This is a genomic window from Methylomonas sp. DH-1, from assembly GCF_046097555.1.
In the GTDB taxonomy this organism is placed as follows: Bacteria; Pseudomonadota; Gammaproteobacteria; order Methylococcales; family Methylomonadaceae; genus Methylomonas; species Methylomonas koyamae.
In genome coordinates, this window is sequence record NZ_CP143089.1 from 2,975,991 (window position 1) to 3,033,661 (window position 57,671).

The 57,671-nt window shown below is 56.9% G+C and carries 48 protein-coding genes, 2 tRNA genes and 3 pseudogenes (2 of these 53 cut by a window edge); 31 read left to right on the forward strand and 22 right to left on the reverse strand.

Annotation, left to right across the window (positions count from 1 at the left end; genetic code table 11):
• The 6 genes in view from VXJ35_RS13595 to VXJ35_RS13620 are tightly spaced (at most 54 nt apart) and all read left to right on the forward strand, a layout consistent with a single transcriptional unit that may run on beyond the window.
• Positions 1 to 608, forward strand: partial view of a TonB-dependent siderophore receptor gene (locus VXJ35_RS13595; protein WP_064021969.1) — the end only. Its footprint begins 1,375 nt before the window's first position; 608 of the gene's 1,983 nt are visible here — the last part of the coding sequence; the start codon falls outside the window, past its left edge; the stop codon is at positions 606 to 608.
• A 10-nt stretch (positions 609 to 618) separates the two neighbouring features.
• Positions 619 to 2,688, forward strand: coding sequence for a TonB-dependent siderophore receptor (locus VXJ35_RS13600; protein WP_082880922.1), 2,070 nt, complete (start codon positions 619 to 621; stop codon positions 2,686 to 2,688).
• A gap of 54 nt (positions 2,689 to 2,742) precedes the next feature.
• Positions 2,743 to 3,318, forward strand: a complete 576-nt coding sequence (locus VXJ35_RS13605) for a YfiR family protein (RefSeq protein WP_231914750.1) — start codon at positions 2,743 to 2,745, stop codon at positions 3,316 to 3,318.
• A 19-nt stretch (positions 3,319 to 3,337) separates the two neighbouring features.
• The gene (locus VXJ35_RS13610) at positions 3,338 to 6,091 is read left to right on the forward strand and encodes a hybrid sensor histidine kinase/response regulator (RefSeq protein ID WP_064021970.1); all 2,754 of its coding nucleotides are present in this window, start codon (positions 3,338 to 3,340) and stop codon (positions 6,089 to 6,091) included.
• Positions 6,092 to 8,239: a bifunctional diguanylate cyclase/phosphodiesterase gene (locus tag VXJ35_RS13615; RefSeq protein ID WP_064021971.1), complete on the forward strand. Its 2,148-nt coding sequence runs from the start codon at positions 6,092 to 6,094 to the stop codon at positions 8,237 to 8,239.
• Positions 8,236 to 11,073 (forward strand): EAL domain-containing protein, encoded by a 2,838-nt coding sequence (locus tag VXJ35_RS13620; RefSeq protein WP_064021972.1) that lies wholly within the window; start codon positions 8,236 to 8,238, stop codon positions 11,071 to 11,073. Before VXJ35_RS13615 ends, VXJ35_RS13620 begins: the two co-directional genes overlap by 4 nt.
• Before the next feature lie 6 nt (positions 11,074 to 11,079).
• Here VXJ35_RS13620 and VXJ35_RS13625 read toward each other — a convergent pair whose 3' ends face one another.
• On the reverse strand, positions 11,080 to 11,913 hold the full coding sequence (locus VXJ35_RS13625) for a PHP domain-containing protein (protein ID WP_064021973.1): 834 nt from the start codon (positions 11,911 to 11,913) through the stop codon (positions 11,080 to 11,082).
• Positions 11,910 to 13,739, reverse strand: coding sequence for an ABC transporter ATP-binding protein (locus tag VXJ35_RS13630; RefSeq protein WP_064021974.1), 1,830 nt, complete (start codon positions 13,737 to 13,739; stop codon positions 11,910 to 11,912). The genes VXJ35_RS13625 and VXJ35_RS13630 overlap by 4 nt, the downstream gene beginning before the upstream one ends.
• Positions 13,740 to 13,808: 69 nt before the next feature.
• Here VXJ35_RS13630 and VXJ35_RS13635 point away from each other — a divergent pair, with 69 nt between their 5' ends.
• The 5 genes from VXJ35_RS13635 (at position 13,809) to galE (ending at position 19,514) form a co-directional block, all read left to right on the forward strand.
• A complete protein-coding gene (locus tag VXJ35_RS13635; RefSeq protein WP_064021975.1) occupies positions 13,809 to 15,725 on the forward strand; it encodes a transglycosylase SLT domain-containing protein in 1,917 nt (638 codons plus the stop codon).
• A 76-nt stretch (positions 15,726 to 15,801) separates the two neighbouring features.
• Complete coding sequence (gene fabA, locus VXJ35_RS13640) at positions 15,802 to 16,317, forward strand: 3-hydroxyacyl-[acyl-carrier-protein] dehydratase FabA (protein WP_064021976.1); 516 nt, start codon at positions 15,802 to 15,804, stop codon at positions 16,315 to 16,317.
• 10 nt (positions 16,318 to 16,327) lie between these two features.
• On the forward strand, positions 16,328 to 17,548 hold the full coding sequence (fabB, locus tag VXJ35_RS13645) for a beta-ketoacyl-ACP synthase I (RefSeq protein WP_064021977.1): 1,221 nt from the start codon (positions 16,328 to 16,330) through the stop codon (positions 17,546 to 17,548).
• Between the two features lie 46 nt (positions 17,549 to 17,594).
• On the forward strand, positions 17,595 to 18,452 hold the full coding sequence (ttcA, locus tag VXJ35_RS13650) for a tRNA 2-thiocytidine(32) synthetase TtcA (RefSeq protein ID WP_054758963.1): 858 nt from the start codon (positions 17,595 to 17,597) through the stop codon (positions 18,450 to 18,452).
• 15 nt (positions 18,453 to 18,467) lie between these two features.
• Complete coding sequence (galE, locus tag VXJ35_RS13655) at positions 18,468 to 19,514, forward strand: UDP-glucose 4-epimerase GalE (RefSeq protein WP_064021978.1); 1,047 nt, start codon at positions 18,468 to 18,470, stop codon at positions 19,512 to 19,514.
• Here the strand turns inward: galE and VXJ35_RS13660 are convergent.
• Positions 19,511 to 20,644, reverse strand: coding sequence for a sensor domain-containing diguanylate cyclase (locus VXJ35_RS13660; RefSeq protein WP_082880923.1), 1,134 nt, complete (start codon positions 20,642 to 20,644; stop codon positions 19,511 to 19,513). The two genes, galE and VXJ35_RS13660, sit on opposite strands and share 4 nt — an antisense overlap.
• A 283-nt stretch (positions 20,645 to 20,927) precedes the next feature.
• Here VXJ35_RS13660 and VXJ35_RS13665 point away from each other — a divergent pair, with 283 nt between their 5' ends.
• Entirely contained in the window at positions 20,928 to 21,242 is a 315-nt protein-coding gene (locus VXJ35_RS13665; RefSeq protein WP_082880924.1) for an RNA polymerase sigma factor, read from the forward strand.
• Positions 21,242 to 21,781: a PepSY-associated TM helix domain-containing protein gene (locus tag VXJ35_RS13670; protein WP_310757691.1), complete on the forward strand. Its 540-nt coding sequence runs from the start codon at positions 21,242 to 21,244 to the stop codon at positions 21,779 to 21,781. Before VXJ35_RS13665 ends, VXJ35_RS13670 begins: the two co-directional genes overlap by 1 nt.
• A gap of 3 nt (positions 21,782 to 21,784) precedes the next feature.
• On the opposite strand, the gene VXJ35_RS13675 is transcribed toward VXJ35_RS13670, so the two are convergent.
• Both VXJ35_RS13675 and VXJ35_RS13680 read right to left on the reverse strand, forming a co-directional pair.
• Positions 21,785 to 23,173 (reverse strand): sensor histidine kinase, encoded by a 1,389-nt coding sequence (locus VXJ35_RS13675; RefSeq protein WP_064021981.1) that lies wholly within the window; start codon positions 23,171 to 23,173, stop codon positions 21,785 to 21,787.
• The gene (locus VXJ35_RS13680) at positions 23,173 to 23,841 is read right to left on the reverse strand and encodes a response regulator transcription factor (RefSeq protein WP_064021982.1); all 669 of its coding nucleotides are present in this window, start codon (positions 23,839 to 23,841) and stop codon (positions 23,173 to 23,175) included. The genes VXJ35_RS13675 and VXJ35_RS13680 overlap by 1 nt, the downstream gene beginning before the upstream one ends.
• A 154-nt stretch (positions 23,842 to 23,995) precedes the next feature.
• Here VXJ35_RS13680 and VXJ35_RS13685 point away from each other — a divergent pair, with 154 nt between their 5' ends.
• From VXJ35_RS13685 to VXJ35_RS13715, 7 genes and pseudogenes are all read left to right on the forward strand, one after another.
• Entirely contained in the window at positions 23,996 to 25,366 is a 1,371-nt protein-coding gene (locus tag VXJ35_RS13685) for an OpgC family protein (protein ID WP_064021983.1), read from the forward strand.
• A 260-nt stretch (positions 25,367 to 25,626) separates the two neighbouring features.
• On the forward strand, positions 25,627 to 26,187 hold the full coding sequence (locus tag VXJ35_RS13690) for a hypothetical protein (RefSeq protein ID WP_064021984.1): 561 nt from the start codon (positions 25,627 to 25,629) through the stop codon (positions 26,185 to 26,187).
• Positions 26,184 to 26,396 (forward strand): hypothetical protein, encoded by a 213-nt coding sequence (locus tag VXJ35_RS13695; protein WP_054761644.1) that lies wholly within the window; start codon positions 26,184 to 26,186, stop codon positions 26,394 to 26,396. The genes VXJ35_RS13690 and VXJ35_RS13695 overlap by 4 nt, the downstream gene beginning before the upstream one ends.
• Positions 26,397 to 26,657: 261 nt before the next feature.
• Positions 26,658 to 27,218, forward strand: a pseudogene (locus VXJ35_RS13700) (chromate transporter); the annotation flags it as partial.
• A gap of 5 nt (positions 27,219 to 27,223) precedes the next feature.
• Positions 27,224 to 28,765 carry an IS21 family transposase gene (istA, locus tag VXJ35_RS13705; protein WP_197496094.1) on the forward strand — a complete coding sequence of 514 codons (1,542 nt, stop codon included), beginning with the start codon at positions 27,224 to 27,226 and terminating at the stop codon, positions 28,763 to 28,765.
• A pseudogene (istB, locus tag VXJ35_RS13710) lies at positions 28,758 to 29,591 on the forward strand (IS21-like element helper ATPase IstB). The gene istA and the pseudogene istB overlap by 8 nt, the downstream one beginning before the upstream one ends.
• Before the next feature lie 151 nt (positions 29,592 to 29,742).
• A pseudogene (locus VXJ35_RS13715) lies at positions 29,743 to 30,325 on the forward strand (IS3 family transposase); the annotation flags it as partial.
• Positions 30,326 to 30,441: 116 nt separating this feature from the next.
• Here the strand turns inward: VXJ35_RS13715 and VXJ35_RS13720 are convergent.
• The 15 genes from VXJ35_RS13720 to VXJ35_RS13790 all read right to left on the reverse strand — a co-directional run bounded on the left by VXJ35_RS13720 (position 30,442) and on the right by VXJ35_RS13790 (position 45,532).
• Complete coding sequence (locus VXJ35_RS13720) at positions 30,442 to 31,449, reverse strand: NAD-dependent epimerase (RefSeq protein WP_064021987.1); 1,008 nt, start codon at positions 31,447 to 31,449, stop codon at positions 30,442 to 30,444.
• A gap of 3 nt (positions 31,450 to 31,452) precedes the next feature.
• The gene (tviB, locus tag VXJ35_RS13725; RefSeq protein ID WP_064021988.1) at positions 31,453 to 32,724 is read right to left on the reverse strand and encodes a Vi polysaccharide biosynthesis UDP-N-acetylglucosamine C-6 dehydrogenase TviB; all 1,272 of its coding nucleotides are present in this window, start codon (positions 32,722 to 32,724) and stop codon (positions 31,453 to 31,455) included.
• Positions 32,725 to 32,766: 42 nt separating this feature from the next.
• Positions 32,767 to 33,378: a TetR/AcrR family transcriptional regulator gene (locus VXJ35_RS13730; protein ID WP_064021989.1), complete on the reverse strand. Its 612-nt coding sequence runs from the start codon at positions 33,376 to 33,378 to the stop codon at positions 32,767 to 32,769.
• A gap of 67 nt (positions 33,379 to 33,445) precedes the next feature.
• Positions 33,446 to 34,006 carry a CDP-diacylglycerol--glycerol-3-phosphate 3-phosphatidyltransferase gene (pgsA, locus tag VXJ35_RS13735; protein ID WP_054760649.1) on the reverse strand — a complete coding sequence of 187 codons (561 nt, stop codon included), beginning with the start codon at positions 34,004 to 34,006 and terminating at the stop codon, positions 33,446 to 33,448.
• Positions 33,996 to 35,834, reverse strand: coding sequence for an excinuclease ABC subunit UvrC (uvrC, locus tag VXJ35_RS13740; RefSeq protein WP_064021990.1), 1,839 nt, complete (start codon positions 35,832 to 35,834; stop codon positions 33,996 to 33,998). The genes pgsA and uvrC overlap by 11 nt, the downstream gene beginning before the upstream one ends.
• A complete protein-coding gene (locus VXJ35_RS13745; protein ID WP_064021991.1) occupies positions 35,827 to 36,474 on the reverse strand; it encodes a uracil-DNA glycosylase in 648 nt (215 codons plus the stop codon). The genes uvrC and VXJ35_RS13745 overlap by 8 nt, the downstream gene beginning before the upstream one ends.
• Before the next feature lie 249 nt (positions 36,475 to 36,723).
• Positions 36,724 to 38,802, reverse strand: coding sequence for a polyribonucleotide nucleotidyltransferase (gene pnp / locus VXJ35_RS13750; protein WP_064021992.1), 2,079 nt, complete (start codon positions 38,800 to 38,802; stop codon positions 36,724 to 36,726).
• A gap of 84 nt (positions 38,803 to 38,886) precedes the next feature.
• Positions 38,887 to 39,156 carry a 30S ribosomal protein S15 gene (gene rpsO / locus VXJ35_RS13755; RefSeq protein WP_064021993.1) on the reverse strand — a complete coding sequence of 90 codons (270 nt, stop codon included), beginning with the start codon at positions 39,154 to 39,156 and terminating at the stop codon, positions 38,887 to 38,889.
• A gap of 105 nt (positions 39,157 to 39,261) precedes the next feature.
• Positions 39,262 to 40,179 (reverse strand): tRNA pseudouridine(55) synthase TruB, encoded by a 918-nt coding sequence (truB, locus tag VXJ35_RS13760; protein WP_064021994.1) that lies wholly within the window; start codon positions 40,177 to 40,179, stop codon positions 39,262 to 39,264.
• Positions 40,179 to 40,574 carry a 30S ribosome-binding factor RbfA gene (rbfA, locus tag VXJ35_RS13765; protein WP_064021995.1) on the reverse strand — a complete coding sequence of 132 codons (396 nt, stop codon included), beginning with the start codon at positions 40,572 to 40,574 and terminating at the stop codon, positions 40,179 to 40,181. The genes truB and rbfA overlap by 1 nt, the downstream gene beginning before the upstream one ends.
• A 2-nt stretch (positions 40,575 to 40,576) precedes the next feature.
• The gene (infB, locus tag VXJ35_RS13770; protein ID WP_064021996.1) at positions 40,577 to 43,210 is read right to left on the reverse strand and encodes a translation initiation factor IF-2; all 2,634 of its coding nucleotides are present in this window, start codon (positions 43,208 to 43,210) and stop codon (positions 40,577 to 40,579) included.
• Between the two features lie 14 nt (positions 43,211 to 43,224).
• Positions 43,225 to 44,736: a transcription termination factor NusA gene (nusA, locus tag VXJ35_RS13775; protein ID WP_054760645.1), complete on the reverse strand. Its 1,512-nt coding sequence runs from the start codon at positions 44,734 to 44,736 to the stop codon at positions 43,225 to 43,227.
• Complete coding sequence (gene rimP, locus VXJ35_RS13780) at positions 44,726 to 45,211, reverse strand: ribosome maturation factor RimP (protein WP_064021997.1); 486 nt, start codon at positions 45,209 to 45,211, stop codon at positions 44,726 to 44,728. Before rimP ends, nusA begins: the two co-directional genes overlap by 11 nt.
• 147 nt (positions 45,212 to 45,358) lie before the next feature.
• Positions 45,359 to 45,434 (reverse strand) — tRNA-Phe (locus VXJ35_RS13785).
• 22 nt (positions 45,435 to 45,456) lie between these two features.
• A tRNA-Phe gene (locus VXJ35_RS13790) sits at positions 45,457 to 45,532 on the reverse strand.
• A gap of 207 nt (positions 45,533 to 45,739) precedes the next feature.
• Between VXJ35_RS13790 and VXJ35_RS13795 the strand changes: the two genes are divergently transcribed.
• Both VXJ35_RS13795 and dhaK read left to right on the forward strand, forming a co-directional pair.
• Positions 45,740 to 46,561 carry an HAD-IIA family hydrolase gene (locus VXJ35_RS13795; protein ID WP_064021998.1) on the forward strand — a complete coding sequence of 274 codons (822 nt, stop codon included), beginning with the start codon at positions 45,740 to 45,742 and terminating at the stop codon, positions 46,559 to 46,561.
• 30 nt (positions 46,562 to 46,591) lie between these two features.
• Complete coding sequence (gene dhaK / locus VXJ35_RS13800) at positions 46,592 to 47,578, forward strand: dihydroxyacetone kinase subunit DhaK (RefSeq protein WP_064021999.1); 987 nt, start codon at positions 46,592 to 46,594, stop codon at positions 47,576 to 47,578.
• A 17-nt stretch (positions 47,579 to 47,595) separates the two neighbouring features.
• Here the strand turns inward: dhaK and dhaL are convergent, their stop codons facing one another.
• Complete coding sequence (dhaL, locus tag VXJ35_RS13805; RefSeq protein WP_064022000.1) at positions 47,596 to 48,234, reverse strand: dihydroxyacetone kinase subunit DhaL; 639 nt, start codon at positions 48,232 to 48,234, stop codon at positions 47,596 to 47,598.
• Positions 48,235 to 48,394: 160 nt separating this feature from the next.
• On the reverse strand, positions 48,395 to 48,913 hold the full coding sequence (locus VXJ35_RS13810) for a hypothetical protein (RefSeq protein WP_174893218.1): 519 nt from the start codon (positions 48,911 to 48,913) through the stop codon (positions 48,395 to 48,397).
• Positions 48,914 to 49,171: 258 nt separating this feature from the next.
• Between VXJ35_RS13810 and VXJ35_RS13815 the strand changes: the two genes are divergently transcribed.
• The 9 genes from VXJ35_RS13815 to cpdA all read left to right on the forward strand — a co-directional run.
• The gene (locus VXJ35_RS13815; RefSeq protein ID WP_064022002.1) at positions 49,172 to 50,344 is read left to right on the forward strand and encodes an acetylornithine transaminase; all 1,173 of its coding nucleotides are present in this window, start codon (positions 49,172 to 49,174) and stop codon (positions 50,342 to 50,344) included.
• Positions 50,345 to 50,350: 6 nt separating this feature from the next.
• Positions 50,351 to 51,250, forward strand: a complete 900-nt coding sequence (gene argF / locus VXJ35_RS13820; RefSeq protein ID WP_064022003.1) for an ornithine carbamoyltransferase — start codon at positions 50,351 to 50,353, stop codon at positions 51,248 to 51,250.
• Between the two features lie 49 nt (positions 51,251 to 51,299).
• The gene (locus VXJ35_RS13825; RefSeq protein WP_064022004.1) at positions 51,300 to 51,938 is read left to right on the forward strand and encodes a TIGR04211 family SH3 domain-containing protein; all 639 of its coding nucleotides are present in this window, start codon (positions 51,300 to 51,302) and stop codon (positions 51,936 to 51,938) included.
• A gap of 99 nt (positions 51,939 to 52,037) precedes the next feature.
• Positions 52,038 to 53,888, forward strand: coding sequence for a dihydroxy-acid dehydratase (ilvD, locus tag VXJ35_RS13830; RefSeq protein ID WP_064022005.1), 1,851 nt, complete (start codon positions 52,038 to 52,040; stop codon positions 53,886 to 53,888).
• Positions 53,889 to 54,018: 130 nt separating this feature from the next.
• On the forward strand, positions 54,019 to 54,510 hold the full coding sequence (locus VXJ35_RS13835) for a rod shape-determining protein (protein WP_064023518.1): 492 nt from the start codon (positions 54,019 to 54,021) through the stop codon (positions 54,508 to 54,510).
• A 30-nt stretch (positions 54,511 to 54,540) separates the two neighbouring features.
• Positions 54,541 to 55,368, forward strand: coding sequence for a helix-turn-helix domain-containing protein (locus tag VXJ35_RS13840; RefSeq protein WP_064022006.1), 828 nt, complete (start codon positions 54,541 to 54,543; stop codon positions 55,366 to 55,368).
• Positions 55,369 to 55,581: 213 nt separating this feature from the next.
• On the forward strand, positions 55,582 to 56,898 hold the full coding sequence (argA, locus tag VXJ35_RS13845; RefSeq protein WP_064022007.1) for an amino-acid N-acetyltransferase: 1,317 nt from the start codon (positions 55,582 to 55,584) through the stop codon (positions 56,896 to 56,898).
• Positions 56,899 to 56,928: 30 nt separating this feature from the next.
• On the forward strand, positions 56,929 to 57,381 hold the full coding sequence (locus tag VXJ35_RS13850; RefSeq protein WP_064022008.1) for a GDP-mannose mannosyl hydrolase: 453 nt from the start codon (positions 56,929 to 56,931) through the stop codon (positions 57,379 to 57,381).
• A 3-nt stretch (positions 57,382 to 57,384) separates the two neighbouring features.
• Positions 57,385 to 57,671: the 5' end (the start) of a 3',5'-cyclic-AMP phosphodiesterase gene (gene cpdA, locus VXJ35_RS13855; protein WP_064022009.1), read on the forward strand. Its footprint extends 502 nt past the window's final position; 287 of the gene's 789 nt are visible here — the first part of the coding sequence; its start codon is at positions 57,385 to 57,387; the stop codon falls past the right edge of the window.

Consider the following 57,671-nt stretch of genomic DNA (forward strand, 5'->3'; position numbering starts at 1 on the left):
TCGCCAATCCCGACATGCGCGAAGAGCAAATCAAAAGCTACGAAGGGATTGTAGAATGGCGCTCCGCCAACGGTTTGCGGCTGCTAGGCTCGCTGTTTCACAACGACATTTCGCAGTTGCTAATGGGCCGGCCGGCCACCGCGGACATCGACGGCGACTATTCGGTGCAAAATTACGGCCGTTACCACGCTTACGGCATCGAGTTGGAAGCGGAAAAACGCTGGAGCTCAGGCCGGTTACTGAAGGCCTCTTACACTTACAACCTGCTGACCAACGAAAACAGCCACGGCACTTGGGCGACCTATTCGCCGCAAAACCTGTTCAAATTGCATTACGCCGAATCGTTTTTCAACGATTACCTGACGCTGGGTATCGAAAACATTTTTATCGACCGGCGCAAACTCGATTACGCCGGCAGCTTTGCCGACGGCTACAATTTGGTAAACATCAACCTGAGTTCCGATAAACTGATCCGCGGCCTCGACACCTCTCTCGGCATCTACAATTTGTTCGACATCCACCCGCAAATGCCCGGCGTCAGCGACCAGGTCGACATCATCCGCATGAACGGCAGGGAGCTGCGTTTGAAACTGCAACTGACTTTTTGAGCATCCGCCGATGGTAACCAAAGCATATCGACCTTTGATACCGGCAACGTTGGCCCTGGCACTGGCCGGGTTGGCCGGCGCTCGGCTGGCACACGCCGCCAACCAGGTACCGGAAGACGAAAACCTGCCGGATTTGACTGCGCTCAGCGTCGAGCAACTGATGAACCTGGACGTGACCTCGGTCATGAAGACTTCGACCGACGTCAGCCATGTCCCGGCGGCGATTTACGTGTTGAGCAACGAAGAAATCCGCCGCAGCGGAGCGACCACGATTCCGGAAGCGTTGCGGGTGGTGCCGGGCCTGAACGTGGCCAAAGTCGACGGCAACAAGTGGGCAGTTTCGGTGCGCGGTTTCAACACTCAATTTGCCAACAAACTGTTGGTGCTGGTGGACGGCCGCAGCGTCTACAACCCGCTGTTTTCCGGCGTGTGGTGGGACCAGCAGGACGTGCTGATGGAAGACATCGACCGCATCGAAGTCATCCGCGGCCCGGGCGCCAGCCTGTGGGGCGCCAACGCGGTCAACGGCGTGATCAACATCGTCACCAAAAACGCAAAGGACAGCCAGGGCACGTTATTGAGCGGCCAGGTCGGCACCCAGCGCCACGGCGGCGGCGTGCGTTACGGCGCCGATTTGGGCGACGACGCTTACCTGAAGGTCTACGCCCGCCACTCGGATTACGGCGATTCCAGAACCCGGGATTCGGCCAACCCGGCCGGCGACGAAGGCGACATGAGCAAAGCCGGGTTTCGTTACGACAAGGCCTTCGATATCGCCAACAAACTCAGCATCCAGGGCGATGCCTTCATCGGCGACAGCAACGGCGCACCGGTCGATTTCCCTAACCTGGCGGCCAATTTGACTCCGGTCGCGGCCCCGCCCTACTCCCAGGCGCTGCCGGCCGACCAGCAGTTTTCCGGCCATTCTCTGCAAGGCCGCTGGGAACACCACCAAGGCACCGACTCGACCACGGTAGTTAGGATGTACTGGGACCGGCACAGCCGCAAATCGCCGTTCTTGAACTCGCGTTACCAGATCGACAGTTTCGATCTCGACTTTCAGCACAACTACCAACTCGACGAGCGCCACCTGCTGCTGTGGGGAACCGGTTTGCGTTTCAATATCAACCAGTTCGAGAACAGCCCGCAAATTTCGATGAGTGCGCCGCAGCGTACCGACCGCATCTACAGCTTCTTCGCCCAAGACGAAATCAGCCTGGTACCCGAGCGTTGGCGTTTGACCTTGGGCGGCAAAGTGGAACACAACCCGGTCACCGAATTCGAAGTCCAGCCCAACGCTCGCCTGCTGTGGACGCCTAACGAACACCACTCGTTCTGGGCCTCGGTATCGCGTTCGGTCAGAACCCCGAACTGGGTGGAACAAAATATCTCGTACAGCCTGAGCGTTCAGCCGCCGAATCCCGGCTTGCCGATACCGCAAATCACCGGTCTGGTCGGCAATCCGAATATGGCGGCGGAAAAAATGCTCGGTTTCGAACTGGGCTGGCGCGGCCAATTATTGCCGCAACTCAGCGCCGATATCGCGCTGTACCATTACAACTACGACGATTTGTCCAGCAATAGCATTTCGGTATTGCCGCCTGCCAGCTACTTGTTGATTAAATCGACCACCGGCAATTTGGGTATCGGCCAAGTCTACGGCGGCGAATTCAGCCTGGATTGGCAAGTCACCGATACATGGAAGCTAAAAGCCAACTACAGCTACGAGGAAGATAGAATCCGGCCGGGCAACGCCACGCCGGCCAACGTCTTCGTCAACGACGGCGGCAGCTATCCGGCCCACAAAGCCATGCTCTGGTCGATGTACCAACTGACGCCGCAACTGAAACTGGACATGAATTGGCGTTTCGTCAGTTCCACCGTCACCAATCTGAGCTTCACCCAGGGCTACCACGATCTGGACGCGCGCCTGGCTTGGGACTTGGGTGCGGGCTTGGAATTGGCGCTGGTCGGGCGCAATCTGCTCGACAGTTACCATTTCGAGTACGGTTCCGACCTGTTCTCCACTGCAACTGCCGTGCAACGCGAGGTCTACGGCACCTTGCGCTGGCATTTTTAACGCGGACGGCAAACCTCGATGCATTTGCAAACCCGGCCCAGATTCGTAACCGCCATGCTGCGCACCGTTCAGCGCAGCGGCGAATTGTGCCGAAAAGCCGCAGCAGCGAAGCGCTGGGCCGGCGCCCTGCTGGCGCTGCCTCTGATTTTCGCCCATCCGGCCTGCGCCGCGGAGACGGCGAACGAAGCCGCGGTAAAAGTCGCGTTTCTCTACAACTTCTTCAAATTCATCGAGTGGCCGGAATCGGCCAGCCAGAGCAAATTCAACCTGTGCCTGGTAACCCCGCACGACCTCGGCGACAATCTGCTGGCGCTGGAGGGCAAAACCGTCAACGGCAAACCCTTGGCGGTACTGCAGGACGTACCGGCCAAAGATTTGAAAACCTGCCATCTGGTATTCATCGGCAAATCCACAGCCAACGCCGGCGACATTCCGCGCGACCTGAAAGGCGCGCCGGTGGTCACGGTCAGCGACAAGCCGGGCTTTTTGCAACAGAACGGCACGATCGGCTTGGTGCAGGACGGCAACCGGCTGAATTTCGAAGTCAATTTGGACAATGCCAACGCCGCCAACGTCCGCATCAGCGCGCAATTGCTGAAACTGGCCCGCAACCTGAACCTTAACAAATAACGTCCGCACCGAACCAGCCATGATCCGGGACAAATTAGTCGACATGCCGATGACCTACAAACTGCAGCGCCTGCAAGCCGTCACGCTGGCGCTGGCTTTGGCGTTGACTTTGGCTATCGTCAGCGTCACCCAGGTCTGGCAGGAAAAAAACGAACTGCTCAACGACATCCGCTCGCTGGGCAAGATGATAGGCTTCAGCGCCGGCGCCGCATTGTTGTTCGGCGACGCCAAAACCGGTTCCGACATACTGGCTACCTTGCGCGGCAAACCGGAAATTCAGTCCGCGCAGCTATATGGCCGGGACGGCGGGATTTTCGCCCATTATCCGGCCCAGGCGGCACGGGACAGTTTCCCGCCCACCTTAATCAAGGCCCAGGAAGAATTACTCGGGCAAAAAATGCGGCTGTTGAACCTGATCACGTTGAACCCGCTGCCGGACGATAACGGCGAAGTGATCGGCTATTTGCGGGTATTGATCGATTTGCGCCCACTGTGGCGGGCGGTCGCCATCAACCTCGGCCAGATTCTGCTGGCGATGCTGGCCGCCTTCATGTTTGCGATCTGGTTCGGCCGCCGCCTGGCCGCTTCGATCGCCGCGCCCTTGACCCGGTTGTCGCAACTGGCCAGACAGGTATCGGTCGACAACAATTACATGGTGCGAGCCAAGGGCGAAAGCAGCGACGAAATCGGCCAGCTGGTGAGGAGTTTCAACCAGATGATCGAACGCATCCAACAACGCGATGCCGAGCTGGAAAACCAGCGCGGCTGCTTGGAGCGCGAAGTGGATCTGCGCACCGCCGACTTGCGTCAGGCGGTATTGGACGCACAGGCCGCCAGCATCGCCAAATCCCAATTTCTGGCGACGATGAGCCACGAAATCCGCACGCCGATGAACGGCGTGCTAGGCATGACCGAATTACTGCTCGGCTCGGAATTGAATCCAACCCAGCGCCAATATGCCGAGACCGTATTCAGCTCGGCCGATTCGCTGCTGACCATCATCAACGACATCCTGGATTTCTCCAAAATCGAAGCCGGCAAACTGGAGCTGGAGGAAACCGATTTCAGCCTGAGCAATTTGATCGACCAGCTTGGTACGCTGTTCTTCGAGCGTGCCAGCAGCAAGAACATTCGCCTGATTTGCGAAATCGATCCGGCCACGCCGAAAGAGGTCCGCGGCGACCCCTACCGCTTACGCCAGATCCTGACCAATCTGTTGTCCAACGCGGTCAAATTCACCGAGGCCGGCGAAGTCAAGCTTCAGGTCCGTAACTACGAACCGGAACAATGTGCAACGGCCGCCGGCCTGTGCCTGGAATTCAAGATCAGCGATACCGGCATCGGCATGAACCGCGACGCCTTGGCCCGGCTGTTTCAGGCCTTCAGCCAGGCCGACGGCTCGACCACGCGAAAATACGGCGGCACCGGTCTGGGCTTGGTCATCAGCAAGGAACTGTGCGAATTGGTGGGCGGCAAAATTCAGGTCGAAAGCCAACCGCAGGTCGGTTCGGTGTTCAGCGTCTACTTGCCGCTACGCCCCGCCCTGGCGCCGCTGCCAGCCAAGGCCGCTGCGCAGGCCAATTTAGCCGGCAAATACGTATTGGTGGTGGAAGACAACGCCACCAACGCCAAAATCCTGGAAAATCACCTGGCGGAATTCGGCATGCATTTCCGCGTGGCCAAAAACGGCAGCCACGCGCTGGAGATCTTGGACCAGAGCGCGCGTTCCGGCCAATTTTTCGATATCGCGCTGCTGGATATGCGCATGCTCGGCATCAACGGCACCGAATTGGCCCGGCGCATACGCAGCGATAACCGTTTTACCCGGTTGCGGCTGGTGATTATTTCCTCCAGCGCGGACCAAGCGGAAATGGCCGAGATCCGCAGTTGCGGCTGCGACGTGCATCTGCAAAAGCCGGTTTACCGGCGTACCTTGCAAGACACCCTTTTACGCTTGCTGCCGCCCGGCGCCGAGGCCACGGCGGAAACCAAACCGGTTGCACCGCCGCCCGGACTGCGCATCCTGTTGGCGGAAGACAATCCGGTCAACCAGAAAATCTGTAGCGCGATGCTTCGCCAATTGGGCTATACCTTGACCTACGCCGGCAACGGCCAGGAAGTATTGGATCTGTTCCAGACCGAACCGGCCGACCTGATCCTGATGGACTGCATGATGCCGGTCATGGACGGTTACACCGCCACCCAACGCATCCGCGCGCTGGAGCAGGCCGGCGGCGGTAAACGGACGCCGATCATCGCCTTGACCGCCAACGCGATGGAAGGCGACCGGGAAAAATGCCTGCGCGCCGGCATGGACGATTATCTGAGCAAGCCTTTTTTGCAAAAAACCCTGCACGACAAAATCCGAGCGCTGATCGGCGATTCGCAGCCCGGCCCTGCCCCGGCGCCGGCCCTGGCGCAGGCCGAAACCGGCCGGACGGCATTCGATTCGGCCGAATTGCGTTCGCTGCGCCAGATCGGCGGCGACGAATTGGTAAGCGAAGTGTTACGCCTGTTCCGGGAAAACGCCGCGCAGCAGATCCGCGCGATTGAAATCGCGATCGAGAACCGGCAAAGCGCCGAGGTACGCCAGGCCGCGCATAGCCTGAAATCGACCGCGGCCAATATCGGCGCCGCGCCATTGGCGGAACTGGCCCGCAACCTCGAACATGCGGCCCGCGACAACACGCTGGCGTTCGATAGTCGTATTGCCGAATCCTTGCAAACCGCCTATAAAGCAATCCTGCAACAACTTCCCGCCGCGACTTCGTAAATGCAACAGCCACCCGCCCCCCATCTGATTCTGGCAATCGACGATGACGACATGGTGCGTTTGATGTTGCGGGAAATTCTGCAGCGCGAAGGGTTCGACGTGGTTTGCGCCGCCGACGGCCGCCAGGGCCTGGAGCTGTGCGCCAGCCGCAAACCCGATCTGGTGTTGCTGGACGTAATGCTGCCCGACTCGAACGGCTTCGACTGCCTGCAAACCATCCGCCGAATGCCGGGCAACTCGATCTTGCCGATCGTAATGCTGACCGGGGTGGACGACCTGGATTCGGTCAACCGCGCGTTCGAATTGGGCGCCACCGACTTTATCGCCAAGCCGATCAGTTGGCCGACCTTGCCCCACCGCTTGCGTTACCTGCTGCGCTCGGTCGCCACGTTGTCGGCATTGGCCCAAAGCGAAGCCGAATTGCGCAAAGCGCAAAAAATCGCCCAGCTCGGCAGTTGGGACTGGCACGTTGCCAGCGACTCGGCTCAATGTTCCGAGGAAATCTTCAACATTCTCGACATCGATCCGTTGCAGCGGGAGTTGAAACTGCAGGATTTGTTGAACCGGGTGGAAGCTTCGGAGGCGGCAAAACTGCAGCAAGCCATCGACTTGTGCCTGAAAAACAAGTTGAGCTTCCGTATCGAATTACCGGTATCGCACCGGGACGGCGGCGACCGGGTGATTCACATTCAAGGCGAGCCTATCGTCGAGAACGATACGGTCGAACGCATCCGCGGCGCGATTCAGGACATTACCGAACGCCGCAACATCGAAGAACGGGTACGGTTCTTGTCCTATTACGACCCGCTGACCGGATTGCCCAACCGCACGCTGTTCAAGGAGATTCTGGGCCAGGCCATGGCCTATTGCGACCGCTACGGCTCGGCGTTGTCGACGCTGTTCATCAGTATCGCCCGCTTCAAACGCATCAACGAAACGCTGGGGCCGAAAATCGGCGACCACGTGCTGAAAATGTTCGCCGACCGGCTGGTCGCCGAAGTCAGGGAATGCGATTTCGTATCGGCCACGTCGGAGTTCGATCTGGCGAACATGACCGTATCCCGGCTGGGCGGCAGTACCTTTACCGTGTTGCTGAACCGGGTTCAAGACACCCGCGACAGCGTCAAAGTCGCCAAGCGCATCTTTCAGATCATGCAGCAATCGTTTCCGGTCGAAACCACGGAACTGTTCCTGGGCATCAATATCGGCATCGCGGTCTACCCCGGCGACGGCATGGACGAAGACAGTTTCATCAAGAACGGTGAATTCGCAATGAACCACGCCGGCGAATACGGCCACAACAACTACCAGTTCTTCAGCAAATCGCTGAACGTGGCCGCCTTCCACAAACTGGCGATGGAAAACAGCCTGCGCCGGGCCATCGAACGCGACGAACTGGAGCTGTATTACCAGGCCAAGATCGACATTCGCCGCCACCGGGTGGTCGGCTGCGAAGCTCTGATCCGCTGGCGCCACCCGGAATTGGGTTTGATCGGCCCGTCGCAATTTATCCCGATTGCCGAAGATTCCGGGCTGATCGCGCAGATCAGCAATTGGGTATTGGAAAACGCCTGCCGCCAAGTGCTGGACTGGCGCCGGCAAGGCGACGGTCCGGAGCTGGTGATGGCGGTCAACGTTTCGGCCAACCAGTTCCGCCAACCCGGTTTCGGCGGCCACGTCCGCGAAGTGCTGGCGCAAATCGGGCTGGAGCCGCGCTATTTGAAACTGGAACTCACCGAGACCATCTTGCTGCACAACGTCGAGGATGCCTTGGTCACATTGCGCGAACTGCAGGCGTTAGGCGTCAGGATCAGCATCGACGATTTCGGCACCGGTTACTCTTCGTTGTCTTATTTGAAAAAACTGCCGATATCGGAACTGAAGGTAGACCACAGCTTCGTCCGCGACTTACCGCACAACGAAGACGACATGGCGATTACCACGGCAATTTTGGCCCTGGCCGAGGCGCTGTCCTTGGAAGTGGTGGCCGAAGGCGTCGAAAACCAGGACCAGGCCAACTTTCTGCTGGATAACGGCTGCACGGTGGTGCAGGGCTTTCTTTACCAGCGGCCGATGCCGGCCACCGAATTCGCCGAGTTTGCCAGAGTGTTCGATAGCCGGTCGGCCGCCGACCCTATCCCGCGATGACAGCCCAACCGAAAATTCTGATCGTCGACGACGACGCCATGGTCCGGATGCTGGTGGGCCAGGTATTGCGCGCCCACCAGTACCGAACCCTGGAAGCCGAAAATGGCCGCGAGGGTTTGCGTTTGTTTTGCCAGGAACAACCCGACCTGGTGTTACTGGACGTGATGATGCCGGAACTGGACGGTTTCGCCTGCCTGCAGCAGATGCGCGCCTTGCCCGACGCCACGCCCATCGTCATGATGACGGCAATCGAAGATACCGGCGCGGTGGAACAGGCCTTTCGCCTCGGCGCTACCGATTTCATCGGCAAACCGGTGCAATGGCCGCTGCTGCCGCACCGGATCGAATACGTATTGCGCGCCCACCGCACCACGCAAAATCTGATCGAACAGCAAAACCTGCTGCAGCGCAGCGAACAGCGCTACCGCGAATTGGTCGAGAGTTTGAGTTCGGATTATTTTCTGTTCTCGTTGGACCGGCAAGGCGCGTTCAGTTATCTCGGGCCGTCGGTGGAACAGATTCTCGGCTATCCGGCCGAGCAGTTGCTGGGCGATTGTTTTGCGCTGGCTACCGATAACCCGATCAACCGGACCGCGCGCAGCCATACCCAGGCCAGTTTAGCCGGCCGCAAACCGCCCAATTACGAAATGGAATTACGCTGCCGGGACGGCGGCAACCGCCTGTTAAGCCTGAATGCGACGCCGATTTTCGACGAGCGGGGCCAGGTCATCGCCGTCAACGGCCTGGCCCACGATATCAGCGAAGTGCGCCGCACCCAACAAGCGCTGAGCGACAGCGAGGAGCGCCTGCGCTTGTCGATGCAGGCGGCCAAACTCGGCTTTTTCGACATCGACCCGCAGACCGGCAAAACCATCGTCAACCGCGAGTACTCTGCGATGCTCGGCTACGAAGCCGCCGAATTTTCGGCCGACATCGACGCCTGGGCCGAACGGCTGCACCCCGACGACCGCCAAGCGGCGCTGGAACGCTACCGGGCCTACATCGCCGGCGAAATCGGCGAATACCGGCTCGAATACCGCTTACGCTGCGCCGACGGCGGCTGGAAGTGGATATTGTCGATCGGCAGCATCGTCGAACGCGATGCCGCCGGCCGTCCGCTGCGCATACTCGGTACCCATACCGACATCACAGAGAGCAAAACCGCCGCCGAGCGTTTGAAATTGCTGGCAAAGGTATTCGAAAACAGCGGCGAAGCGATCTTTCTCTGCGCGCCGGACCTGAGCATCGTCTCCAGCAACCAGGCCTACACCAATATCACCGGCTTCCGCGCCGAAGAAGTCCTCGGCAAAAAACCGGCAATGCTGGATTCCGAGCACAACGACAGCGGCCACTTCCGCCGCATCCGCCAAGCCTTGAAGGAAAACGGTTACTGGCAGGGCGAAATCTGGGACACCCGTAAAAACGGCGAACCCTATCCGGCCTGGCTGGGAATTTCGATGATCGGCGGTCCGCACGGTGCGGTCAGCCATTACATCGGCATTTTTTCGGACATCACCGAGCGCAAGGCGGCCGAAGCCCAGATCGAATATCTGGCCCGCCACGACCCGCTGACCAACCTGCCGAACCGGACCTTGCTGCGCGACCGTTTCGACCAGGCCATGGCCCATGCCTTGCGCAACAGCAGCCTGGTCGGCTTGTTGTTTCTGGATCTGGACCATTTTAAAAACATCAACGATACGATGGGCCACGACGTCGGCGACCGCCTGCTGCAGGGCATCGCCGAACGGCTGTGCCAATGCGTCCGCGAAGTCGATACGGTTTGCCGGCAAGGCGGCGACGAATTCATCATCATTCTGACCGACATCCCCGACATCGACACCATCGCCCAAATCGCGCTGAAAATTCTCGACCAACTGAACCAGCCGTTCCTGATCGAAGGCGTCACCGTATGTACCTCGTTCAGTATCGGCATCAGCCTCTACCCCAACGACGGCTTGAATTTCCACGGTTTGTTGAACAAAGCCGATACCGCGATGTATGCGGCCAAAAACGAAGGCCGCAATACCTTCCGCTTCTTCTCTCATGACATGAACCTGGCCTCGATCGAACGCATGAACATCGAGAACGGCCTGCGCGCGGCGTTGAAGCAAAACGAATTCCGCCTGCACTACCAACCGCAGTATTCGATTCGCGACAACCGGATCATCGGCGCCGAAGCCTTATTGCGCTGGCAACCGAAAAACGGGACGATGATTCCGCCGGCCAAATTCATCCCGATTGCCGAGGATAACGGCCTGATCGTGCCGATCGGCGACTGGGTATTGCGCGAGGCCTGCCGGCAAAACCGGGTCTGGCACGACGCCGGCTACAAATTGTTGGTGACGGTCAATATTTCGGCGTTGCAGTTCAAACGCGGCAATCTGCTGGAATCGGTGAAATCGGCCTTGTCCGAATCCGGACTGGCGGCGGAATACCTGGAATTGGAACTGACCGAATCGGTGCTGATGTTCGACACGGCCACCGTGATCCAGCAAATCGCCGCGCTGAAAGCGCTGGGCGTCAGCTTTGCGATCGACGATTTCGGCACCGGCTACTCCTCGCTCGGCTATCTGAAGCGTTTCGCCGTCAACAAACTGAAGATCGACCAATCCTTCATCCAGGATTTGAGTTCGGGCAAGGCCGAAGACGCTGCCATCGTCCAGGCCATCGTGCAATTGGGCGACACCTTGGGCCTGCTGACGCTGGCCGAAGGTGTAGAAACCCAGGAACAGGCCGAACGCCTGCACCAGCTCGGCTGCCACAAAGCCCAAGGCTTTTATTGGAACCAACCGTTGCCGCCGGACGAATTCGGCGCTTTGTTCGACGCGGACTGAACCGGGTCAGAACAGCTTCCAGACCGGTTCGGCGCCGGCCGGCAGCACCGCCAACCGGCCCAATTCCACATACGGGTTGCCCGGCGCGTGAAAATCCGAGCCCTGCGAAGCATACAAGCCGTGTTTTAGCGCTAAACCGTAACTTAAGCGGATATCGTCGATGCTGGCGCGGCCGGTGACGACTTCTATCCCCTGCCCGCCCGCCGCCGCGAACTGGGCCAATGCCCTGTTCAACCATTTCGTACTCAGCTTGTAGCGCAATGGGTGCGCCAGCACCGCAACGCCGCCGGCCTGGCGGATCCAGTCCACGCATTCGGCCAACGCCGTCCAGGCGGTCGGCACGTAGCCGGGTTTACCTTTGCTCAAGTAACGGTCGAACGCGTCCTGCTGGGTCTCGACGTAGCCGTGTTTGACCAGAAAATCGGCAAAATGCAGCCTAGTGATTTCGCCGTTGCCGGCTGCGGCGCGCAAGTCTGGGTAGGCATCCGGAATGCCTTTCTTGACCAACTTTTGCGCGATTTTTTGCGCACGCTCCTCGCGCGTGACCTGCTGCCGGGCGATGCCTTCCAGCAGGCGGCTATTGGCCGGATCGATGTTCAGACCGACGATATGCAGACAATGGCTGTCGAAGCCGGCGGACAATTCGATGCCCGGCACCAAACGGATGCCGCACTCCTGCGCCGCCTGGCGGGCTTCGGCCAAACCGGCCACGGTGTCGTGGTCGGTCAATGCTAGGACGCCGACGCCTTGCAGTTTGGCACGGTTGACCAGTTCGACCGGCGGTAAGGCGCCGTCCGACGCCGTCGAATGGCAATGCAAATCGTAGATTAAGTCGCTCATTGGTAATCGCCGTAGAGTTTGGCGTACAAACCGTTTTGCTGAATCAGCGCCTCGTGTTTGCCTTGCTCGCAGATTCGGCCCTGTTCGAACACGTAGACATGGTCGGCCTGTTTCACCGCGCTCAAACGGTGGGCGATGATGATCGTGGTGCGCCCCGCCAGGAAGCCGTTCAGGGCTTGATGCAATTTATATTCGGTTTCGGTGTCCAGCGCCGAGGTGGCTTCGTCCAGAATTACCACCGCGGGCTGGCTGACGATCATCCGCGCAATTGCCATGCGCTGGCGTTGGCCGCCGGACAGGCGCATGCCCTGGCGGCCGACCACGGTATCCAAGCCGTCCGCCAAGTCCGCCACGACGTTTTTCAACTGGGCGATTTCCAGCGCCTGCCACAAGGCCGCATCGGCAATATCGCGGCCCAGGGTCAAATTGGCGCGGATGGTATCGTTCAGCAGCGCCGGATGTTGAAGAACCGTTGCCACGTGCTCGCGCACCACGTCCAATCCGATCCGGTCCAACGGCACGCCGTCGAAATAAATCATACCGGTGCCGGGCGGATAGAGTCCGATCAGCGTTTGCGCCAAGGTCGATTTGCCGCCGCCGCTGGCGCCGACCAACGCAATTTTTTCGCCGGCCGGAATCGACAGGTTGATACCGTTAAGCACCGGCTCGTCCTTATAGCTGAAATGCAAATCCTCGACGCTGACCGAAACGGTTTTCTTACCCAAAAACGGATTGGCCAGATGCGGGTAATAAGGTTCGCGTTTCAGCCGGGCCAATTGATTGACCCGCGTCAACGCTGCTTTCGCGGCATAGAACGACTGCTGGATACTCAGGATCTCTTGGACCGGCGCCATCATGAACCACAAATAGCCGAACACCGCCAGCATTTCGCCGATGCTGAGATTGGAATACAGCACCATCAGCATCGCAGTCGCCCGAAAGATATCGAAGCCGAACAAGAAGGTCAGGAAACTGAGCCGCACCGTCGCATCGCTTTTCCAGGCATAGACCGTGGAATGGTTTTTCACGGCCAGCGCGCTGTTGACCAATTGCCGGCAGTAATGCTCCTCGCGGTTGCTGGCGCGAATCTGGTGTATCGCTTCCAGCGTCTCGCTCAACGCCTGCTGGAAGGCGGCATAGGCCTTATTCTCGTTGGCCTTCAACTCCTTGACCCGCGAGCCGACCGCCTTGGCCAGATAAATCACCAACGGGTTCAGGAAAATGATGAACAAACCCAGTTGCCAGTGCATCCACAGCAAGATCAATGCAGTGCCGAATACCGTCAATACCGCGACCAGCAATTTGCTGATCGTGGTACCGATGAAGTTATCCAGGGTATCCAGATCGGTCACCATATGCGAACTGACCGTGCCGCTGCCCAGGCTCTCGTACTCCGACATCGAGATATGTTGCAAATGCTCGACCAGGCTGGCTCTGATCCGAAACACCACATCCTTGGCGATGTTGCAAAATTGCCGGGTCTGGCTGATGTTCAATACCAACGCGAACAGCCGCAGCAATAAACTGGCCAGCAAAATCGCACCGATATACACCATCGGTGTACGCCATTCCGCCGGCAACCAGGGATCGAGCGTCGTCAAAACCATGCCGGGATGGTGCAACAGCACTTCATCGACCAGCAACGGCATCAACAAGGGGACTGGCACGCTGGCCAAGGTGGCCAGAATCGCCATCAGGTGTCCGGCCAGCAATTGCTGCTTGTGTTGGAGGGCGATACCGTAGATATAACGCCAGGAGTATTCGAAGTGGCTTGCAGGTTCGATGATTTTCAAAGTCGGGAAACGGATTCGGTTAGATTTAGCCATTATAATGGTCCGGTGGCCGCGGCAAAACTGATAGCCGGGCTTAATGGTCCGGCTATCGGGGAAGCTGTCATGTCTTTTATCCTACATTTGGTGCTGGCCGCTGCGATCGGCAGCCTGCTGCCGGCGGCGGCAACGGCCGGCGAGGCGGAGCCGGCCGATTCACGCCAACGTTTCGTTCAGGCAGAACAAGCCATCGCCGCCGACCGCGAAGCCGATTACCGCCAACTTGCCGCCACGCTGAAAACTTACCCGCTGTATCCGTATTTGCAATACCAGTGGCTGAAAGGCCGCTTGTCCGCCGACAGCGAGATACGCCAATTCCTGGCCGATCACGCAGCCAGCCGCTACGCTGGGTTGCTTAAACCGAAATGGCTGGCTTATTTGGGGGAACAACAACGTTGGCAGGATTTTCTGCGATATTACCAAGGCAGCGACGACGGCGTATTGCAATGTTATGCCGGCCTGGCCTACTTGGAAACCGGCCAAAGCTCGGAAGCGTTCGGTCTGGCCCGCACGCTTTGGCTAAGCGGCAAGTCGCAGCCGAACACTTGCGACGGCCTGTTCGCCGCCTACCAAGCTTCGCCCTACTTCACCCCCGATTTGATCTGGCAACGTTTCCACGCCGCGTTGAAACGCGGCAATGCCGCGCTGGCCGAATACCTGACCCGCTATCTGGCCGGCAGCGAACTTGAGTTGGCCGGACTCTGGCTAAAACTGCACCGGCAGCCGGAAAGCGTGCAGACCGAAACCGAGTGGCGCCAGCATCCGGCACAGGCCGCGGACTTGTTCGGCCATGCCGTCGAACGCTGGCTGGAACGCGATGCCGTGGCGGCGGCGCAATTTTGGGACCAGGAAAAGCCCTTGCAAACGCTGGCTCCGGCACGCGCCGCCGATATCGAAAAACAATTGGCCATGGCGCTGGCGTTGAAACACGACGCCCAAGCCTACCAACGCCTATCGCGTTTGGCAGCCGACGACGAATCGAGCCGGGAATGGCGTGTGCGGGCGGCGTTGAACATTCAGGACTGGCCGGGGGTAATGGCCGCCATCGACCGATTGAACGGCGAAGAAAAAATCCGCGACAAGTGGCGTTACTGGCAGGCGCGGGCATTGGCGGCAACCGGCCAAGGCACAACCGCCGCCAGCGAATTTGCCGACTTGGCGAAAAACCGCAGTTTTTACGGATTTTTGGCCGCCGCCAAGTCCGGCCAGGCAATAGCGTTGGCGCACCGGCCGTTACTGGTCGCCGAAACGGAACTGCAAGCCTTGAGCGATAGAGCCGATTTCCAGGCGGTAAGCGAACTGCTGGCATTGAAGCGGCCGGCGGAAGCCAGACGCCAATGGCAATTTGCCGTCGCCAGACTGGAGCAAGGTTTATTGCCGGCAGCGGCCAAACTGGCGCAACGCTGGCACGCGCCGGCGCTGGCGATCGCTACCGTCGCCAAAGCCAACCACTGGGACGACCTCGAATTGCGCTTCCCTTTGGAATATAGCCGGGAAATCGGCCAAAACGCCGCGGAACGGCAACTGGACCCGGCCATCATCTACGGCTTGGTCCGCCAGGAAAGTGCCTTCGATAGCCAGGCCGACTCGCCCGCCGGCGCGAAAGGTTTGATGCAGGTTATGCCGCAAACCGGCCGCCAAATCGCCGCCGATCTGCGCGACCGCTGGGGCAACGACGACAGCCTGTTTCAACCCGATCTGAACCTGAAATACGGCGCGTTTTACTTCAAGAAACTGTTGGGCCAGTTTAATGGCCACTATGCCCTGGCGGCGGCGGCCTACAATGCCGGCGCCAGCAAGATCAAACGCTGGCTGCCCAGCGGCCGCAGCCAACCGGCCGATATCTGGATCGAAAACATCCCTTACAAGGAGACCCGCGGCTACGTCGCGTCGGTTTTAATGTATAGCTTGATCTACCAGCAACGCCTGCAACGGAACTCGCTTAAAGTCGACGATCTGCTGCGCGACGTAATGCCGGGATAAAAATTGAGCTGATTTTTTAAGCCGATTATTGGATAATGTCGGATGTTTTTGAACCGACGAATCAGGTAATCATTGGATGGAGAAGCAGCACAGTTTCACGCGCGAAGAGTTGTTAATGTCCGGCCGGGGCGAACTTTACGGCCCGGAAAACGCGCAGCTACCGCTTCCCAACATGCTGATGATGGACCGTATCGTCCACATTTCCGACGAAGGCGGTAAATACGGCAAAGGCGAAATCATCGCCGAACTGGATATCCACCCCGACCTGTGGTTTTTTGCCTGCCATTTCCAAGGCGACCCGGTAATGCCGGGCTGTCTGGGTCTGGATGCGATGTGGCAGCTAATCGGTTTCTACTTGTGTTGGCTCGGCGGCCCCGGTAAAGGCCGTGCCCTCGGCTGCGGCGAGGTCAAATTTACCGGCCAAGTATTGCCGACCGCCAAAAAAGTCACTTACAAAATCGACTTGAAACGCGTCATTATGCGCAAGCTGGTGATGGGCATCGCCGATGCGGTCATGGAAGTCGACGGCAAACAAATCTACGAAGCCACCGATTTGCGGGTCGGCTTATTTACTTCCACTCAGGATTTCTAAGGAAACCATCATGAGACGCGCGGTTGTAACAGGTTTGGGGATCGTTTCCAGTATCGGCAATAACCGGGACGAAGTCGTCGCTTCGTTGCGGAGCGGCCGTTCCGGCATCGTCCACGCTCCGGTCTACCAGGAATTGGGCTTCAGAAGCCATGTCCACGGTCCGGTCAACATCGATCTGGACGAGGCGATAGACCGTAAGATCAAACGCTTCATGGGCGACGGCGCCGCCTACAACTACCTGGCGATGGAACAAGCCATCGCCGATTCCGGCCTGGACGAAAACGACATTTCTAATATCCGCACCGGCTTGGTAATGGGTTCCGGTGGACCGTCGACCTCGAATCTGGTCGATTCCGCCGACATCCTGCGCTCTAAAGGCGTCAAAAAAGTCGGGCCGTATATGGTGACCCGCGCCATGTCCAGCACCAACACCGCCTGCCTGGCCACGCCGTTCAAGATCAAAGGCGTCAATTATTCGATCAGTTCGGCGTGCGCAACCAGCGCCCACTGCATCGGCCACGCGCAGGAACTGATTCAGCTCGGCAAACAAGATATAGTGTTTGCCGGCGGCGGCGAGGAGCTGCATTGGACCATGTCGGTGATGTTCGATGCGATGGGTGCATTGTCGTCCAAATATAACGATACCCCTGACACCGCGTCCCGCCCCTACGACGAAACCCGCGATGGCTTCGTGATTTCCGGCGGCGGCGGCGTTTTGGTGATCGAAGAACTCGAGCACGCCAAGGCCCGCGGCGCGAAAATTTACGCCGAATTAGTCGGCTACGGCGCCACTTCCGACGGCTACGACATGGTGCAGCCCTCCGGCGAAGGCGCCGTACGCTGCATGCAAATGGCGCTGGCGACCGTGCACGATCCGATCGACTACATCAACGCCCACGGCACCAGCACGCCGGTCGGCGACACCCGCGAGTTGGAAGCGATGCGCGCGGTATTCGGCAGCGATGCCGTGCCCAGAGTCAGCTCGACCAAATCCCTGACCGGACACGCACTCGGTGCGGCCGGCGTCAACGAAGCGATTTATTCGCTGCTGATGATGGAAGAAAATTTCTTGAGCGCGTCGGCCAACATCAGCCAGCTCGATCCCGGCGCGGCCGGCATCCCTATCATCCGCGAATATCAGGACAACGTGACGTTGAATACGGTGATGTCGAACAGCTTCGGCTTCGGCGGCACCAACGCCACGCTGATTTTCCAACGCTACAACGGTTAACTGCTAAGCGGCCTGCGCTTCCCGCCCGGCCGCCCCTCTTCGCACCATGTCCGATCCCAGCCAAAAATCCCGTACCCAATTCAACAAGCTGCAAAAGCGCCTGAGGCGCAGTGTCGGCGAAGCGATCGCCGATTTCAACATGATAGAGCCGGACGACAAAGTCATGGTCTGCCTGTCCGGCGGCAAGGATTCGTACACGATGCTGGACATTCTGTTGAATTTGCAGAAAACCGCGCCGGTCAATTTCGAAATCATCGCCGTCAATCTGGACCAGAAGCAACCCGGTTTTCCGGAACACGTACTGCCGGAATACCTGACGTCGATCGGCGTGCCGTTCCACATTATCGAACACGACACCTACAGCATCGTCAAACGCATTATTCCGGAAGGCCAGACCACCTGCAGCCTATGCTCGCGCTTGCGGCGCGGCACGCTGTACGGTTTCGCCCGCGAGCACAACATCACCAAAATCGCATTGGGCCACCACCGCGACGACATCATCGAGACCTTCTTCCTGAACCTGTTTTACGCCGGCAAACTAAAAGCGATGCCGCCGAAACTGCTCAGCGACGACAAGCAGAATATCGTGATCCGGCCGCTAGCCTACTGCCGAGAGAAAGACATCAACCGCTTCGCCGCCTTCAAACAGTTTCCGATCATTCCCTGCAACCTGTGCGGATCGCAGGAGAATTTGCAACGCAAGGCGATGAAGCAAATGCTGAACGGCTGGGACAAACAATTCCCCGGCCGGATCGAAACCATCTTCGCCGGCCTACAAAACATCGCGCCGTCGCAAATGCTCGATACCGGTTTGTTCGACTTTGCCGGCTTGCGCCGCGACCCCAACTCAACCCTGGCCCGCGTCGTCTCCGACGAGCCGGGACTGGACATACTCGAACGCTAAACATGGAACGGAAATATGGCACAAACCATCCTAGTGACGGGCGGCACCGGCTACATCGGTAGCCATACCTGCGTCGAATTACTGGATAACGGTTTCGATATCGTTATCGTCGACAACCTCAGCAACAGTAAAATCGAAGCGCTCCGGCGCATCGAAACCATCACCGGTAAAGCGCCGTTGTTTTACCAAGCCGATATCACCGACGCCGCGGCCCTTGCCCGCATCTTCCAAAACCACAATATCGACGCTGTCGTGCATTTCGCCGGCTTGAAAGCGGTCGGCGAATCCTGCCAGCAACCGCTCAGCTATTACCGCAACAACATCTACGGCACCCAGGTTTTGCTGGAAACGATGGCGGAAGCCGGTGTGAAACGTTTGGTGTTCAGTTCGTCGGCAACCGTTTACGGCGACCCGCACACGGTACCGATTCTGGAGAGTTTTCCGCTGCAAGCGACCAATCCTTACGGCCGCACCAAACTGTTTATCGAGGAAATTCTGCGCGACGCCGGCAACGCCGACCGGCTTAACCAGTCCGCCAATCCGTGGCAGACCGCCATCCTGCGCTACTTCAATCCGATCGGCGCCCACAGCAGCGGCCTGATCGGCGAAGACCCGAACGGTATCCCCAACAATCTGATGCCGTATTTGTCGCAAGTCGCGATCGGCAAATTGCCGATGCTGTCGATCTTCGGCGACGACTACCCCACCGTCGACGGCACCGGCGTGAGAGATTACATCCACGTGGTCGATCTGGCGCAAGGCCACATCAAAGCCTTGCAATATCTGCTGAGCCAGCCGGCAAACGCTGCGGTCTGCGACGCGGTCAACCTGGGCACCGGCAACGGTTACAGCGTATTGCAAATGGTCAACACCTTTATCCAGGTGACCGGTCGAGACGTGCCTTACAAAATCGCACCGCGCCGCGCCGGCGACGTCGCCGCCTGCTATGCCGACCCTAGCCTGGCGCAACAAAAACTGGGCTGGAAGGCGGAACGCGATTTAACCCAAATGATCGCCGATACCTGGCGCTGGCAAAGCCGCAACCCGAACGGCTACCACTAAGCCGCATCCATCCGCAGCACCAGACCGCCGTTTTCGACCCGATTGCGGCCGTTGCGCTTGGCTTCGTACAGCGCGGCATCGGCGGTTTGGATCAATTGCAACGCAATCTCCGCCACCGGCTTTTTCAAGGCAAAAGCCGGTTGATAGGTGGCGGCACCGACCGAGATCGTCACCGGAATCGTTTGTTCGGCAAACAAAATCCGCAATTCGGCAATACAGATACGAATCCGCTCGGCGATTTCGACGGCATGTTTGTTATCGCTTTGCGACAACAGCGCCACGAATTCCTCGCCGCCGTAACGGGCCAGCACGTCGTTGTTGCGCAACTGTTTTTTGATCAGCGTCGCCACCGCGGCCAACACGTGGTCGCCGGCCTGGTGGCCGTAACCGTCGTTGATGCGTTTGAAATAGTCGATATCCAAAAACAGACAGGACAAAGGTTCGCGAGTGCGTTGACTGCGGTCCAATTCTTCTTCGATCCGCTGTTCCAGAAAGCGCCGGTTGTTGACGCCGGTCAACGGATCGATCAGGCTGGTCCGGCGCATGGTCTCGACGTTCAGGTTGTTTTCCAGGCAGATACTGATCACCGAGGCGATATGCTCGATAAAATCGGTTGCCATGCCTTGCACGAAGCGGTCGCTGCGGTAGCTGCCCAGATTCAACGATCCAAGGTATTTATCGCGCCGCACTAAAGGCACAATCACGACCGAGGCCGGCTTTTTAGCCAACGACGCCGAGAAATAACGTTCGCAGTCGCTGGACCGGTAGCCGCCGAGCACCGGCTGTTTGGAGCCGTCGAAACTGTCGCCCAGCGGCGATTCCTGGTTAATCAGCAGCAAACCCTCGCGGCGCTTGTAATCGTAATGGTCGCCGTCCAGATACGCCGCAATCTCGTTCTTCGGATCGACCAACCACAAGTTGACCACATCCAGGCCGAACAGGATTTTGGTCTCGGCCAGAATAAACTCGATCATCTCCGCCAGCGTGTTCATTGCCAGCAGACGCATCTCGTAGCTTTGCAGGCGTTTCAACGTCAGACTGTTATGCTGCACGCGACTCAACATGCCGTCCAAATGACTTTCCAGCACGCGCAGTTCTGTAGTGATATCGTCTTCCAATCTCGACCTCATCCGCTTTGTCAAGCGCATAAGACTAGCAGTTTTCGGAAAAAATGCGCGCGACTCGACCCTGGCCGGCCACGGCTAGACACCGACCCGCGGCCGGCCCCGCCGGCGACGGGAACCGTGGCCGATTAACCGGAAAATAAGCCAATTGCCAGCGCCGCTAGGGCATTTACCGCAGTTTTACGCCGTTGCCGGGCTCGAGCCCGCAGCCGGCGTACTTCTGCCGCTGGTACATATCCTGCTTCGATCTCGCTCCATTTGCAGCCAAACTGTCGGGCCTCCGGTCAACATGAACGATCTTGCCGTCAATATCGATACCTTGTTTTTGAGCCATAGAGACTCCCTGATACGCGCGATATTCGGCATCGTCGGTTGCCCGCAAACGGCGGAAGACTTGGCGCACGCAGCCTACCTGAAAATGCTGCACGCATTGGAAAACCAAGAAGTCGCCTATCCCAAGCCCTTCCTCTACCAGATCGCGAAAAACCTGGCGCTCGACCATTTACGCAAAGAAAACGTCCGCCTGCGCCCCAGCCATACGCTAGAAGACGAACACGACGGCCAGTACAGCCTGGTGGATAGTTTGCCGGGCTGTTGGCGGTGATGTTCTCGGGGGGATTTCAACTTACCGGAGCAGGTCAATGTTTTGGTGAAGCAATTTTCGCCGCTGCAGCGGCCCAATGCCTGAGAAGGCATGGAATCGGCAAAAATTCATTCCCGTTACCCGGTAACACGGCCATTACGCCGGGTCAAGCTGAGGCAATCGCCAATCACCGGTATCCGGATGGAAAATTGTGGATGTTAAGCGCGCCCGCGAATGGGCAAGGCATTTACTATGTCTGGAAACGCGATGTGAGCGAACTGAGGCGATATATCGGTTACCGGGAAATCGCGATAGATCAATACAGCGGCGAAATACTGAAAATGTATGACGCCGGCAGCGGTTCGGCCGGCGATGTATTACTGGATTGGCAATGGCCGTTGCATAGCGGTTACGCTTTTGGATGGCCGGAGCGGATTTTGGTGTTGTCGAGCGGTTTGGCTTGTCCGGTGCTGTTCGTTACCGGAGTGATACGCTGGCGGCAAAAATACCGCGCCAGGCGCTCGGCCGAAAAGCTGGATCGCCACCGTACCGACCGCTAACGCCTAGCCGGCTCGAGTTTGCCGGCCGAAGCACACGCTAATCCCGATACCTTTGCCGTCGATGCCTGGACCCACGTCAATCCGCGCCGCGTGCAGATCGGCGATCTCTTTGACGATGGCCAGGCCCAAACCGCAGCCTTCGCCGCGGCTGCCCGGAATCCGGTAAAACCGCTCGAATATCCGGTCCGCTTCCTCCGGCCGGATACCGGGACCGTCGTCCTTGACCACCCAGCCGGGCGGATCGGCCAGCACGGTTACATTGATACGGCCGCCCGGATTGCTGTAACAAATACTGTTATCCAACAGATTGTTCAGCAACTCCCGCAGCAGGGTTTCGTCGCCTTTGATCGAAACCGGTATGCGCGGCGCGTCGAATCCCAATTCAATTTCCTGTTCCAGGGCTTTATACACCCAATCCATACAACAGGCTTTGGCCAGCGCGGCCAAATCCAGGCCCCGAAACGGCCGCGAACCCTGCGATACCGATTCGGAACCGGCCAGAACCAGCAACTGCGAACTCAAATGCGCTACCCGGTCCGCCGAATGTTTGATGTGGCTCAGCGCCGGTTTCATCGCATCCGGACTGTCCGCGGCCAACGCCCGCTCGGCATGAACTTTCAGCCCGGCCAGCGGCGTGCGTAATTGGTGGGCGGCGTTTTCGATGAAACGCTGCTGGGCGGCCAGCGCCGAACCCAGGCGCTGCAACAATGCGTTGATGGTGTGGGTCAAGGACCGCACTTCCAGCGGCACGTTGGTATCCGGAATCGGGTTCAGTTCCCGCGCCGAACGCTGGCCGATCAGCGTCGCCAGATCGTGCAATGGGCTCAAGCCGCGATTGATGCCGACCCAGATGTGGAGCCCGGTGACCAACAACAGCAACAATTGCGGCGCGACCACCGCCAGTAAAATCTCGTTCATCATGCCGCGCCGCTTGTTCAAGGTTTCCGCCACCGACACCAGCACGTCGCCGCTATCGCCGCCGGCCGAGGCGGTCAACACAGAAACGATGCGGACCTTACGCCCCTGGATTTCGCCGTCGGAGAACAACGGCGCATCGGCCGCCATCGCCGCCAACGCCGGGCCGGGCAGCGCCCTGTCGCCGGCAATGAATCCGGCCGCCGCCGACTCCACCTTGAAAAAGGTCTTGTCCATAGCGTCCCAACGGAACACTTCGACCGCAATCGGCGGCAAATCGAACGTGACTTTGTCCTTTTGCGTTTTCACTTCCTGCGCCAGCGATTTGGCCGAATCCAGCAGCCAACTGTCGTAAGCGCGGTCGGCGTAGTGCAGCGCGACGAAATAAGACACGGCCGCATCCAGCACGACAACCGCGATCAACGGCAGCGTCAGCCGCGCCAGCAACTGCGCTCTCAGACTCTGCGGTTTGCGCATCAGTGTTGCTCCAGCAAATAGCCCAGACCGCGCAAGGTGCGAATACCGATGGCATAGGGTTCCAGCCGCTTGCGCAACCGGTGGATGTAGACTTCGATGGCGTTATCCGCCAACTCTTCGGAACGCGCCGCCAAGCGTTGGGCAATATGGTCCTTGCTGACCACGCGCCCGGCCTGCAACAACAGCGCCTCCAGAACGCCGTACTCGCGCGGCGGCAACGGCAGCAACTCGCCGCGCACCTTGACCTGTTGTTGGCGGGTATCCAAAACCAGGCCGCCGAAACGAATATCGTGGTCGAAGCCGCCCTGGCTGCGGCGCAACAACGCTCTGACCCGCGCTTCCAATTCCAGCAATTCGAACGGCTTGGTCATGTAATCGTCGGCGCCGAGTTGCAAACCGCCGATCCGGTCGTTCAGGCCGTCGCGCGCCGTCAGTATCAACACCGGCATCGGCGACTGCCGCCGTCCCCGCAATTCCCGCAACACTTCGCGCCCGTCCATATCCGGCAGCCCCAGATCGAGAATCGCCAGTTCGAAGGGTTGCGTACTCAAAGCCCCGACGGCAAAAGCGCCGGTCCGCGCCAACGTGACGTCGAATCCCCATTCGCTCAAACTGTGCGACAGGCCGTCGGCCAAGGCCTGATCGTCCTCGACCAGTAAAATTCTCATGCGCCGTTCCCGCTAATGAAAGGTTGATGAAAGGTTACGCCGGTAAAGTGGCGGAGTTAAAACCGGCTGCAGCCGCTGGGTGTGCAGTCGAACCGGCCGCTCCCGCTACCGGAGCCGCCAACGGCAAGATACCCGAAACACCGGAGAGTTCATTATGGAATCGACATTAGTGCCCGCGCAACCGCGCAATCGGCGGTTGGACTTTTTTCGCGGCGTTGCACTGTTGGTTATTTTCGTCAACCACATGCCGGGCAATCCCTGGTTCTGGTACACGCCGTCACGTTTCGGCTTCAGCGATTCTGCGGAGATATTCGTGTTTTTATCGGGCTACGTCTCCGCCGTCGCCTACGGCCGCTGCTTCGGCCAAGCCGGCCTGGCGCTGGGCAGCGTCAGGGTATTCCTGCGTTGCGCCCAGATTTACGCCGCGCACCTGGCGTCGTTTTTGGCGATGGCGGCCATTTGCGTGTTCGGCAACCGCTGGCTGCCGGGAACCGATTACATTCAACAATTGAACATCGCTTATTTTTTCGACAACACTCAGCAAGCCGTTTTCGATTTATTTGCATTGGCTTACGTGCCGAATTATTTCGACATCCTGCCCTTGTACCTGGTGTTACTGGCCTGGGTGCCGTTGGCCTGGAGTCTGTCTCTGGTTAGCAAATACCTGGCTTTGGCGGCTTCGCTGCTGGTTTACGCCCTAGCCTGGTACTACGGCCTGGAACTGAGCGGCGAGCCGAACGGCGGCCGGCCATGGTTTTTCAATCCGTTCTGCTGGCAACTGCTGTTTTTTTCCGGCTTCGCCTTCGCGGCCGGATGGCTGCCGCAACCCGGCTATCGGCCGGGTCTGGCTTGGGCCTGCGCGCTACTGGCGGTCCTGGCCGTACCGTTGGCCTACGAACCGTTCTATACCGGCCATAGCCTATTGCTGGAACTGCGGACACACCTGGAACGGTTGCTGGACAAAAGCCACCTCGGCCCGTTGCGCTGGCTACATTTATTGGCGCTGGCCTATCTGGCCGGACAAATTCCGGCCGGAATCGCGGCACGCCTGGAACGAGGTCCGGCGCGCTGGGTGGCGGATATGGGGCGGCAATCGCTGGCGGTGTTTTTATGCGGCATGGCTTTGTCATATCTGGGCGGAATGGCGCTGGATCTGGCCGGCCGGGAGCCTCTGGTTACTGCGGCGGTCAACCTCGCCGGCATTGCCGTCCTAATGGCCATCGCTCAACTGTTGGCTTGGCTGGAAACCAAGCCGTGGCAATCGGCCCACCGGACCAACGTCGGCCGCGAGCCGAGCCGGCCGGCGCTGTGGTTCGGTCTAGGACTGAAACAAGCTGCCGCCCTGCCTTTGCTGGTTTGCGCAGCCGCTACGCCGTTGTTGTTGCTTCGGAGCCAAGACGGCGCAAGCCCGCCCGCCGTGGCGGAAGCGCCACCGATGGCGCCGCCGCCGAGCGGCGAATTGCTGAAAACCGGAACTACCCCGGCTAGCGAGGATGCCGAAACCGTAGCTCAACGCCAGTTGTAGAATCGGGCGAAGCGGATAAACGGCCGATCCCGGTTTAGATTGCGGGATGCCGGCAACCATGCTGAACTATCTCGCCAGCCTAGGCGCCCATTTTCCGATCAACGGCGGACTGTTTTGACCGGTTCGCCCCGCGCGCGGCAGCGAAGCGGGTTTACGTATGCGCCGATGCCGCGCTATGCTGGAGCACGGCGTATAAGCGCCACGGCAACGTCGAACCGACCCTATTGCTTCAACCGAACCATTTTTCAGGAAGCCCAAGCATGTACCAAGACCCGCCAACACCCGAAACCGAACCCGGCAAGCGCTACGTTGTTATCGAACAAACCGTGTTTATTTTGCTGGTTCTGTTGTCTCTGGCCGGAATCTATATTACCGATTTCAATCCGGACGACGGCTACGGTTACTGGCTGGCCATGGTGTTCGTGTTCGGTTTGCTTTCGGTGTTCGTCGCCTGGTTACAGGCCAAAAGCGGTGACGCCGATTTCGGCCGGGTTTTGAAAGCGCAGGCCATGCATTGGCTGCATACCGTCGTCGTCGTAATCGCCGCGTCGTTTCTGAACAAGTCCGGCCAATTATCCGGCGTCAGCGCCGACTTGATGATACTGCTGATTTTAGGCTTGGCGGCCATGCTGGACGGCTACCACGTCGGCTGGGAATTCAGCTTCCTGGGCTTTTTTCTGGTGGGCTGCGCGGTGATTATCGGTTACGTGCAATCCTTTCTGTGGGCCTGCGCCGCGTTTGCGGCGGCCATCGTGGCGGTATCGTTGATTTGCACCTTCCTGCGCTCGAAAGTCCGCAGCCTCGACGGAGACGAGACATGATCAGAACAATCACTTGGTTCAGGCGGTTAAACCGCAAAAACAAAGCCGCCCTGGTTTTGTCCGCGATCTGGATGCTGGCGGTTCCGGCTTTCGTCGTGCCTTACGGCGACGAATCGACCGGCCGGCTCGAACATTTTTTCTGGTGGGGCGTGTTCCCGGTATTTTTGTATTGGGGCCGCCATATCTGGGTCAGAAAATGGCTGCGCTGACGGCTATTACCGCCGCGAAACTGTCAACCGGCGCCCGTCCCGTCGACCGTCCAATCCTGACGCCTCCGCCATGAACGAAAATCCGCAGTAAGCTCCGCCGAGCCTCAGCCTGGCCGAAGCCGCGAAATTCTGGTTGAAACTGGGCTTTATCAGTTTCGGCGGCCCGGCCGGCCCATGCATCAGGAGCTGGTCGAGCGCCGCGCTGGATCAGCGAAAAACGCTATTTACATGCGCTGAACTACTGCATGGTGTAGCCCGGCCCATTCCCGCTGGCTGACACCGCAGCAAATGATCGATTCATTGGCTTTGGGCGAAACCACACCCGGCCCACTAATCATGGTCAACACCTTCGTCGGCTTCGCCGCCGGCTGGGGCCAGGCCTAGTTTGGCGCGGATTCGCCGTTTTTAGCCGGCAGCGTGGGTGCCGCCGAGACTTACTTTACCTACCTGCCCAGCTTTCTATTCATCCTGGCCGGCGGGCCGTTGGTGGAAACCACCCACGGCAATCTGAAATTCACCGCGCCGCTAACCGGCGTCACCGCCGCCGTGGTCGGCGTCATCGTCAATCTGGCCGTGTTTTTTGCCTATCACGTGTTCTGGCCGCAAAGCTTGGCCGGGAGATTCGACCTGTTTTCCGCCCTATTGAGCCTGGCGGCGTTGTTAGCACTGTTCAGGTACAAACTCGTCGTCATCCCGGTCATTTGCCGGCTCCGCGTTCGGCGGCTGGCTGTGGCTGCTTTTGGCGTCTTGATATGTCCGTTTTTGATGGTGGGGATCATTAACCTGTCCTGTCCAAAAATTAGACAGGAGCTTAGAAGGTGATGACCGTGATTTTATTTTCAAAAATACGGCGGATGTATTTCCGCGATCAGTTGTCCATCAATGAAATTGCCAAACGGACGAGTCTGTCCCGCAATACCGTCAAGAAGTGGCTGCGAATGCCCAGTGGGGCCGACCCTAAATATAAGCGTCGTCCTCAATCGACCAAACTATCGCCGTTTGAGGATCAGCTCAAACAAGCTTTAATCACGGATAGTTATCGCCCCAAGCGAGAACGGCGAACAGCCTTGAAGCTATTGGAAGAGTTGCAGAAAGCCGGCTATGAAGGCGGCTACACACAGCTCACCGACTACATCCGCAACTGGCGTCAGGGTGTCGGTAGCGATGCGGGTAAACACGCCTTTGTGCCGCTGAAATTCCGCTGGGGCGAAGCATTTCAATTTGATTGGAGCGAAGAGTCTCTGGTCATCGGTGGTGTTTATCGGCGCATTCAGGTCGCCCATACCAAACTTTGTGCGAGCCGCGCTTTTCTACTGTCTGCTTATCCAAACTACAGCCATGAAATGCTGTTCGACGCCCATCGTCGTGCGTTTCAAGCATTCGGTGGTGTGCCGTTGCGCGGCATCTATGACAACATGAAGACGGCAGTCGACAAGGTTCAAAAAGGCAAGGAACGCATCGTAAACACGCGGTTTTCCGCGATGACCGCCTACTACCTCTTCGATCCAGACTTTTGCAACGTAGCATCCGGCTGGGAAAAAGGAATCGTCGAAAAGAACGTACAGGATAGTCGGCGTCGCATTTGGCTGGATGCCAGCCAACAATGCTTTGCCAGTTTTTCCGAGCTGAATGAGTGGTTAGAAGCCCGTTGCCGGAAGCTCTGGATCGAATTGCCTTGGACTGAAAGGCAAGGCATGACGGTACAAGAGGCTTTGGAACTGGAACAACTGGAGTTGATGCCCCTGCCCGGTGTGTTCGACGGTTACATCGAGTTTGTCGCCCGCGTCTCCAGCACTTGCTTGGTGACGGTGAAGCGTAACCGTTATTCGGTGCCTTGCCGCTTGGCTAATCGACGAGTCAGCGTTCGCTTATACCCTGAGCACCTTGATCTGTATGCCGACGATGTCTGGACCGCCAGCCATGTGCGGCTATTGGGCCGCGATCAGGTCAGCTACGACTGGCAACACTATCTGCCGTTATTGGAACGCAAACCCGGTGCGTTACGCAATGGCGCGCCCTTTGTTGAGATGCCGAAAGCGTTGGGTTCTTTGCGACTCGCATTAAACAAGCGCCCTGGCGGTGATCGAGCAATGGCCGATCTTTTAGCCTGCGTGCCCAAGCAAGGACTGGCTACCGTCATCACGGCCGTCGAGCATTTACTGGCAGGTGGGGTTGTGAATGTTGAGCACGTCAAGCATCTGGTATCGACACTCGCCGGGGGCAGTCAACCACCCGCCGAACCACAAAAGGTTGTCACGCCCGATGCGCTACGCGTCAATGACGAACCTATAGCCGATACAGCAAGATATGAGCAATTACGTGTTAGCACCGACATCGCCCTGGTCGATGAGGAGAGCGGCGATGCATGATTTGGAAGCGGAATTGAAATCACTCAAGCTCTTTGGCATGGCCTCAAGTTACTCCGAAGCCGCTGACCAAGGCGGTGCCAGACTGCAATCCTCGGAATGGCTGCTCTGGCAATTGCTGCAAGCGGAAATCGAGGACAGGCACATTCGTTCCATACGTTACCAACTGCAAAGTGCACGATTCCCAGTGCATCGGGACTTAGGTGGTTTCGACTTTCTACAAAGCAAAGTAGATCGTGCCTTGGTAGAGCAACTGGCGGGCGGTGCCTTTATGGATGCCGCCCATAACGTCGTGTTAGTCGGCGGCACCGGTACCGGCACTTGTGACCTTTAGGTTAAAACCCATCTGGCTACCGCCTTGGGCGTCAAGGCTGTTACCGACCACGGCAAACGTGTCCGTTTCTACTCCACCATCGATCTGGTCACGCAACTGGAACGGGAAAAGGCGGCGGGTAACCAAGGTAAATTAGCCTACCGTTTGATGCAAGTCGATTTGGTCATTCTGGATGAACTGGGCTACCTGCCGTTTTCCAAGGACGGCGGCGCTTTGCTGTTTCATCTCCTATCGAAGCTGTACGAACGAACCAGTGTGGTGATCACCACCAACTTGAACTTTGCCGAATGGTCCAGTGTATTCAGTGACGCCAAAATGACCACCGCCTTGCTGGATCGACTCACGCACCATTGCTACATACTTGAAACCGGCAATGAATCCTACCGCTTCCGACAAAGTTCTGAAGAAACCAAGGCGAGAATACAAGCCAGAGAGAAAGCGAAACGCAGCGGAAAAACACAGGAAGATATCTTGTACGAGGAGAATCCGTTCTAAAAATCCTGTTGTGAAACGGATGGCAAAACTACCCGATTGCTATCCGTTTCATTTACACTTATCCACAGCCGGTGACTCCAAAAACCGGCTCCGTCCCCAAGTCAAATTTCAACCGGTACGGTTGGTCAATTTTCGCCCGGCACCAACAGTCCACACCACCGACAGTAACCATAACCTGCCGGTGTACGAGAATGTGCTGGACGTAAGTTTGAGCAAGCTGAGGCCAACCCGGCCTGGGTCTCGGACATCACGTATATTCGAACCCTGAGCTGCTGGCTGTATCTGGCGGTGGTATTGGATCTGTATTCGCGCAAAATCGTCGGTTGGGCCATGGTGCCCAACATACCGGCGGAACTGGTCTGCACCGCCTTGCAGATTGCCATCGTCCAGCGGCCACCACCACCGTGCCTGATCGTACATTCCGACCGGGGCAGTCCACCAGTCACGAGTATCGGGATTTACTGGTTCGCCACGGCTTTCAAGGCAGCATGAGTCGCAAGGGTAACTGCTGGGACAACGCGGTCATGGAGCGCGTCTTTCTCAATCTGAAAATGGAGCGTGTCTGGCGCCGCTAATATGCCAACCACGCCGAGGCCATCCGCGACGTGACCGACTATATCGTCAATTTTTACAACAATCGGCGCTTGCATTCGTCATTGGGTTACCTGCCGCCCAATGGCTTTGAAATGAAAATGGCGGTTCAACAACCTATTTGTGTGTCCGATAAAAGTTGACCACTGCAGTTCAAACTGGTGGGGCCATTTCTTTCCACGGGCGGCAAGCAGACATTGATGGGAATCAGCAAACGGAGAGATAAAAACCCAATAACTGTCAGATCAGGGTTGAAGTTCTACACTTGATAATAATTTAAATACCACTCGACAAAACGCGCTATACCTTGCTCGATACTGGTATTCGGTTTATAACCGACATCGCTGACTAAAGCTTCGACATCTGCGTAGGTATCCGGGACATCGCCCGGTTGTAGCGGCAATAACTCTTTTTCCGCCGTTTTGCCCAAATAGCGCTCTAACGTCTCGATGTATGCCATCAATTCTACCGGATTCTGGTTACCGATATTGTAAACGCGCCAGGGCGCCCTGCTGGTGCCCGGGTCCGGGTTCAATCCGTTCCAGTCCGGATTCGGCTGAGCATTATGATCCAGCGTACGCATGACGCCTTCGACGATATCGTCTATATAGGTAAAATCGCGCCGGTGTTTGCCGTAGTTAAACACCTTGATTTTTTCACCCGCCAAAATAGCCTTGGTGAACAAAAACAACGCCATATCCGGACGCCCCCAAGGTCCGTAAACTGTGAAAAAACGCAGTCCTGTGGTCGGCAGCCGATACAGATTGCTGTATGTATGCGCCATCAATTCGTTGGCTTTTTTCGAGGCCGCGTACAAACTTAACGGATGGTCGACATTGTCATGCACCGAAAACGGCATCGATTCATTGGCACCGTAAACCGAACTACTGGAAGCGTAAACCAGATGCTCGACGTTGTGGTGTCGGCACCCTTCCAAAATATTGATAAACCCGACGATATTGCTATCGATATAGGCGTGCGGATTTTCCAGCGAATACCGCACGCCTGCCTGCGCCGCTAAATTGACAACTTTTTGCGGCTGGTACCGTTTGAAAGCGGCGTCAATACCTGCCCGATCGGCAATATCCAATCTGACGTCGGTAAACCCGGAATAATCTTTGATTCGAGCCAAACGGCTGAGCTTGAGATTGACGTCGTAATAGTCGTTGAGATTGTCGATACCGATAACCTCGTCGCCGCGTTCCAGCAGTTTAATCGCCAAATGGCTGCCGATAAAACCGGCCGTGCCGGTCACCATAATTCTCATCGCTTACAACCTTGCATCGGTTTGGTCGGCCGGGAACAAATACTTCAAATCGTAGATAATGGTCTGCGGCGTACCTAAGCTCCTGATCTCGGCAATAGGCATTTGCCGAAATTGGTCGTGGGCCACTGCCAGAATAATTGCGTCGTATTTGCCTTTTTCCGGGTGATCGACAGGAGATATACCATACTCGTGGCGCGCTTCTTCGCCATTGACCCAAGGGTCGTATACGTCGACGTTAACCCCGTAAGTATGTAACTCGGCAACAATGTCCACTACCCTGGTGTTGCGGATATCCGGGCAATTTTCCTTGAAGGTCAAACCCATGATCAGTACATTGGCTTCCTGGACGTGAATACGCTTTTTCAGCATCAATTTGACCAGTTGCGATACCACATAAACGCCCATACCGTCGTTGATGCGGCGACCGGACAGAATCACTTCCGGGTTATAACCGATCGCTTGGGCTTTATGAGTCAAATAGTAAGGATCCACGCCGATACAATGCCCGCCCACCAAGCCAGGCCTAAACGGCAAAAAATTCCACTTGGTGCCGGCAGCCAATAGCACTTCTTCGGTATCGATACCCAGTTTATTGAAGATCAATGCCAACTCATTGATCAACGCGATATTAACGTCGCGTTGCGTGTTTTCAATCACTTTAGCGGCTTCGGCGACTTTGATACTGCTGGCTTTATGGGTGCCGGCAGTAATGATACTTTTATATAGCGCGTCTACTTTTTCGGCAATCTCCGGCGTCGAGCCGGAAGTTACCTTCAGAATATTGGTCACCCGATGCAGTTTGTCGCCAGGATTGATTCGCTCGGGGCTATAGCCGACGTAAAAATCCTGGTTAAATTTCAAACCGGAAACTTTCTCAAGAATCGGCACGCAAACTTCCTCGGTGGCGCCGGGATAGACTGTCGATTCGTAAATCACGATATCGCCGCGTTTAATAACCTTGCCCAGCAGGTCGCTGGCTTTTTGCAACGGAGTCAAATCGGGCTGTTTGTGTTCGTTTATCGGAGTCGGCACCGTCACAATGTAGACCGAACAATCGGCTATATCCTGCAAATCGGCGCTGTAGGTCAGCTTTGTAGCGGCAGCCAACTCTTCTTCGCTGACTTCCAGAGTGTGATCGCGCCCGGCACGCAATTCCTCAATTCGATGCCGATTGATATCGAAACCCACTGTCGGATACTTACGGCCAAACTCGACCGCCAATGGTAATCCGACATAGCCCAAACCAATCATGCCAATTTTTATGTTATCCAACATCGACTAATTCCTCCACTGCCGGACTGATACTTTTTAAGTGAGTTATTTTTTGGCGATGCAGCCCCACGCCACCAACCAAGCTTGCGAGAGGTAGCTATCGGCGGTCTTGGGCAGCCCCCCTTTCAACACCATTTCCAAAGTATGGTTGATGATGCCGAAAAAGTAAGTGTAGGCTAGCAACGGATCGATAGCCTTGATTTCACCGTCTTTAACGCCGTTCTGAAAGATACGCTTGATTTTGACGAATGCAGCCGCCTCGATTAAAGGTTTGGGTTCGGACAAAAACTCATCGCTATTGACAAATAGCAGAAACTGCACAACCTCAGGCGCATCGTCGGTTAGTCGGAACAATAAATCGACAATTTCCCGCAATTGTTCCGCCGCCTTACGGTTGCGGCGGCGAATATCGTCTATCGAGATACTTAAACTATCGAGAATATTCTCGTGTAAAGTCTGCGCGATGGCTTGTTTGGTTTTGAAAAACTGGTTAATCCCGCTGTTGGTTTTAATACCCAGCGCACTCTTGATATCGGTCAACGACGTATTGAAATAGCCTTTTTCGGCGAACAGTTTCAGCGCCGCCTGCAATACTTCGTCCTGGCTAACCGTTTTTTTCTGCGTATTCTCTGATGTTAATTCTAATTCTTGTTCCATGCTCTTATATACAGCTTTACCTGCTGTTTACTCTCTGTTATTGCAGTATTAATACCGCTTTATTATTTTATTCGCTGATGGTGGAAAAAGCCGCTACAAGGTAATTGACCATCGACCACAACGTCAAAATTGCCGACAAATATAATAGCCAATAACCCATAGAGTTGATCGGCAAGCCGAATAAGTCTTCCCGGTACAGTAGCAAACTGACTGCAGTCATTTGCGCAGTGGTTTTCCACTTTCCCAACACCGACACCTTAACCTTGGCCCGTTGACCGATCTCCGCCATCCATTCCCGTAGCGACGCTATGGCAATCTCACGGCCGATGATAACGGCCGCCGGCACCGCCAAAAAAGGATTGCCTTGCTCCTGCACAATCAAAACCAGAACGATCGCTACCATCAATTTATCGGCAACCGGATCCAAAAAGGCGCCGAAAGCCGTTTGCATATTCATCTTTCTCGCCAAATAACCGTCCAACCAATCGGTAACGCCGGCAATCAGAAAAATTAGCGTACTGGCGATATTCGAATATTGCCAAGGCAAATAAAACACGACGGCCAACAACGGGATCAGTGCGATCCGCAGCAAGGTCAAATAAGTCGGAATTGTGAATCTAATGGCCATCTTGGTGGTGAAACGTATCGTAAATCCGCTGCGCTAATTGTCGGCTAATGCCATCTATACTGGCTAAAGCATCCACACCCGCACTGGACACCCCCTGCAAACCGCCAAACTGCTTCAGCAAAACCTGTCTTCTTTTCGGCCCCAGTCCGGCGATATCCTCCAATACCGATTGCTTATTGACTTTACCGCGCCTTTGTCTGTGCCCGGTTATAGCAAAACGATGCGCCTCGTCGCGAATCTGTTGAATCAATAGTAAAGCGGACGCTCCCGGTGTCACATCCAACGGCTGGCTATTACCAACCAGAATGATTTTTTCCATGCCGGCTTTGCGATCTGGCCCCTTGGCAACCCCGACTATCATAACATCGTTTATCTCCAATTCGGCCAAAGCCTTTTCCGCCTCCGCAACCTGCCCCTTGCCGCCATCGATAAACAGAATATCCGGTGCCCGGTGTTCGCCTTGCTTCAAGCGCTTGAACCGTCTGGAAACCGCCTGGTAAATCGCCGCATAATCGTCGCCCGGCCTTATGCCTTCGATATTGAACCGCCGGTAATCACTTTTCACCGGCCCCTCCCGGTCGAATACCACGCACGACGCCACGGTCTGTTCGCCTTGGGTATGGCTGATATCGAAACACTCCAATCTTTCGGGAATGGCGTCACAAGCCAACTCCTGCTGCAAACTGGCGAATCGGCCGAACAGTCCCTGCTTATCCGCCAGACGAGCGGCCAACGCGTTCTCGGCATTGGTAACCGCCATTTGCAACCATTTCAATCGCTCCCCTCGCACATTGTTCGAGATCGCCACCGCGTGCTTGGCCTGCTCGGCCAGCACTTCGCCGACCAAAGCCGATTCCGGCAAAGCATGACTGACAATAAGTTCGTGCGGCGCCGTCTTATCCAGATAATACTGGGCAATAAACGCCTGCAATATTTCTTCCGGACGGTTTTCCTCCAGCATCTTCGGAAAAAACTGCCGATTGCCCAAGTGTTGGCCATTACGGATGTAAAACACTTGCACACACGCCATGCCGGTTTTTGCGGCGCAGGCAACGATGTCGACATCGCCGCGCTCCCCCTCCACGCATTGTTTCTCCAGCACCGCACGCAACCGCGCGATTTGATCGCGGTAAGCAGCGGCCTGTTCGAACTCCAGCGCTGCTGCAGCTGCCTCCATCTTGCCGACCAGCCGATCGATCAGCAATCCGCCCTTTCCCTCCAGAAACAGAATAGTGTTGTCGACATCCGCGGCGTATCGCTCCCTAGCCACTAATCCGACGCAAGGCGCAGTACAGCGCTCGATCTGATACTGCAAGCACGGCCGGGAACGGGCGTTGTAATAGGAATCCTCGCACTGCCTCACCGGAAATATTTTCTGCAATAGTTTCAAGGTTTCTTTAACGGCGCTGGCGCTCGGGTACGGCCCGAAATATCTGCCGCGCCGCTTTTTGGCGCCTCGGTGAAAAGTCAATTGCGGAAAGTCGTGAAAGCTGGAAATAAACACATACGGATACGACTTGTCGTCGCGCAAACTAATGTTATAGCGCGGCTTGTGGCGCTTAATCTGCTGGCTTTCCAACAACAGCGCTTCGCCTTCGGTATGGGTCACAGTGACCTCAATGCCGGCGACTTTAGCGACCATCGCTTGCTGTTTGGGCGAAGCGGCGTTACTCCTGAAATAACTCGACACCCGGTTCTTCAGGTTTTTAGCTTTGCCGATGTAGATAATCTCGCCTTTGTCGTCCAGCATTTTGTAAATGCCCGGACGTTGCGTCAGCGTTTTGATGAAAGCCTTGGCGTCGAAGCCTGCTGCGTCGCTATCAGTCACGGCCCGCCAACAAAGATCGAATGGTCGCAAATACGTCGGCCAGCATCGCCATGCTCAAACGCTTCGTCTGCACATTGTAGCGGCTGCAATGGTAGGAGCTGACCAAAACATTGCCGCCGGGTAACTGAAAACACTGGTGATGGCCGAATTTGGCGGCACTACTTTTCAAGCCATAAGCGCGCAACACGGCTTGGTGGGCGATATTACCCAAAGCCAAAATGACGGCATTGTCCGGTAAAGTATCGATCTCGGCGGCCAGATAACGATTGCAGCGTTTAATTTCGTCGCCGGTCGGTTTATTTTGCGGCGGCAGACATTTCACCGCATTGGTGATCCGGCAATTGTTCAAAACCAAGCCATCGTCTAGAGCGGCCGAATCCGCTTGATTACTGAAACCGAAATCGTACAAGGCTTGATACAGCAGCAGCCCGGCATAATCTCCCGTGAAAGGCCGGCCGCTGGCATTAGCGCCGTGCATACCCGGCGCCAGACCGACCACCAGCAACTGCGCTGCAGGATCGCCGAACGGCGCAACCGGCTGGGCGTGGTAATCAGGGTATTTAAGCTTGACGTTATCGAGAAATCCTGCCAAACGCTGGCAATCCCGACAATCCTGGTTAAAGCAATTCGAATCCAACATAACAAAAGCCAAAAAAATCTTGCTGATTTTACCCGAGCCGACGAAATCCTGCCGCTTCGACGTCGAAAGCCCGGATATGCGATGTCGGCGCTAATCAGAAAACCAACAAAACGCAACGCCCCCTCCCCGCATCACCATAACCCACCGCTCACAGCGTAATCCGCTGCCGAGTATTCGACCCCGTCAGCGGCGCAAAAAAAAAGGGCCGTAGTACGGCCCTTTTCCAATCGACGCAGCAACGGCAACAAATCAGTCGCTATCTACTTCTTTCATGCTCAAACGCACCCGGCCTTGGCGATCGATTTCCAATACCTTGACCTTGACCACATCGCCTTCGGACAATTTGTCGCTAACCTTCTCGACGCGCTCGTCGGAAATTTGCGAAATGTGCACCAAACCGTCTTTGCCCGGCAGAATAGTCACGAACGCGCCGAAATCCATCAGCCGTACTACTTTACCTTCGTAAGTTTTACCCACTTCGACTTCGGCGGTAATTTCTTCGATCATGCGCTTGGCTTCTTCGCCAGCTGCCTTATCGACCGAAGCGATATTGACGGTACCATCGTCGGTCAAATCGACGCTGGCGCCGGTTTGTTCGGTGATGGCTCGAATCGTTACGCCGCCTTTGCCGATAACTTCGCGGATTTTGGCTGGATCGATTTTGAAGCTGATGATACGCGGCGCAAAGTCGGACATTTGAGTACGCGAGCTGGACAAGGCTTTGTTCATCTCGCCCAGAATATGCAGGCGGCCCTGTTTGGCTTGGTCCAACGCAACTTTCATAATCTCCGGCGTGATACCGTCGATCTTGATATCCATCTGCAACGCGGTGACGCCGCTCTCGGAACCGGCGACTTTAAAATCCATATCGCCCAAATGGTCTTCGTCGCCCAGGATATCTGACAACACGGCAAACTGGTCGCCTTCCTTGATCAAACCCATTGCAATACCGGCTACCGGCGCCTTGATAGGCACGCCGGCATCCATCAACGCCAAGCTGCTACCGCAGACCGACGCCATCGAGCTGGACCCGTTGGATTCGGTGATTTCCGATACGACGCGCAAGACGTAAGGGAATTCGCCCATGTTGGGCAACACCGATTGCACACCGCGCTTGGCCAGACGGCCGTGGCCGATTTCGCGGCGTTTCGGCGAGCCGGTACGGCCGGTTTCGCCGACGCTGAACGGCGGGAAGTTGTAATGAAACAAAAAAGTATCTTTGTATTCGCCGGCCAGCGCGTCGATGATTTGCGCATCACGCTCGGTACCCAATGTCGCGACGACCAACGCTTGGGTTTCGCCACGGGTGAACAATGCGGAACCATGGGTTCTGGGCAGTACGCCGGTACGGATGGTAATCGGCCGCACCGTGGTCAAATCGCGACCGTCGATACGTTTGCGGTCGTTCAGGATCGCACCGCGCACGATGTTGTATTCCAGCGTTTCGATGACGTTGCGAATTTCTTTTTCATCGTAAAGGCCTTCAGCGGTCAATTTTTCGACGACCGCACTGCGGATTGCGCTTAACGCATCCTGTCTGGCCAATTTCTCGGGGATTTGGTATGCGGCTTTGATTTGCGCTTCGGCTTCGGCGGCAACAGCCGCTTTCAAGGCTTCGTTGTCGGCCGGCGGCGCCCAACTGACTGCCGGCGTCGCGGCTGCCGCAGCAAATTCGTTGATCGCGTTAATCGCAACCTGCATTTGCTCGTGGCCGAACAATACTGCGCCCAGCATCACATCTTCCGGCAACAAATCCGCTTCGGATTCGACCATCAGCACGGCTTTTTGCGTACCTGCAACCATTAAACGCAAACGCGATTCCTTCAGTTGCGGCAAGGTAGGGTTCAACACATACTGGCCATCGATGTAACCGATGGTCGCCGCGCCGAGCGGGCCGTTGAACGGCAGACCGGATACGGCCAGTGCGGCGGAAGCGCCTAGGATAGCCGGCGCCTCGGTGTCTATCTCCGGATTCAAAGACAGTACGGTGGCAATGATCTGTACTTCGTTGGTGAAACCTTCGGGAAACAAGGGGCGAATCGGGCGGTCGATCAGGCGCGAGATCAGCGTTTCGTTCTCGCTCGGACGGCCTTCACGTTTGAAAAAACCACCGGGAATTTTGCCTGCGGCAAAGGCTTTCTCTTGATAGTCGACAGTCAACGGAAAAAAATCGCCGCCGCTGCTTTCTTTTTTGCCGACCACAGTCACCAACAGTGTGGTGCCTTCGACGTCGATAATCACCGCGCCGTTGGCTTGGCGGGCAATTTCGCCGGTTTCTAACGTGACGAGACGATCGCCGTACTGAAATTGTTTCCTGATAGGATTCACTATAAGGTTCCTTCGGTTAAAGGTTATGCTGAAAATTTTGCCCTAAAGCAGAAACGGCGCCCCATGCGCCGTTTCCAGATTGTGCTACTTACGAATACCCAGGCGTTCGATCAAAGAACGGTAACGCGCCACATCGGTGTTTTTCAAATAATCCAGCAGTTTGCGGCGTTGGTTAACCATGCGCAGCAGGCCGCGGCGCGAGTGGTTGTCCTTCTTGTGGGTAGCGAAATGCGGAGTCAGTTGGTTGATGTTGGCGGTCAACAAGGCAACCTGGACTTCGGTGGAGCCGGTATCGGATTCCGACAAACGGTATTCTTCAACGACGGCTTTTTTCTGTTCTGCGGTTAATGACATTCTTAATCCCTATCGATTAATTTTGATTTAAAAAACCATCTGGCGATGGCGAGGATGGCACCGTCTCCACAATAGGGTGCAGCGACGGTGCATTTACCCGGATAATCAAGCAGTTTGGCTATCCAGATGAAACAATTTTTTCGGGGCTAGTTTACCATCCATTGAAATTTCCCCCAACCCCAAAAAGCATTCCGGCGAATAGATTCTGACCCGCTCCGCCGCGGCTTCCGCCACGCGAATGCGCTGGCCTTGGCGAATGCGTTCGGCTTGTTCGGCTGTCAATGCAATTTCCGGCATACCAAGCAAAGGCTGGTCCAATGCGATCAAAACCTGCTGCAATTGTTCGGCGTTCATCGCTTGCAACTCCGCCAGGGTATGAGCCTGGCCAATGCCAAACATGCCGGCCGCGGTCCGGCGTAGCATCGTTACGCTGGCGCAACTGCCCAAGCTGTGGCCGATATCTTCGGCCAAGGAACGGATGTAAGTCCCTTTAGAACACGAAACGTCCAGCGTCAGCCTCCCATGCGAGATATCGGCTTCGATCAACTGCAGCTCGTATATTCTGATACGCCTGGCCTGCCTTTCCACGGTCTTGCCTTCCCGGGCCAACTCGTACAATTTCTTGCCTTGGTGCTTAAGCGCGGAATACATCGGCGGCACTTGTTCGATCTCGCCGACAAATCCGGCTAAACACTCGCGCAAGCGGACGTTGTCGAAGGCCGGAACCGGCATTTCGGCAATGACTTTACCTTCGCTGTCGCCGGTGTCGGTCATCACCCCCAACTGCAGTGTCACCAAATAGCGTTTGTCGTCGTCGAGCATCAGCGCCGACACCTTGGTCGCCTCGCCGAAACAGAGCGGCAACAGGCCGGTCGCCAGCGGGTCCAAAGCCCCGGTATGCCCAGCTTTGTTGGCATTGAACAATCTTTTGACTTCCTGCAGCGCCTGGTTCGAAGACACGCCCAGCCGCTTATCGAGCAGCACGATGCCATGCACATCGCGCCCGGTCTTGCGTTTTGCCATTAAGCGTCCTGCTCCGGAGTATCGTCGCCAACAGCAGCGGTCTTACCGCCTTCCAAATCGTGCAATAAGGCCGCGACCCGCATACCGGTATCGAAGGAATTGTCGTAATAAAAATGTAATTCTGAGATATGCCGCAAGCGCATGCGCTTGGCCAACTCGTGGCGAATGAACGGCGATATTTCGTTCAACACTTTGACATTAGCCGCCTTACCGGCGTCGTCGGCATTCAAGACGGTGACGAAAATTTTCGCCACCGCCAAGTCCTTCGACAGCTCGACATCGTTGATCGTCACGAAACCGAGCCGGCTATCCTTGACGTCGCGCAGCATGATGGCGGCCAATTCCTTCTGCATCTCCGAAGCGACCCGCTGGCTGCGGCCGAATTCTTTACCCATATTTAGATTTCCCGCTTGACTTCGATACGTTCGTAAACCTCGATCTGGTCGCCGGCTTTGACGTCGTTATAGTTTTTCACGCCGATACCGCACTCCATGCCCATTTTGACTTCGTTGACATCGTCTTTGAAACGGCGCAGCGATTCCAATTGGCCTTCGAAAATCACCACGTTGTTGCGTAACACCCGGATCGGCAAATTGCGCTTGACGAAGCCGTCGACGACCATACAGCCGGCGATGGCACCGAATTTCGGCGAACGGAACACGTCGCGGACTTCGGCCAGACCGACGATTTTCTCTTGAATGTCCGGCGCCAGCATGCCGCTGATGGCGCGTTTCACTTCGTCGATCGCTTCGTAAATGATGCTGTAGTAATGCAGATCGATGTCTTTTTCCTCGATCAACTTGCGGGCCACCGCATCGGCGCGAACGTTGAAGCCGATCAGAATCGCATTGGACGCCAACGCCAGGTTGGCATCGCCCTCGTTGATACCGCCGACCCCGCCGTAAATGCACTTGACTTGCACTTCCTCGGTCGACAGGCCGACCAAAGATTCGCGCAAGGCTTCCAGACTGCCCTGCACGTCGGTTTTGATGACGACGTTGAGGGTAGAAGTTTCGCCTGCCGACATCCGGGAGAACACGTCGTCCAGTTTCGACGCATGCTGCGCGGCATGGCGGCTGGAACGTTTGCGCTCTTCCCGGTGCGCCGCCAATTCCCGCGCCACGCGCTCGTTTTGCACCACCAGAAACTCGTCGCCGGCATCCGGGGTACCGGACAAGCCCAGAATTTCCACCGGCGCACTCGGGCCGGCCGACTTGATCGCATGCGAATTCTCGTCGAACATGGCCCGAATCCGGCCGTATTCATGGCCGCACAAGACAAACTCGCCCTTGTTCAGCGTACCTTTCTGAATCAGCACGGTAGCGACCACGCCGCGGCCTTTATCCAGCCGCGACTCGATACAGACGCCGGATGCGGTACCGTCTTTGGGCGCTTTCAACTCCAACACCTCGGCCAGCACGATTAACGCTTCGATCAGATCGTCGATGCCGGCGCCGGTTTTCGCCGACACTTTCAAGAACTGGACGTCGCCGCCCCATTCTTCCGGCACCACGTTGAGCGTGGCCAACTCCTGCATGACCCGGTCCGGATTGGCCTCCGGCTTATCGATCTTATTCAGGGCGACAATGATAGGCACATTCGCGGCACGAGCGTGTTCGATCGCCTCTTTGGTCTGCGGCATCACGCCGTCGTCGGCAGCAACCACGACGATTACGATATCGGTGACTTCCGCCCCGCGGGCGCGCATCGCAGTAAACGCGGCGTGGCCCGGGGTGTCGAGGAAGGTAACCGCGCCGTGGTCGGTCTTAACCTGATATGCACCGATGTGCTGGGTAATACCGCCGGCCTCGCCCGCGGCGACGCGGGTTTTGCGAATGTAGTCCAGCAACGAGGTTTTACCGTGGTCGACGTGGCCCATGATCGTGACAATCGGCGCTCTCGACGACAGCTTGACGTCTCCGGCATCGCCGATCACTTCGGCCAGCATTTCCTGCTCGAAATCGTCCTCGCTCTGCATGATGGCTTTATGGCCCATCTCTTCGACCAAGATCACCGCCGTTTCCTGGTCGATGGTCTGGTTGATAGTGGTCATGATGCCCAACTTCATCAAATGCTTGATCACTTCCGCCGCTTTGATGTTCATCTTCTGCGCCAGATCGGACACCACAATGGTTTCCGGAATCGTGACATCGTAAACGGTGGGTGCTTGCGGTTTTTCGAACTTATGCCGACCCTGGTGCAGATCGATCTCGAACTCAGGTTTTTCCCGCCGCGGCGCCGGTTTCGCTTTCTTGGCCTTGCCGCGCCGGGCGTCGCCGCCGCCGACTTCGACATCCGGCGTCGGTCCGCGCGAAGGCTTGAATTCGGCTTTTTTCTTGTGCAGGGTTTGTTGCTGCTTGGCTTCGGCTTTCTTTTTGACCTTCTCGGCAGTTCGTTGTACCGCCGCTTCCAGACGTTGTTTCTTTTCTTCTTCCAACCGCTGCTCTTCGGTCATTTCCACCGGCTTGGCGGGAGCCGGAGCTTCAACCGCCGGAACTTCCGGCTGCGCTTCCGGTGCAGGGCTCGGTTGAACCGGCACCGGCTCCGGAACGGCCGCATCATTGCTGACCGCGACGGCGGCGACTTCTTCCTCGGCTTTAAGTTCGATTTGCTGCTTACGTTTTTCCTCGTCCAGCAACTGCTGTTTACGCTGCTCTTCCAAAGCCTGCTTAGCCAGCTCCGCTTGCCTTTGCTCCTCGTTGCCGAGCAAATCGCTGCGTTTAATGTACGTTTTTTGCTTACGGACTTCGACGCTGACTGTCTTGACAGCCGCACCGGGCGGAGTCGATTGTTTCAGTTCGGTCTTGGTACTGCGCTTCAACGTGATCCGTTTCGGCGTGGCCGCTTCCTGGTCGACATCGGTCTTACCGTGACGCTTACGCAGATGGGCCAGCAGCTTAACTTTTTCGTCGTCGTCGATAACGTCGTCCGGCGCGCTGGCACTAAGGCCGGCCTCTTTTAGCTGTTCCAAAAAACGTTCCAGAGGGATGCCAACAACTTCCGCTAATTCCTGTACTGTTTTATCGCTCATAATATCCTCCGGTCTCAGCCCTTATCCTCTGCGAACCAAGACTCGCGGGCTTTCATGATTAGTTTACCAGCACGCTCTTCGGTCATTCCGGTAAATTCGATAATATCATCGATGGCCTGCTCTGCCAGATCGTCCAAAGTCACGATGCCTTTGGCCGCCATCTCTCTAGCCAACTCCTCGCTCATACCTTCCATGGCCAGCAACTCCGGACTCGGTTCGGCGGTTTCGATTTTCTCTTCCGAGGCGATCGCACTGATCAACAATGCGTCTTTGGCGCGGCTGCGCAGAGCTTCGACCAATTCCTCGTCGAAACCTTCGATTTCCAGCATTTCGTCCACCGGGATATAGGCAATTTCCTCGACGTTATTCAATCCAACATCGACCAGGATGCCGGCAATTTCTTCATCGACGTCCAGCAAATCCATGAACTGCTGCTTGGCCTTAGCGGCCGCTTCATCGTGGTTTTTACCGACCTGGGCGGCATCGAGAATATTCAATTCCCAACCGGTCAATTCGGTGGCCAAACGCACGTTTTGGCCGCCGCGGCCGATCGCTTGCGACAGGCTGTCGGTCGCGACCGCCACATCCATGCTGTGCTTATCTTCGTCGACCACGATCGATTGGATTTCGGCCGGCGACATGGCATTAATCACGAACTGGGCGTCGTTGGCGTTCCACAGGATGATATCCACCCGTTCGCCGGCCAATTCGTTGGAAATCGCCTGCACCCGCGAACCGCGCATACCGACGCAGGCACCGACCGGATCCAAGCGCGGGTCGTTGGCCCTGACGGCGATTTTTGCCCGCGACCCCGGATCGCGCGCCGCAGCCAGAATGTCGATCAAACCCTCGCCCACTTCAGGCACTTCCAGGCGAAACAGGGCAATCAGCAACTCCGGCGCGGTACGGCTGACGAACAACTGCGGGCCGCGCGGTTCGGAACGCACCGCTTTCAAGTAACCGCGCACCCGGTCGCCCATGCGTACCGGCTCTTTCGGAATCATATCTTCGCGCGCAATGTAAGCCTCGACGTGGCCGCCCAAATCCAGATACACGCTGCCTTTTTCCAGCCGTTTGACGACGCCGGTCACCAGCTCGCCCACCCGGTCCTGGTATGCCTCGACGATTTTTTTGCGTTCCGCTTCGCGCACTTTCTGGATAATCACCTGCTTGGCGGTTTGCGCGGCAATCCGGCAAAAGGCAACGGATTCGATCTCTTCTTCGACGTAATCGCCGACCTGCACCTCGGGGTTGTCGAGCTGGGCTGCTTCCAACAGAATTTGCCAGCCGGGATGCTCGACATCGCCGTTGATTTCCGGATTGGCGTCGACCACTTGCCAGCGGCGATAGGTCAGGTAGTCCCCGGTCTGGCGGTTGACCGCAACCCGAACTTTAACCGGATTTTCGTAACGTTTGACGGTGGCCGCTTCCAGTGCCGATTCGATCGCCTGAAAGATGATTTCCTTATCGATTTCTTTTTCGTTGGCAAAAACATCCGCCACCAATAGAATTTCTTTATTCGCCACTGCGACCTCCTTTATTAAAATCGTAATCCGGCGCCAAGCGCGCCTTGCTCATTGCCTGAAACGGCACGCTGAATAACTTTTCGCCTTCTTGAATCACTACCGCCTCGCCGTCGACGCTTTTGATTTCGCCGCTGAGTTTGCGCCGCTTATCGATCGGTTTAAACAGGCTGATATTGACCTTACTGCCGACAAAACGCTGAAATTGGCTCAGTTTGAAAAACGGCCGGTCGGCGCCAGGCGAAGACACTTCCAACTGGTACTCGCCGGGAATCGGATCTTCGACGTCGAGCATACCGCTCAACTGGTGACTGACTTTGCTGCAGTCGTCCAACAAAATACCCTGTTCGCTGTCGATATAAACGCGCAGCATGCCGTGCGAAGGATGCGGGTTATATTCGATGCCCACGCATTCGTAACCCAGTCCTTCCACGATGGGCTCGATCAAATCCACCAAGTGTTCCGGAGCCTGTTTCATTGCCGTCTCGCCTTTTCAAACCCAAAAAAAAAGAGCCTCAGGCTCTTCCATAAACGTCAAACACTGCCTTGGGATTCCGTTTTCGAAAGCCCACAAAACAAAAAACCCCATAAAGGGGCTTTCGGTTTTTCAAACCACGCTTAGGAATGGTGCCCAAGGACAGAATCGAACTGTCGACACGAGGATTTTCAGTCCTCTGCTCTACCGACTGAGCTACCTGGGCTACGGCCTATCCAAAAAATCTGTGGTGCCCAAGGACAGAATCGAACTGTCGACACGAGGATTTTCAGTCCTCTGCTCTACCGACTGAGCTACCTGGGCGGCGTTAAGAGCCGTCCATTAAACTAGGTTATGCGCATTTCGTCAAGCAAAAAACACGCACTCCGCCACGAACTGGACAGCACACGGCTTTTTATGCAATTCTTCGCCGCCTGTTAGCCGGCCGTTTAGAGCCCGGTTCCGCTCGTTTTCGACCCGTTTACGAGCCGGCATTTGCCATTTCGCCAACATCGACCATCGAAACCAGTTATGCAAGAATTAAACGACGTCCGCGGCTTAATCATCGACATGGACGGCGTGTTATGGCACGGCGACCGCGCCCAGACCGGCATCGGCGATTTCTTCCAGGCCCTGCGCAATCGGCAACTGCCCTTTGTATTGGCCACCAACAACGCCAGTATGACCGCCGAACAATATGTTGCCAAACTGGCCGGCATGGACGTGGAAGTTGGCGTACACGAAATTCTGACCTCCGGCATGGCCACCGCTTTATATTTGGCGCAGCGCTACCAACCGCAATCGACCCGGGTGTTTGTGATCGGCGGCATCGGCGCCCGCCAACCTTTGATCGATTTGGGCTTTACCTTGACCGGACTCAACGATACCGAACCGCAAACCCGGGCACACTTGGTGGTTTGCGGCATGGACCGCGAGCTGAGCTGGGACAAACTTGCTACCGCAACGCTGAACTTGCGGGCCGGCGCCCACTTCATCGGCACCAACGGCGACATGTCGCTACCCACCGAGCGCGGCGAAACCCATGGCAACGGCGCGATCCTGGCAGCGTTAACCGCCACCACCGGCGTCAAGCCGATGATCATCGGCAAACCGGAGCCGATCATCTACCGGCAAGCTCTGGGCTTGCTGAACACGCCTCCAGAGCGGACCATCGCCATCGGCGACCGCCTGGATACCGATATTCTCGGCGCCGTGCGTACCGGCATCCGCAGCCTGATGGTACTCAGCGGCGTTTCCAGCCGGGCCGACGTGGAAGCCGCCGACTTCGGCCCGACCTGGATCGTGCCGGATATCCGCGACGTCACCCGGATGCTGCTCGATTTACCGGCCTGATTCCCTCTCTAATATTCGCGGAGACACTTCATGAAAAAATTCATCGACGATCCCAACAGCTTGCTCGATACCAGCCTGCAAGGCTTTGCCAAGGCCCACGCCGACATCCTGGACTTGAATCCGGAACCGCGCTTCGTCTACCGTAAACAACGGAAATCCGGCAAGGTGGCGCTGATCTCCGGCGGCGGTTCCGGCCACGAACCGCTGCACAGCGGCTTCGTCGGCTTCGGCATGCTCGACGCCGCCTGCCCCGGCCAAGTGTTCACCTCGCCGACGCCGGACCAGATGATGGCCGCAGCCGAAGCCGTCGACGGCGGCGCCGGCGTATTGTTCATCGTCAAAAACTACGCCGGCGACGTGATGAATTTCGAAATGGCCGGGGAAATGCTGGCGCTGCCGAATGCCAGCGTATTGGTCAACGACGACATCTCGCTGCCGAAATCGCATAGCATCGGCCGGCGCGGCGTAGCCGGCACTACGATTGTCGAAAAGATCGTCGGTGCCGCGGCGGAAGCCGGTGCCGACCTTGCCAGTTGCAAGGCCCTGGGCGAACGCGTCAATCAAGCAACCGCATCGCTGGGCGTAGCGCTGACCAGTTGCACGGTACCCGCGCTGGGCCACCCCACGTTCGCGCTGGCCGAGGACGAAATGGAATACGGCGTCGGCATCCACGGCGAACGCGGCCGGGAAACCGTCAAACTGGCCGGGGCCAGCGAAATCGTCGCCCAATTGGCCGAGCACATTGCCGACGAATTGCAAATTGGCGCCGGGCAAAATGCCTTGCTGCACGTCAACGGCTTCGGCGCAACGCCGCTGATCGAGCTGCATTCGATTTACGAACTGGCCTGGCGACAGTTCAACCGACGCGGACTGAACATTCAACGCAGCTTGGTCGGCAATTTCACGACGTCGCTGGACATGGCCGGCTGCTCGCTGACCTTGACCCTGCTGGACGACGAGATGCTGGCCTACTGGGACGCGCCGGTCAATACTGCGACACTGCGCTGGGGTTGTTAGCCCGCCCGCAGCCGGTTTTAAGCGGCAGCCTTATCCAGCACGTCGGCGATCGCGGCGATCATCAACTGTGCGGTTTTGGCACCGGCATCGACATGGCCTTTGCTGCGTTCGCCGAGAAACGAGGCCCTGCCCTTGGTTGCCACCATATCCCGCGTCGCTTCGGCACCGTCCGCGGCGACTTGGCGCAAACGCGCCAAAATCGTCGGCAGCGCACTATTCGCCGCCGCCTCCGCATGCAAGGCCTGAGCGGCCGGCACCAATACATCCAACATGGTTTTTTCGCCGACATCCGCCTTGCCACGCTGCTTGACCGCTTCCACCGCTTGCAGCAACGCTTCCGAAAAACCGCGAACGTCCGCAGCTTGGTCGCGGCCATGCTTGGCCAAGCCGATAAACAGAGTAGCGTACAACGATCCCGAAGCGCCGCCGACGGCCGACATCACGGTCATCCCTATCTTTTGCCAGGCCGCCGGCCAATCCAGCGCCGCAATTTCCTCGGCATGCTGTTGTAACGCCTGCAAACCGCGTTGCAAATTAAAGACATGGTCACCGTCGCCTATCGCCTGGTCCAATTCGGTAACCTCAGCGGCGTTAGCGTCGATAACGGCGATCAAAGCCCGGACCAACTCCGGAAAAATAACGGGGGTAATCGGCATGCCGCCTCCTGAACGATATCTGAAAACGTTCGAGCATAGCCAAAGCGCGGGCGGTCTGTCCAGCCGGCCGCCGCCGCCATAGGCTATTCCGGTCTTAGGTTATCGTGTCCGAGCGAACGCTTCGCCAGCCCCGAAGGCTGCAACCGCGACCGCAGCCGTTTCAAACGGCGCCGGGTTCCGCAGCGTTATCGTCGAGCGCTGTCAACTCGCCGTCTTCCAGCGAAGCGCTGAACCGGTATTTTTCCTGTAAATAGGCGTGCAACCATGCGTCGGTATCGGCCCGTTTTTGCGGCAAGGCTTCGTTCATTTGTTGTAAGCGCTGGCGCACGGCGTGCCGCGGCAGCAGCAACAGTTCGATATCGGCCATCGACACGAATTTTTCCGGTTCCGGATTGCGGCCATTGAAGATTTTAAACAACTGGTGCTTCTTCAGGCCCAAGTAGGTATTCAGCTCGTTTTTGAACTCGATGAACAACGGCAATAAATCGCTGCCGACGCAAGCGTCGTCGTGGAGTTTGTGCAAACGATTCAGTAAATGGTAGACGGCAAAGCGGTACAACTCGGATTCGCGCACCAATAGTCTGGCGGCGGTCGAACGCACCGCAATCCGGTCGGAATTATTCAGCCTTATCGAAACGATGTGTTTTTTATCGTCTATCAGATGCTCGTTCTCGTTCAACGCAAATCCCTTGAAAGTTAGTAGCCTGCCAAGCCTAAGCCGCCGAAACGGCTTTAAATGACGGAACTCTACTGCATCTATATTACAAATTTATAACAGCGCACCGGCGCTGACCGGCGCGAGTTTGCCGAAAACTGCGGGAATTTGAAAAAAGAGCCAGGCTGAAACTATTGTTTGCTTCGCTAGCGTTTAAAAAATATAATCGCGCGCTTTTTTCAAGCGAACTGCGTTTTTTAAAACACCTTCAGAGCCTTGCAAATGACCAGCCATATCATGCCCACTTACGCCCGCCAGTCGGTCACTTTTTCGCGCGGAGAAGGCGCGTGGTTGTGGGACAGCGAAGGCCGACGCTATCTGGACGCGGTAGCCGGTATTGCCGTGTGCAGCTTGGGGCACGCACATCCTGCCGTCCACGAAGCCCTGTGTCGGCAAAGCAAAATCCTGCTGCACACGTCCAATCTGTACGGTGTGGAACTGCAGGCGCAATTGGCCGACCGTTTGATCGCGCTGAGCGGCATGGACAACGTGTTTTTCGCCAACTCCGGCGCCGAGGCCAACGAAGCCGCAATCAAGATCGCCCGCAAATACGGCCACCAACGCGGCATCGACAATCCGGTGGTGTTGACCATGGAGAAAAGCTTCCACGGCCGCACCATGGGCACCTTGAGCGCGACCGGCAACAGCAAGATCAAACAAGGTTTCGCACCGTTATTGGCCGGCTTCAGCCACGTGCCGTACAACGATATTCCGGCGCTGGAAGCCGCCATCGCGGCGGATGGCAACATTGTGGCGATCATGGCGGAACCGGTGCAAGGCGAAGGCGGCGTCAATATCCCGGCCGCCGATTATCTAAACCGGATTCGCGAATTGTGCGACCGCCATAACTTGTTGATGATACTGGATGAAATCCAGACCGGTGTCGGCCGTACCGGAAAATTTTTGGCTTATCAACACAACGGCATCTTGCCCGATGTCTGCACGATGGCCAAAGCCTTGGGCAACGGCGTGCCGATCGGCGCCTGCCTGGCGCGCGGCAAAGCGGCCGAGGTGTTGACGGCCGGCAACCACGGTTCGACCTTCGGCGGCAACCCGTTAGCGTGCAGTGCGGCGCTGGCGGTACTGGAAACGTTGACCGGCTCCGGCTTGATAGCCCAAGCGGCCGAAAAAGGCGAAAAAATCCATGCAGCGTTGCAGCAAGCCCTGGCCGGCAATCCGCATATCGTTTCGATCCGCAACAAAGGCTTGATGATCGGCATCGAATTGGATCGGCCTTGCGCCCAACTGGTCGGCATGGCCTTGGCTCAAGGCCTGCTGATCAACGTCACCGCCGACAACACCATCCGGTTATTGCCGCCGTTGATCATCGACGACGCCCAAATCGCTACGCTGACCGAAACCTTGGCGGCGCTTATTCAGGACTTTAGCAGGTAAATCGCCATGCAACCCAGACACTTCACCAGCCTGCTGGATTTAACCAGCGCCGAGCTTATCGCTTTGATCCATCGGGCAATCGAGCTGAAACGCCATCGCGATCCCGACTACCAACCGTTAAAAGGCAAAGTGCTGGCGATGATTTTCGAAAAATCCTCGACCAGGACCCGAATCTCGTTCGAGGCCGGCATGGCCCAATTCGGCGGTACGGCATTGTTTTTGTCGCCGCGCGATACCCAACTGGGCCGCGGCGAACCGTTGGAAGACAGCGCCAAAGTCATCTCCAGCATGGTGGATTGCATCATGCTGCGCACCCACAAACACGAGACCGTCACCACCTTTGCCCAGCATTCGCGGGTTCCGGTGATTAACGGTCTGACCGATCTAAAGCATCCTTGCCAATTGCTGGCGGACATGCAGACTTATTTCGAATTCCGCGGCGACATCGCCGGCAAGACCGTGGCCTGGGTCGGCGACGGCAACAATATGTGCCACTCCTACATCAACGCGGCGCGCCAGTTCGGCTTTAAACTGAACATCGCCTGCCCGGTCGATTACCGCCCGTTGCAAAGCATCGTCGATCCGGCCGGCGACCGGGTCGCATTCTTCAATACGCCTGAACAGGCCGCGCATCAGGCCGATCTGGTCGTCACCGACGTCTGGGCCAGCATGGGCCAGGAAGAGGAGCAAAAGAAACGCGAATTCGTGTTCAAAGACTTCCAAGTCAACGCCGCTACCATGGCGGCGGCCAAGGCCGACGCGCTGTTCATGCATTGCTTGCCGGCACACCGCGGCGAAGAAGTCACCGCGGAGGTGATCGACGGCCCGCAAAGCGTGGTTTTTCCGGAGGCGGAGAACCGTTTGCACGCCCAGAAAGCGTTACTGGAATTTCTCATCTGCCGATAATTTCGCTAGAATCGCCGCTTTATTCAAAAGCCGACCGACGAGTGATACCGTGAAAAAGCCTTTTATCTGCCTGTTTGCCAGCCTGTTTTTCACCAATATCGCGCTAGCCAAAACGGCTTACGTCACGGATAAAGTCGAAGTGCCCTTACGCAGCGGCGAAAGCGAACGCAGTAAAATCGTCAAGATGCTGGAAAACGGCGCGCCGGTTACAGTATTGGGCGACAACACCGAGAACGGCTATACCTACATCCAAACCGGCAGCGGCTCCGAGGGCTTTATCCTGACGCGTTATTTGAGCGGCGAACCCAGTGCCCGCAACCAACTCGAAGCCGCGAACAAAAAACTGGAAGCGTTGCAGGAAGAAAACAAGCAACTGAAAGCTTCCCAGGCCAGCAGCCAGGAAATCGGCAAAGAACGCGATAAACTCAGTGCCGACCTCAGCGAATTGCAACAAACCGCGGCCAACGCGATCCAACTGAAACAACAACGCGACCAGTTGCAGGAACGCGTCATCGCAGTCGAACGCGAACTGCAACAACTGAAGCGGGAAAACCTGGCATTGACCGACAACACCAACCAGGACTGGTTTCTTTACGGCGGCGGCCTATCGTTGTTTGGCGTACTGCTCGGCTTCATTCTGCCAAAAATAAGTTGGCGCCGCCGCTCCAGCGGTTGGGATACGTTTTAATCGTTAACGGCTTTAACCATCGGCTTCGCCGCGGTTAACGACACCCTTTTCAACTCGGCAATCTAAGGTTGCCGCTTTCCGCTTTTAGTAGGAATCACCATGCCTGCATACCGTTCATATACCACTACTCAAGGCCGCAACATGGCTGGCGCGCGCGCATTGTGGCGCGCCACCGGCATGAAAGAAGGCGATTTCAACAAACCGATCATTGCGGTCGCCAACTCCTTCACCCAATTCGTACCCGGCCACGTGCATTTGAAAGACTTGGGCCAATTGGTCGCACGCGAGATCGAACTGGCCGGCGGCGTAGCGAAAGAATTCAACACCATCGCGGTCGACGACGGCATTGCCATGGGCCACGACGGCATGCTTTACAGCCTGCCGAGCCGCGACCTGATCGCCGACAGTGTCGAATACATGGTCAACGCCCACTGCGCTGATGCCATCGTCTGCATTTCCAACTGCGACAAGATCACCCCCGGCATGTTGATGGCGGCAATGCGGCTGAACATCCCGGTGATTTTCGTCTCGGGCGGACCGATGGAGGCCGGTAAAGTGCGTCTGGCCGAAGGCGCAGACATCAAAAAACTGGATTTGATCGACGCGATGGTGATGGCGGCCGACAGCAAAGTCTCCGACAACGATTTGGCAGCGGTCGAACGCTCGGCCTGTCCGACCTGCGGCTCTTGCTCCGGCATGTTCACCGCCAACTCGATGAACTGTCTGACCGAAGCGCTGGGCTTGTCGTTGCCGGGTAATGGCACCGTGGTCGCTACCCACGCCGACCGCGAACAATTGTTCAAACAAGCCGGCCACCGCATCGTCGAACTGGCCAAACAATATTACGAACAAAACGACGAATCGGTGTTGCCGCGCTCGGTCGGTTTCAAGGCCTTCGAGAACGCGATTGCATTGGACATCGCGATGGGCGGCTCGACCAACACCATTCTGCATTTGCTGGCTATCGCGCAAGAAGCCAATATCGATTTCACGATGGCCGACATCGACCGCATGTCGCGCGTGGTGCCGCAGTTGTGCAAGGTGGCGCCCAACACCAACAAATACCATATCGAGGACGTACACCGCGCCGGCGGTATCATGGCGATTCTGGCCGAGTTGAACCGGGCCGGTAAACTGCACACCGACGTCCCGACCGTACACGCCAAAACGTTGGGCGATGCCTTGGCGCAATGGGATGTGATGAACAATCCCAGCGATGCGGTGAAAACCTTTTACCTGGCCGGTCCGGGCGGCATTCCGACTCAGGTAGCCTTCAGCCAAAGCGCGCGCTGGCCGAGTCTGGACCTGGACCGCGCCGCAGGCTGCATTCGCTCGTTCGAACACGCCTTCAGCCAGGAAGGCGGCTTAGCGGTGCTGCACGGCAATATCGCGCTGGACGGCTGCGTGGTAAAAACCGCCGGCGTCGACGACAGCCTGCTGGTGTTCGAAGGCAATGCCCATGTAGTCGAGTCGCAGGACGAAGCGGTGGAAAACATCCTGGCCGACAAAGTCAAGGCCGGCGATGTCGTCGTGGTGCGCTACGAAGGCCCCAAGGGCGGCCCCGGCATGCAGGAAATGCTGTATCCGACCAGCTACATCAAATCCAAAGGTCTGGGCAAGGCCTGCGCGCTATTGACCGACGGCCGCTTTTCCGGCGGCACCTCGGGTCTGTCGATCGGGCACTGCTCACCGGAAGCGGCGGCCGGTGGTGCCATCGGTTTGCTGAAGAACGGCGACCGCATTCGCATCGACATTCCGAATCGCTCGATCAACGTTTTGCTGTCAGACGATGAACTAGCCCAACGCCGCGCCGAACAAGACAAATTAGGCTGGAAACCGGCCAAGTCGCGGCCGCGCAAAGTTTCTGTCGCTTTAAAAGCCTATGCCGCGTTTGCCACTTCCGCCGACAAGGGTGCTGTAAGGGATTTGTCGAAGCTCGAAGCAGACTGAACTCGCCAAAGCGGCAGTGTAATTGTGCGATAGCCGGGTTTGAGACTCTGTAGGGTTTCAAACCCTTGAGCAGCGTTGAGTAGAATAAGCAGATTTTAAACGCCAACGCAGCCGAATTTTGAACGACGCCATGCTCTACCTGTTTCGCCATACGCTTTACATCGCTGTAACGCCTGAGTTGATCGAAATCACCCATGCCGAAACCGGACGCAAACTGGCCGAACCGCCGTTATTGGCAATTGAGACTAAGCGGGGCCGAGATTCAGTTATTGCAGTGGGATCGATGGCAAAGCACCTAACCGGTAAGCCCAATGTCCGCATCGAAAACGGCTTCTCCCATCCACGCACGTTGCTGACCGACTTCACCGCTGCCCAACGGACTCTGGCGCACCTGATCAAACGGGTTTTACCCTTAGGTTTTTTCGTGCGCCGCCCCATCGTCGTAATGCATCCATTAACGATGCTGGAAGGCGGCTTAACTCAAATCGAAATTCGCGCTTTCGCCGAATTGGCCAGCATGGCCGGCGCATCCCGAGCCTACGCTTGGCAAGGCCCGAGCTTGACGACAGAACAACTACGCAAACACAGCTTTCCCGAACAAGGTCGGCTGTTGTTCCCCTAACGCGACTCGATTCAAAATCCCAACTCCGCCGTGAAACGTTTTTTCCTGCTGCTGCTGAACATCTGGAAGCAAAAACTGAAAATCTATTTTCTGGCCGCTTGGATCGGCGCCGGGATGGGGATTTTTCTGTTGGCGCCCAGTTACGATTACATCAGCTCGCGCGAGCGCAATGCCGATCCGATTTCGTCGATCGAATTCGTCATCGGCCAATTTACCGAGGTCATGACGGGGCAGATCAACCAGAACAATCTAATCCTGTTCTATGCCGAAATCGGCGCGCTGCTGGGTTTGCTGTCGCTCGGTTTTTACCAGGTGCTGCATAAACGCCTGGTCGACTTGGATGCGCTGAAAGCCGAGTTGGATAAAGACTTGCCGACCATCATCCGCCAGGGCGAAGGGCCGTTGCTGGAATTCAAATCGACGTTGCGCTGGGATTTGCAGGAGCAACGCGTCAACCGTTCCCTGGAAAGCGTGGTGTTGAAAACGCTGGCCGGATTTTTCAACAGCCACGTCGGCGGAACCTTATTGATCGGCGTGGCCGACAACGGCGAGATCGTCGGCCTTGAGCAAGACTTTCAGACCTTGAAAAAGAGCGACCAGGACGGTTTCGAGCAAACCCTGATTACGGCGATCGCCGAGAACTTGGGTGCCGACTTGTGCCGCTTTATACATATTCTGTTTCACCGGATCGATAACAAAGACGTGTGCCGGGTGATCGTTTCGCCGGCCTTGCGGCCGGTGTTTCTCAACATCGCCAACACCCCTAAGTTTTTCGTCCGTACCGGCGGCGGCACCCGCGACCTGAATATCCAGGAAGCGCTGGATTACGTCGCCGGCCGCTGGAAATCTCTGAAGTAATCGGTTTGCCCGTGCGGCTAGCGGCCTTTGCGGCAGACGGTTAAACTAGCCGATTGCGATTTGCCAATCACTTGATGGTAAATGACATCCCGCTCAGGCTGGGTTCCGGCGGGGAAAATCGGGCAAATTCATCCCAGGATTTTTTGATACTCCCATTCTGCCCCGCCCCGGCGGAATAGGCTTGAGTCTTAACTTTTTTACGATACCCACCGAATGGCACCACAGTCTACCTTCGTCGCCTGGTTCAGAAATTCGTCGCCCTATATCCACGCCCACCGCAATCGCACCTTCGTGATTTTTTTCGGCGGCAATGCGGTCGGCGAAGCCGATTTCGACAATTTGATTCACGATTTCGCGCTGTTGAAAAGCCTGGGCGTAAGGTTGGTGCTGGTCTACGGCATTCGGGCCCAGATCGACGAACAGTTGGCGGAACACGGCGATACGCCGAAATTCCACCACCATTTGCGGATCACCGACGCCACCACGTTGCAATATGTCAAACAGGCGGCCGGCCTGGTACGAGTCGAAATCGAAGCGTTGTTGTCGATGGGCGTTTCCGGTTCGCCGATGGCAGGCGCCCAAATCCGCGTCGCCTCCGGCAACTTCGTCACGGCAAAACCGCTTGGCGTGCTGGACGGTATCGACTATTGCTACACCGGTACGGTGCGCAAGATCGATGCCCAGGCCATTCACCAGCAACTGGACCAAAACAATGTGGTGCTGATTTCGCCGGTCGGCTATTCGCCCAGCGGCGAGGTGTTCAACTTGTCGGCCGAAGAAGTGGCCACCGAAGTGGCTATTGCGTTGCAGGCCGAAAAACTGATTTTATTGACCGAACAAAGCTGCATAGACCCGGCGTCCGGCGCAGCGCTATTGCAACTGACTACCGAGCAAGCCGCTGAATTGTTGAATAAAACCCCGGCGCTACCGGACGCCGTGGCCCGATCGTTGGCGGCGGCGATGCAAAGCTGCCGGCAAGGCGTGCAGCGCGCCCACCTGATCAACCGCCATGTCGACGGTGCGTTGCTGCTGGAGCTATTCACCCGCGACGGCATCGGCACGCTGGTCAGTTCCACCGCCTTCGAAACCATTCGCCCGGCGACGCTGGACGATATCGGCGGCATCATGGAACTGATCAAACCGCTGGAAGCCCAAGGCATCCTAGTCAAACGTTCGCGGGAAAAACTGGAGATGGAAATCGGCGATTACATCGTCATCGAGCGCGACGGCCTGATCATCGGCTGCACCGCATTCCATATTATGGCCGATGCGGGCAGTGCCGAATTGGCCTGCTTGGCGGTCCATAACGACTACCGCAACGGCGGCCGCGGCGACAGCCTGCTGAACTATCTGGTCAGCCAGGCTCGGACCCGCAGCATCCGCCGTCTGTTCGTCCGCACTACCCAGACTTTGCACTGGTTCGTCGAGCGCGGCTTCACACCCTGCTCGGTCGAGGATTTGCCCGCGCCGATGCAGAGCGCCTACAACTACCAACGCAACTCCAAGTTATTGTATAAAGACGTACTTTAATTCGAATTCGCGCTTGCCCGGAGGGAATCAATGCTCGCCAAACAGGACTTTCTTAACGTAGTTAATTTGACACCGCTGGTGTCGATCGATTTGATCGTCAGCTCCACCGACGGCAAGATTCTGATGGGCCAACGCGTCAATCAGCCGGCCCAAGGCTATTGGTTCGTACCGGGCGGCAGAATTTTCAAATCGGAAACGCTGGAACAAGCCTTCCGCCGTATCACTGCAACCGAATTGGGCGACGCCCGCGACATTGCCGATGGCCGCTTGCTAGGTGCGTTTACCCATCTATACGACACCAATTTTGCCGACGCGCCGGGCATCAGCACCCATTACGTGGTGTTGGGCTACCAACTGAGTCTGGGGATAGAGTCGTCCCGGCTACCGGCTCAGCAACACAGTGCCTACAAATGGATCGGTGCCGGCGACGAGTTGAGCTTGGTACACCCGAACAGCCAAGCCTATTTCCCCTATCTGCGTTAAGCCATGCCCGCGCTGAAAGTCCTGCAACTAAGCGACCTGCATGTCCTGCCGCATGCCGGCGACACGCTGTTGGGCGTGGATACCGAATATTACTTCGCGCGAATCTTGAACGAAGCGTTTCAAAGCCACGGCACATTCGATTTGGTTTTATTGACTGGGGACTTGGGCCAAGACCCCACTCCTGACAGTTACCGCCGTATCGCCGGCCATTTACGCCATTACGCTACGCCCTGCTTGTGCCTGCCCGGCAACCACGACGATTGGCCGTTAATGCAGCGCGAATTGAACAC

What these genes read in the sequence shown, in the direction of transcription:
- VXJ35_RS13600 (WP_082880922.1), top strand. Translation starts at nt 619, where the DNA reads ATGGTAACCAAAGCATATCGACCTTTGATACCGGCAACGTTGGCCCTG.
- VXJ35_RS13605 (WP_231914750.1), top strand. Translation starts at nt 2,743, where the DNA reads ATGCTGCGCACCGTTCAGCGCAGCGGCGAATTGTGCCGAAAAGCCGCA.
- VXJ35_RS13610 (WP_064021970.1), top strand. Translation starts at nt 3,338, where the DNA reads ATGATCCGGGACAAATTAGTCGACATGCCGATGACCTACAAACTGCAG.
- VXJ35_RS13615 (WP_064021971.1), top strand. Translation starts at nt 6,092, where the DNA reads ATGCAACAGCCACCCGCCCCCCATCTGATTCTGGCAATCGACGATGAC.
- VXJ35_RS13620 (WP_064021972.1), top strand. Translation starts at nt 8,236, where the DNA reads ATGACAGCCCAACCGAAAATTCTGATCGTCGACGACGACGCCATGGTC.
- VXJ35_RS13625 (WP_064021973.1), bottom strand. Translation starts at nt 11,913, where the DNA reads ATGAGCGACTTAATCTACGATTTGCATTGCCATTCGACGGCGTCGGAC.
- VXJ35_RS13630 (WP_064021974.1), bottom strand. Translation starts at nt 13,739, where the DNA reads ATGGCTAAATCTAACCGAATCCGTTTCCCGACTTTGAAAATCATCGAA.
- VXJ35_RS13635 (WP_064021975.1), top strand. Translation starts at nt 13,809, where the DNA reads ATGTCTTTTATCCTACATTTGGTGCTGGCCGCTGCGATCGGCAGCCTG.
- fabA (WP_064021976.1), top strand. Translation starts at nt 15,802, where the DNA reads ATGGAGAAGCAGCACAGTTTCACGCGCGAAGAGTTGTTAATGTCCGGC.
- fabB (WP_064021977.1), top strand. Translation starts at nt 16,328, where the DNA reads ATGAGACGCGCGGTTGTAACAGGTTTGGGGATCGTTTCCAGTATCGGC.
- ttcA (WP_054758963.1), top strand. Translation starts at nt 17,595, where the DNA reads ATGTCCGATCCCAGCCAAAAATCCCGTACCCAATTCAACAAGCTGCAA.
- galE (WP_064021978.1), top strand. Translation starts at nt 18,468, where the DNA reads ATGGCACAAACCATCCTAGTGACGGGCGGCACCGGCTACATCGGTAGC.
- VXJ35_RS13660 (WP_082880923.1), bottom strand. Translation starts at nt 20,644, where the DNA reads ATGAGGTCGAGATTGGAAGACGATATCACTACAGAACTGCGCGTGCTG.
- VXJ35_RS13665 (WP_082880924.1), top strand. Translation starts at nt 20,928, where the DNA reads ATGAACGATCTTGCCGTCAATATCGATACCTTGTTTTTGAGCCATAGA.
- VXJ35_RS13670 (WP_310757691.1), top strand. Translation starts at nt 21,242, where the DNA reads ATGTTCTCGGGGGGATTTCAACTTACCGGAGCAGGTCAATGTTTTGGT.
- VXJ35_RS13675 (WP_064021981.1), bottom strand. Translation starts at nt 23,173, where the DNA reads ATGCGCAAACCGCAGAGTCTGAGAGCGCAGTTGCTGGCGCGGCTGACG.
- VXJ35_RS13680 (WP_064021982.1), bottom strand. Translation starts at nt 23,841, where the DNA reads ATGAGAATTTTACTGGTCGAGGACGATCAGGCCTTGGCCGACGGCCTG.
- VXJ35_RS13685 (WP_064021983.1), top strand. Translation starts at nt 23,996, where the DNA reads ATGGAATCGACATTAGTGCCCGCGCAACCGCGCAATCGGCGGTTGGAC.
- VXJ35_RS13690 (WP_064021984.1), top strand. Translation starts at nt 25,627, where the DNA reads ATGTACCAAGACCCGCCAACACCCGAAACCGAACCCGGCAAGCGCTAC.
- VXJ35_RS13695 (WP_054761644.1), top strand. Translation starts at nt 26,184, where the DNA reads ATGATCAGAACAATCACTTGGTTCAGGCGGTTAAACCGCAAAAACAAA.
- VXJ35_RS13720 (WP_064021987.1), bottom strand. Translation starts at nt 31,449, where the DNA reads ATGAGAATTATGGTGACCGGCACGGCCGGTTTTATCGGCAGCCATTTG.
- tviB (WP_064021988.1), bottom strand. Translation starts at nt 32,724, where the DNA reads ATGTTGGATAACATAAAAATTGGCATGATTGGTTTGGGCTATGTCGGA.
- VXJ35_RS13730 (WP_064021989.1), bottom strand. Translation starts at nt 33,378, where the DNA reads ATGGAACAAGAATTAGAATTAACATCAGAGAATACGCAGAAAAAAACG.
- pgsA (WP_054760649.1), bottom strand. Translation starts at nt 34,006, where the DNA reads ATGGCCATTAGATTCACAATTCCGACTTATTTGACCTTGCTGCGGATC.
- VXJ35_RS13745 (WP_064021991.1), bottom strand. Translation starts at nt 36,474, where the DNA reads ATGTTGGATTCGAATTGCTTTAACCAGGATTGTCGGGATTGCCAGCGT.
- rpsO (WP_064021993.1), bottom strand. Translation starts at nt 39,156, where the DNA reads ATGTCATTAACCGCAGAACAGAAAAAAGCCGTCGTTGAAGAATACCGT.
- truB (WP_064021994.1), bottom strand. Translation starts at nt 40,179, where the DNA reads ATGGCAAAACGCAAGACCGGGCGCGATGTGCATGGCATCGTGCTGCTC.
- rbfA (WP_064021995.1), bottom strand. Translation starts at nt 40,574, where the DNA reads ATGGGTAAAGAATTCGGCCGCAGCCAGCGGGTCGCTTCGGAGATGCAG.
- infB (WP_064021996.1), bottom strand. Translation starts at nt 43,210, where the DNA reads ATGAGCGATAAAACAGTACAGGAATTAGCGGAAGTTGTTGGCATCCCT.
- rimP (WP_064021997.1), bottom strand. Translation starts at nt 45,211, where the DNA reads ATGAAACAGGCTCCGGAACACTTGGTGGATTTGATCGAGCCCATCGTG.
- VXJ35_RS13795 (WP_064021998.1), top strand. Translation starts at nt 45,740, where the DNA reads ATGCAAGAATTAAACGACGTCCGCGGCTTAATCATCGACATGGACGGC.
- dhaK (WP_064021999.1), top strand. Translation starts at nt 46,592, where the DNA reads ATGAAAAAATTCATCGACGATCCCAACAGCTTGCTCGATACCAGCCTG.
- dhaL (WP_064022000.1), bottom strand. Translation starts at nt 48,234, where the DNA reads ATGCCGATTACCCCCGTTATTTTTCCGGAGTTGGTCCGGGCTTTGATC.
- VXJ35_RS13815 (WP_064022002.1), top strand. Translation starts at nt 49,172, where the DNA reads ATGACCAGCCATATCATGCCCACTTACGCCCGCCAGTCGGTCACTTTT.
- argF (WP_064022003.1), top strand. Translation starts at nt 50,351, where the DNA reads ATGCAACCCAGACACTTCACCAGCCTGCTGGATTTAACCAGCGCCGAG.
- ilvD (WP_064022005.1), top strand. Translation starts at nt 52,038, where the DNA reads ATGCCTGCATACCGTTCATATACCACTACTCAAGGCCGCAACATGGCT.
- VXJ35_RS13835 (WP_064023518.1), top strand. Translation starts at nt 54,019, where the DNA reads ATGCTCTACCTGTTTCGCCATACGCTTTACATCGCTGTAACGCCTGAG.
- argA (WP_064022007.1), top strand. Translation starts at nt 55,582, where the DNA reads ATGGCACCACAGTCTACCTTCGTCGCCTGGTTCAGAAATTCGTCGCCC.
- VXJ35_RS13850 (WP_064022008.1), top strand. Translation starts at nt 56,929, where the DNA reads ATGCTCGCCAAACAGGACTTTCTTAACGTAGTTAATTTGACACCGCTG.